Annotated in this window: 48 protein-coding genes, 1 other RNA gene and 2 riboswitches (3 of these 51 running past the window's edge); of the genes, 11 read left to right on the forward strand and 38 right to left on the reverse strand. The window is 72.1% G+C overall.

What is annotated here, in order from left to right; genetic code table 11:
- Positions 1–196 carry the 5' end (the start) of a TetR/AcrR family transcriptional regulator gene (locus BN3794_RS13190; RefSeq protein WP_425476727.1) on the reverse strand. The gene continues 380 nt to the left of window position 1, outside the view, so the window shows 196 of its 576 coding nt (coding positions 1–196); the start codon lies at positions 194–196; its stop codon lies off the left edge, out of view.
- Between the two features lie 66 nt (positions 197–262).
- Positions 263–2980 (reverse strand): phosphoenolpyruvate carboxylase, encoded by a 2718-nt coding sequence (gene ppc, locus BN3794_RS13195; RefSeq protein ID WP_066097937.1) that lies wholly within the window; start codon positions 2978–2980, stop codon positions 263–265.
- Between the two features lie 127 nt (positions 2981–3107).
- A riboswitch (S-adenosyl-L-homocysteine riboswitch) is annotated at positions 3108–3216 on the forward strand.
- A 35-nt stretch (positions 3217–3251) separates the two neighbouring features.
- On the opposite strand from ppc, the gene ahcY reads away from it, so the two are divergent.
- From ahcY to BN3794_RS13210, 3 genes are all read left to right on the forward strand, one after another.
- Positions 3252–4697, forward strand: a complete 1446-nt coding sequence (gene ahcY / locus BN3794_RS13200) for an adenosylhomocysteinase (protein WP_066098892.1) — start codon at positions 3252–3254, stop codon at positions 4695–4697.
- A gap of 550 nt (positions 4698–5247) precedes the next feature.
- Positions 5248–5886, forward strand: a complete 639-nt coding sequence (gene grxB, locus BN3794_RS13205; RefSeq protein ID WP_066097939.1) for a glutaredoxin 2 — start codon at positions 5248–5250, stop codon at positions 5884–5886.
- Between the two features lie 405 nt (positions 5887–6291).
- Positions 6292–7671, forward strand: coding sequence for an MFS transporter (locus tag BN3794_RS13210; protein WP_066097941.1), 1380 nt, complete (start codon positions 6292–6294; stop codon positions 7669–7671).
- A gap of 134 nt (positions 7672–7805) precedes the next feature.
- Here BN3794_RS13210 and BN3794_RS13215 read toward each other — a convergent pair whose 3' ends face one another.
- From BN3794_RS13215 to BN3794_RS13240, 6 genes are read right to left on the reverse strand one after another with little or no spacing between them, the layout of a single operon-like run.
- Complete coding sequence (locus tag BN3794_RS13215) at positions 7806–8363, reverse strand: DUF3228 family protein (protein WP_066097942.1); 558 nt, start codon at positions 8361–8363, stop codon at positions 7806–7808.
- A gap of 30 nt (positions 8364–8393) precedes the next feature.
- A complete protein-coding gene (locus BN3794_RS13220) occupies positions 8394–9149 on the reverse strand; it encodes a metallophosphoesterase family protein (RefSeq protein ID WP_066097944.1) in 756 nt (251 codons plus the stop codon).
- A gap of 58 nt (positions 9150–9207) precedes the next feature.
- Positions 9208–10782, reverse strand: coding sequence for a PepSY-associated TM helix domain-containing protein (locus BN3794_RS13225; RefSeq protein WP_066097946.1), 1575 nt, complete (start codon positions 10780–10782; stop codon positions 9208–9210).
- 4 nt (positions 10783–10786) lie between these two features.
- Positions 10787–11089, reverse strand: a complete 303-nt coding sequence (locus BN3794_RS13230; RefSeq protein WP_066097948.1) for a hypothetical protein — start codon at positions 11087–11089, stop codon at positions 10787–10789.
- Positions 11086–11382 carry a hypothetical protein gene (locus BN3794_RS13235; protein ID WP_147675774.1) on the reverse strand — a complete coding sequence of 99 codons (297 nt, stop codon included), beginning with the start codon at positions 11380–11382 and terminating at the stop codon, positions 11086–11088. The genes BN3794_RS13230 and BN3794_RS13235 overlap by 4 nt, the downstream gene beginning before the upstream one ends.
- A gap of 4 nt (positions 11383–11386) precedes the next feature.
- Positions 11387–13612, reverse strand: a complete 2226-nt coding sequence (locus BN3794_RS13240; RefSeq protein ID WP_078059754.1) for a TonB-dependent siderophore receptor — start codon at positions 13610–13612, stop codon at positions 11387–11389.
- Between the two features lie 174 nt (positions 13613–13786).
- Between BN3794_RS13240 and metF the strand changes: the two genes are divergently transcribed.
- The 3 genes from metF to BN3794_RS13255 all read left to right on the forward strand — a co-directional run bounded on the left by metF (position 13787) and on the right by BN3794_RS13255 (position 18094).
- Entirely contained in the window at positions 13787–14611 is an 825-nt protein-coding gene (metF, locus tag BN3794_RS13245; RefSeq protein ID WP_066097952.1) for a methylenetetrahydrofolate reductase [NAD(P)H], read from the forward strand.
- Positions 14612–14828: 217 nt separating this feature from the next.
- A complete protein-coding gene (locus BN3794_RS13250; RefSeq protein WP_066097954.1) occupies positions 14829–17129 on the forward strand; it encodes a TonB-dependent hemoglobin/transferrin/lactoferrin family receptor in 2301 nt (766 codons plus the stop codon).
- Positions 17130–17533: 404 nt separating this feature from the next.
- Positions 17534–18094 (forward strand): hypothetical protein, encoded by a 561-nt coding sequence (locus tag BN3794_RS13255; protein WP_066097957.1) that lies wholly within the window; start codon positions 17534–17536, stop codon positions 18092–18094.
- Here the strand turns inward: BN3794_RS13255 and BN3794_RS13260 are convergent.
- From BN3794_RS13260 to BN3794_RS13270, 3 genes are all read right to left on the reverse strand, one after another.
- Entirely contained in the window at positions 18081–18992 is a 912-nt protein-coding gene (locus BN3794_RS13260) for a Nudix family hydrolase (RefSeq protein WP_066097958.1), read from the reverse strand. The genes BN3794_RS13255 and BN3794_RS13260 overlap by 14 nt on opposite strands.
- Before the next feature lie 341 nt (positions 18993–19333).
- Positions 19334–22087, reverse strand: a complete 2754-nt coding sequence (secA, locus tag BN3794_RS13265; RefSeq protein ID WP_066097960.1) for a preprotein translocase subunit SecA — start codon at positions 22085–22087, stop codon at positions 19334–19336.
- 161 nt (positions 22088–22248) lie between these two features.
- A complete protein-coding gene (locus BN3794_RS13270) occupies positions 22249–23202 on the reverse strand; it encodes a M23 family metallopeptidase (protein ID WP_066097962.1) in 954 nt (317 codons plus the stop codon).
- Between BN3794_RS13270 and BN3794_RS13275 the strand changes: the two genes are divergently transcribed.
- Positions 23203–23646, forward strand: coding sequence for a DciA family protein (locus BN3794_RS13275; RefSeq protein WP_187128078.1), 444 nt, complete (start codon positions 23203–23205; stop codon positions 23644–23646).
- Positions 23647–23893: 247 nt separating this feature from the next.
- Here the strand turns inward: BN3794_RS13275 and lpxC are convergent, their stop codons facing one another.
- The 14 genes from lpxC to BN3794_RS13345 all read right to left on the reverse strand — a co-directional run bounded on the left by lpxC (position 23894) and on the right by BN3794_RS13345 (position 40367).
- A complete protein-coding gene (gene lpxC, locus BN3794_RS13280; protein WP_066097966.1) occupies positions 23894–24811 on the reverse strand; it encodes a UDP-3-O-acyl-N-acetylglucosamine deacetylase in 918 nt (305 codons plus the stop codon).
- A 335-nt stretch (positions 24812–25146) separates the two neighbouring features.
- The gene (ftsZ, locus tag BN3794_RS13285; RefSeq protein WP_066097969.1) at positions 25147–26367 is read right to left on the reverse strand and encodes a cell division protein FtsZ; all 1221 of its coding nucleotides are present in this window, start codon (positions 26365–26367) and stop codon (positions 25147–25149) included.
- A gap of 144 nt (positions 26368–26511) precedes the next feature.
- The gene (gene ftsA / locus BN3794_RS13290) at positions 26512–27747 is read right to left on the reverse strand and encodes a cell division protein FtsA (RefSeq protein WP_066097971.1); all 1236 of its coding nucleotides are present in this window, start codon (positions 27745–27747) and stop codon (positions 26512–26514) included.
- Positions 27744–28583 (reverse strand): cell division protein FtsQ/DivIB, encoded by an 840-nt coding sequence (locus BN3794_RS13295; protein WP_066097973.1) that lies wholly within the window; start codon positions 28581–28583, stop codon positions 27744–27746. The genes ftsA and BN3794_RS13295 overlap by 4 nt, the downstream gene beginning before the upstream one ends.
- 91 nt (positions 28584–28674) lie before the next feature.
- Positions 28675–30120, reverse strand: a complete 1446-nt coding sequence (gene murC, locus BN3794_RS13300) for a UDP-N-acetylmuramate--L-alanine ligase (protein ID WP_066097975.1) — start codon at positions 30118–30120, stop codon at positions 28675–28677.
- Positions 30117–31352 (reverse strand): undecaprenyldiphospho-muramoylpentapeptide beta-N-acetylglucosaminyltransferase, encoded by a 1236-nt coding sequence (gene murG / locus BN3794_RS13305; protein WP_066097977.1) that lies wholly within the window; start codon positions 31350–31352, stop codon positions 30117–30119. The genes murC and murG overlap by 4 nt, the downstream gene beginning before the upstream one ends.
- Positions 31349–32698 (reverse strand): putative lipid II flippase FtsW, encoded by a 1350-nt coding sequence (gene ftsW, locus BN3794_RS13310; protein ID WP_066097979.1) that lies wholly within the window; start codon positions 32696–32698, stop codon positions 31349–31351. Before ftsW ends, murG begins: the two co-directional genes overlap by 4 nt.
- On the reverse strand, positions 32698–33783 hold the full coding sequence (mraY, locus tag BN3794_RS13315) for a phospho-N-acetylmuramoyl-pentapeptide-transferase (RefSeq protein WP_066098897.1): 1086 nt from the start codon (positions 33781–33783) through the stop codon (positions 32698–32700). The genes ftsW and mraY overlap by 1 nt, the downstream gene beginning before the upstream one ends.
- Entirely contained in the window at positions 33773–35161 is a 1389-nt protein-coding gene (locus BN3794_RS13320) for a UDP-N-acetylmuramoyl-tripeptide--D-alanyl-D-alanine ligase (protein ID WP_066097981.1), read from the reverse strand. Before BN3794_RS13320 ends, mraY begins: the two co-directional genes overlap by 11 nt.
- A complete protein-coding gene (locus BN3794_RS13325; RefSeq protein ID WP_066097983.1) occupies positions 35158–36696 on the reverse strand; it encodes a UDP-N-acetylmuramoyl-L-alanyl-D-glutamate--2,6-diaminopimelate ligase in 1539 nt (512 codons plus the stop codon). Before BN3794_RS13325 ends, BN3794_RS13320 begins: the two co-directional genes overlap by 4 nt.
- Positions 36693–38567, reverse strand: coding sequence for a peptidoglycan D,D-transpeptidase FtsI family protein (locus BN3794_RS13330; RefSeq protein WP_066097985.1), 1875 nt, complete (start codon positions 38565–38567; stop codon positions 36693–36695). The genes BN3794_RS13325 and BN3794_RS13330 overlap by 4 nt, the downstream gene beginning before the upstream one ends.
- Entirely contained in the window at positions 38564–38827 is a 264-nt protein-coding gene (ftsL, locus tag BN3794_RS13335; protein ID WP_066097987.1) for a cell division protein FtsL, read from the reverse strand. The genes BN3794_RS13330 and ftsL overlap by 4 nt, the downstream gene beginning before the upstream one ends.
- Positions 38824–39909 (reverse strand): 16S rRNA (cytosine(1402)-N(4))-methyltransferase RsmH, encoded by a 1086-nt coding sequence (gene rsmH, locus BN3794_RS13340; RefSeq protein WP_078059756.1) that lies wholly within the window; start codon positions 39907–39909, stop codon positions 38824–38826. Before rsmH ends, ftsL begins: the two co-directional genes overlap by 4 nt.
- Before the next feature lie 14 nt (positions 39910–39923).
- Positions 39924–40367: a division/cell wall cluster transcriptional repressor MraZ gene (locus tag BN3794_RS13345; protein WP_066097989.1), complete on the reverse strand. Its 444-nt coding sequence runs from the start codon at positions 40365–40367 to the stop codon at positions 39924–39926.
- Between the two features lie 327 nt (positions 40368–40694).
- Between BN3794_RS13345 and BN3794_RS13350 the strand changes: the two genes are divergently transcribed.
- Complete coding sequence (locus tag BN3794_RS13350; RefSeq protein WP_066097991.1) at positions 40695–41450, forward strand: NRDE family protein; 756 nt, start codon at positions 40695–40697, stop codon at positions 41448–41450.
- A gap of 348 nt (positions 41451–41798) precedes the next feature.
- Here BN3794_RS13350 and rnpB read toward each other — a convergent pair.
- An RNA gene (gene rnpB / locus BN3794_RS13355) (RNase P RNA component class A) lies at positions 41799–42148 on the reverse strand.
- A 109-nt stretch (positions 42149–42257) separates the two neighbouring features.
- Here rnpB and BN3794_RS13360 point away from each other — a divergent pair.
- The gene (locus tag BN3794_RS13360) at positions 42258–43232 is read left to right on the forward strand and encodes a zinc-dependent alcohol dehydrogenase family protein (protein ID WP_160330925.1); all 975 of its coding nucleotides are present in this window, start codon (positions 42258–42260) and stop codon (positions 43230–43232) included.
- A 9-nt stretch (positions 43233–43241) separates the two neighbouring features.
- On the opposite strand, the gene rsmI is transcribed toward BN3794_RS13360, so the two are convergent.
- On the reverse strand, positions 43242–44078 hold the full coding sequence (gene rsmI / locus BN3794_RS13365; protein WP_066097995.1) for a 16S rRNA (cytidine(1402)-2'-O)-methyltransferase: 837 nt from the start codon (positions 44076–44078) through the stop codon (positions 43242–43244).
- A gap of 90 nt (positions 44079–44168) precedes the next feature.
- On the opposite strand from rsmI, the gene BN3794_RS13370 reads away from it, so the two are divergent.
- Positions 44169–45887, forward strand: coding sequence for a penicillin-binding protein activator (locus tag BN3794_RS13370; protein ID WP_066097997.1), 1719 nt, complete (start codon positions 44169–44171; stop codon positions 45885–45887).
- Complete coding sequence (locus BN3794_RS13375) at positions 45877–46251, forward strand: YraN family protein (RefSeq protein WP_066097999.1); 375 nt, start codon at positions 45877–45879, stop codon at positions 46249–46251. The genes BN3794_RS13370 and BN3794_RS13375 overlap by 11 nt, the downstream gene beginning before the upstream one ends.
- Before the next feature lie 464 nt (positions 46252–46715).
- Here BN3794_RS13375 and thiL read toward each other — a convergent pair whose 3' ends face one another.
- Positions 46716–47693 carry a thiamine-phosphate kinase gene (thiL, locus tag BN3794_RS13380; RefSeq protein ID WP_066098001.1) on the reverse strand — a complete coding sequence of 326 codons (978 nt, stop codon included), beginning with the start codon at positions 47691–47693 and terminating at the stop codon, positions 46716–46718.
- Between the two features lie 72 nt (positions 47694–47765).
- Positions 47766–48251, reverse strand: a complete 486-nt coding sequence (gene nusB / locus BN3794_RS13385) for a transcription antitermination factor NusB (RefSeq protein ID WP_066098003.1) — start codon at positions 48249–48251, stop codon at positions 47766–47768.
- The gene (gene ribH / locus BN3794_RS13390) at positions 48248–48715 is read right to left on the reverse strand and encodes a 6,7-dimethyl-8-ribityllumazine synthase (RefSeq protein WP_066098005.1); all 468 of its coding nucleotides are present in this window, start codon (positions 48713–48715) and stop codon (positions 48248–48250) included. The genes nusB and ribH overlap by 4 nt, the downstream gene beginning before the upstream one ends.
- A gap of 118 nt (positions 48716–48833) precedes the next feature.
- Entirely contained in the window at positions 48834–49964 is a 1131-nt protein-coding gene (ribB, locus tag BN3794_RS13395; protein ID WP_066098007.1) for a 3,4-dihydroxy-2-butanone-4-phosphate synthase, read from the reverse strand.
- Positions 49961–50575 (reverse strand): riboflavin synthase, encoded by a 615-nt coding sequence (locus BN3794_RS13400; protein WP_066098010.1) that lies wholly within the window; start codon positions 50573–50575, stop codon positions 49961–49963. Before BN3794_RS13400 ends, ribB begins: the two co-directional genes overlap by 4 nt.
- 165 nt (positions 50576–50740) lie before the next feature.
- Positions 50741–50968, reverse strand: a riboswitch (FMN riboswitch).
- An 86-nt stretch (positions 50969–51054) separates the two neighbouring features.
- On the reverse strand, positions 51055–52146 hold the full coding sequence (ribD, locus tag BN3794_RS13405) for a bifunctional diaminohydroxyphosphoribosylaminopyrimidine deaminase/5-amino-6-(5-phosphoribosylamino)uracil reductase RibD (protein ID WP_066098013.1): 1092 nt from the start codon (positions 52144–52146) through the stop codon (positions 51055–51057).
- A 48-nt stretch (positions 52147–52194) separates the two neighbouring features.
- Entirely contained in the window at positions 52195–52734 is a 540-nt protein-coding gene (gene nrdR, locus BN3794_RS13410) for a transcriptional regulator NrdR (protein ID WP_066098015.1), read from the reverse strand.
- A gap of 113 nt (positions 52735–52847) precedes the next feature.
- The gene (gene glyA / locus BN3794_RS13415; RefSeq protein WP_066098017.1) at positions 52848–54113 is read right to left on the reverse strand and encodes a serine hydroxymethyltransferase; all 1266 of its coding nucleotides are present in this window, start codon (positions 54111–54113) and stop codon (positions 52848–52850) included.
- Between the two features lie 152 nt (positions 54114–54265).
- Positions 54266–55474, reverse strand: coding sequence for a D-alanyl-D-alanine carboxypeptidase family protein (locus BN3794_RS13420; protein ID WP_066098019.1), 1209 nt, complete (start codon positions 55472–55474; stop codon positions 54266–54268).
- Positions 55475–55550: 76 nt separating this feature from the next.
- On the reverse strand, positions 55551–56938 hold the 3' portion of the coding sequence (locus tag BN3794_RS13425; RefSeq protein WP_066098021.1) for a septal ring lytic transglycosylase RlpA family protein. It continues 1 nt past the right edge of the window; the window shows 1388 of its 1389 coding nt (coding positions 2–1389); only part of the start codon is in view: it crosses the right edge, with 2 bases visible at positions 56937–56938; its stop codon occupies positions 55551–55553.
- Positions 56936–56938 carry the end of a lytic murein transglycosylase B gene (gene mltB / locus BN3794_RS13430; RefSeq protein ID WP_066098023.1) on the reverse strand. The gene runs 1125 nt beyond the window's last position, so 3 of the gene's 1128 nt are visible here — the last part of the coding sequence; the start codon falls outside the window, past its right edge; its stop codon occupies positions 56936–56938. Before mltB ends, BN3794_RS13425 begins: the two co-directional genes overlap by 4 nt.

Genomic DNA, 56938 nt, shown 5'->3' on the forward strand with positions numbered 1-56938 from the left:
CCAGGCCGCGTTCGAACAGCGCGGTGACCAGGGCGATGCGGTCGGGGAAGTTGCGGTAGAGGGTGGCCCGGCCGACGCCGGAGCGCTCCACCACCAGCTCCAGCGGCACGTTGACGCCGCATTCGCTGAACACCTCGTCGGCGGCATCGAGGATCTGCCGGCGGCGCTGGGCGGCATCGGTACGCAGGGGGCTCACGTTCATGGGGGCGCATTCTCGGACAGGATTGTCCACTTGCGCCAGCGCCGCGCCATGTGCCTGGGCTCAGCCGGTGTTCTGCAGCCCCTGCGAGACGCCGTTGACGCAGGCCACCAGCGCGCGCAGCAGTGCCTCGTCCTCGCGCCCGGACTGGCGCCAGCGGCGCAGCAGGTCCACCTGCATCACGCTCATCGGGTCGATGTAGGGATTGCGCAGGCGGATCGACTGGCGCAGGCGCGGATCGTGCTGCAGCAGCGACCGGTCGTGGCCGGTGAGCGACTTGATCCAGTGCTTGGTCAGGGCCAGCTCGCGCCGGATCTGCGGGAAGAAGCGCGCATGCAGCGGGCCGGCCAGGCGCGAGAACAGCTCGGCGATGGCCAGGTCGCCCTTGGAGAGCATCATCGCCAGGTCGTCCAGGAAGGTGCGGAAGAACGGCCAGTCCTCGGCCATCTCGCGCAGCGTGGCCTCGTGGCCGGCATCCACCGCCGCCTGCACCCCGCTGCCGAAGCCGTACCAGCCCGGCACCACCGCGCGCGCCTGGCTCCAGGCGAACACCCACGGGATCGCGCGCAGGTTGGACAGCGCAGCATCCTCGCCGAGCCGGCGCGAGGGCCGTGAGCCCAGGGTCATGCGCTCGATCACGTCGATCGGCGTGGCCTGGCGGAAGTAGGCCATGAAGTCCGGCTGGCCGACGAAGGCGCGGTAGGCCTGCGAACTGGCCTGCGCCACCTCCTGCATCGCCGGCCGCCATGCGTCCTCGCGCGGCTCGGCCGGACGCGGGCGGATGCTGGCGTGCATGACCGCGCCCAGGGTCTGCTCCAGCGAGCGCAGCGCCAGCGCGCGGATGCCGTACTTGCGGTGGATCACCTCGCCCTGCTCGGTCGCGCGCAGGCGCCCGTCGATGCTGCCGCGCGGCGCCGCCTCCACCGCGCGCGTGGTCTTGCCGCCGCCGCGCACGATCGAGCCGCCGCGGCCGTGGAAGAAGGTCAGGCGGATGCCGAGTTCCTGCGCCGCCGCCACCAGTTCCACCTGGGCGCGCTGCAGGCCCCAGCGCGAGGCGACGATGCCGCCGTCCTTGCCGCTGTCGGAATAGCCCAGCATCACCATCTGCACGCTGTCGCGCGCGGCCAGGTGGGCGCGGTACACCGGGTCGGCGAGCAGGTCGTGCAGCACCCCGGTGCCGTGGCCCAGGTCCTCGATGGTCTCAAACAGCGGCGCGATGTCCAGCGGCACCGCACCGTGTTCGTCCACCAGCCCGCCGCGGCGGGCCAGCGCCAGCACGGTGAGCACGTCGGCCCGGTCGTGGGCCATGGAGATGATGTAGCTGCCCAGCGCGCCGGCACCGTGGCGGCGGCGCGCGTCGGCCAGCGCGGCGAACACCGCGTCCAGGCGCGCGTTGCCGGCATCGGCCGCGCCCGGCAGCGCGCGCTCGCCGGATGCGTAGGGCTGCAGGCGCGCGGCGCGCGCCGCCGTATCCAGCGCATCCCAGTCCGGCACGCCCAGCGCTTCGGCCACGGCGCGGGCATGCACGCCCGACTCCTGGCGCACGTCCAGCCGCGCCAGGTGGAAGCCGAAGGTGCGCACCCGCCAGTCGAGCCGGCGCACCGCGAACAGGCCGGCGTTGGCGCCGCGGTGCGCAGCCAGGCTGCGCATGACCAGGGCGATGTCGGCCTCGAATTCCTCCGGCCCGGCGTAGGCCCCGGGGGCATCGTCCAGGGTGGCGCGCAGGCGCGCGCGCATCAGGTCGTTGAGCAGGCGGTAGGGCATGTCGGCATGGCGCGGGCGCGAGCGTGCCGCGGCCTCGGGCAGCAGTGCCCGGTAGCGTTCCACCTGCGCCAGCACCTCCGCGCCCACCTCCACCAGCGAGGTGGACTGGCTGAGCAGGCTGGCCAGCTGCCACAGCTCGTCCAGGTACAGGCCGAGGATGGCGGCGCGCTGGGAGTCCAGGGTGGCGGTGATCGTGGCCGCGTCCACGTTGGGATTGCCGTCCATGTCCCCGCCCACCCAGGTACCGAAGCGCAGCAGCCGCGGCAGCACCGGCGCGCGGCCGTAGCTGCGCACGATGGCGTGCTCCAGGCTCTCGTACAGCGCCGGCACGATGCGGTAGAGCACCCGGGTCAGGTAGAACCCCACGTGCTCGCGCTCGTCGGCCACGGTCGGGCGCACCGGCGAGGAATCGGCGGTCTGCCAGGCCGCGGTCATCGCCATGCGGAAGCGCGCGGCGTCCACCTCGCGCTCGTGCGGGGTGCGCTGGCCGTCCAGGTCGTCCACCAGCGCGGCGACCATCAGCTGCTCCTTCTCCAATAGCGCGCGCCGCACCGCCTCGGTCGGGTGAGCGGTGAACACCGGCTCGATGTCGATGCGTCCCAGCCAGTCGGCCAGCTCGGACAGCGCCACGCCTTCCCCGTGCAGGCGCTGCACCACGTCCTCCAGCCCTTCCGGCTGCGGCCGGCCGGTGGCCGCGCGCTGGTAGTCGCGGCGGCGGCGGATGCGGTGCACGCGCTCGGCGATGTTGACCACCTGGAAGTAGGCGCTGAACGCGCGCACCAGCGCCTCGGCATGGCGCGGCTCCAGCCCGTCCAGCAGGCCGGCCAGCGATTCCGGCGGGGCGTCGCTCTCGCGGCGGGCGATGGCGGCGGTGCGGATGCGCTCGACCTCGCCCAGGAATTCCGGCGAGACCTGCTCGGCCAGCATCTCGCCGACCAGCGCGCCGAGGCGGCGCACGTCGTCGCGCAGGGGCAGGTCGGGCGCGGCAAAGACCAGGCTGCTGCGGGCTTGATTCATCGGATCCCCCGGATGGCTGATGGTCCAAGCCTAGCCGAAGGCCGCGCGCCGCGGCCCGGCGCTTGCAGGCGCAACCATCCCGGCCCGGCCCTACGGGCGCCGGCCCCAGCCGATATAATCGCCGGCCTGTGCCGAGGGGCGCTGCGACCGTGGAGGCGGATGCCCGCCGGACCGCCCAGGCGGCCCACCCGGCCAGGCTCGGCACGGGCCTCCACGAACAACGGCGCCCGGCAGATGCGAGCCACGCTCGCCCTTGACCGGAGACATGCGCATGAATGCTGCAACCAAGACCTTTTCCGTCGGCCAGGACTACAAGGTCGCCGACATCACCCTGGCCGACTGGGGTCGCAAGGAGCTGGACATCGCCGAGCACGAGATGCCCGGGCTGATGTCGATCCGCCGCAAGTACGCCGCCGAACTGCCGCTCGCCGGCGTGCGCGTGACCGGCTCGCTGCACATGACCATCCAGACCGCGGTGCTGATCGAGACCCTCAAGGACATCGGCGCCGACGTGCGCTGGGCCTCGTGCAACATCTTCTCCACCCAGGACCAGGCCGCCGCCGCCATCGCCGCCACCGGCACCCCGGTGTTCGCCTGGAAGGGCGAGACGCTGGAGGAATACTGGGACTGCACGCTGGACGCGCTGACCTTCACCGCGGCCGACGGCACCCTGCTCGGCCCGCAGCTGGTGGTCGACGACGGCGGCGACGTCACCTTGCTGATCCACAAGGGCTACGAGCTGGAGCACGGCTCGACCTGGGTGGACGAGCCGGCCGCCTCGCACGAGGAGCAGGTGATCAAGAACCTGCTCAAGCGCGTGGCCGGCGAGCGCCCCGGCTACTGGAGCCGCGTGGTCGCCGACTGGAAGGGGGTGTCCGAGGAGACCACCACCGGCGTGCACCGCCTGTACCAGCTGGCCGAGCAGGGCAAGCTGCTGGTGCCGGCGATCAACGTCAACGACTCGGTCACCAAGAGCAAGTTCGACAATCTCTACGGCTGCCGCGAATCGCTGGCCGACGGCCTCAAGCGGGCGATGGACGTGATGCTGGCCGGCAAGGTCGCCGTGGTCTGCGGCTACGGCGACGTCGGCAAGGGCTGCGCCGCCAGCCTGCGCGCCTACGGCGCCCGCGTGATCGTCACCGAGATCGACCCGATCTGCGCGCTGCAGGCGGCGATGGAGGGCTACGAGGTCGCCACCGTCGAGGACTCGCTGGGCCAGGCCGACATCTACGTCACCACCACCGGCAACCGCGACATCATCCGCATCGAGCACCTGACCGCGATGAAGGACCAGGCCATCGTCTGCAACATCGGCCACTTCGACAACGAGATCCAGGTCGACGCGCTCAATGCCCTGGCCGGCGTGCGCAAGATCAACATCAAGCCGCAGGTGGACAAGTACGTCTTCCCGAACGGCAATGCCCTGTTCCTGCTGGCCGAGGGCCGGCTGGTCAACCTGGGCTGCGCCACCGGCCACCCCAGCTTCGTGATGTCCAACTCGTTCTCCAACCAGACCCTGGCGCAGATCGACCTGTGGGCCAACAAGGACCTGTACGAGCAGAAGGTCTACCGCCTGCCCAAGAAGCTGGACGAGGAAGTGGCGCGCCTGCACCTGGAGAAGATCGGGGTGAAGCTGACCACCCTGACCCAGGCCCAGGCCGACTACATCGGCGTGCCGGTGGACGGCCCGTTCAAGCCGGAGCACTACCGCTACTGAGCCGCGGGAGGACCAACGCGACTCGACGGAACGGGCGCCGCACGGCGCCCGTTCCATTTCCAGCCCCGCATGTTTCCAGGCGCAGCGCTCGCCGGGCATCGACGCCGCCTACTGCGCCACTGCCGCCATTGCCGGCGCAGCGCATCCATGCCGATGGCAGATGCAACCGCGGGCCGCCGGCGCGCAGCCACGCGGGGAAATCCCCGCACGAAGCGGCGAACCCTCGTGCGATGTCCCCGGATAGCCGCGGATCGCTGCTAGGCTCTTGCAGGACGTCGCCCCACGCGTTGTACCTGCGCAATGGAACCGCGCCTCGTCGCTGGCGCCCGGCACGAGCCTGCCCGGCCGGGGTGAACGCCACGCCGGCCTGTCGGCCGCCGCCTTGTTGCGTTCGCACCGCACCTGCCACAGGCAGCCGCGCCGCATCCTGCACCAGCACGGGATGCCCGCGCGCCGGCAGCATGCCCAGGTCCGCGGGCGCGGCCCGGATTCCCGGGCCTTCGGGAATAATGTCCCGTCCCGCGCAAGCGCCCCCGCACGAAGCCTGCCCATGAAGCTCTACGTCTACGAACACTGCCCGTTCTGCTGCCGCACCCTGCTGATCCGCGGCCTGAAGCAACTGGACATCCCGGTCGAGGTGATCATGGAGGGCGATGCCGACACGCCCACGCGGCTGGTCGGCAAGAAGGTGGTGCCGATCCTGCAAAAGGCCGACGGCAGCCACATGGCCGAGAGCATGGACATCGTCCACTACCTGGACGCAGCGTTCCTGCCCAAGGCGATCACCGCCGCCGCGGTGCCGGCGATCGACGACTGGGCCGGGCGCGCGTTCAAGCCGGCCATCACCCTGGCGGTGCCGCGCTTCACCCGCGGCGATTTCGCCGAACTGGCCACGCCGCAGGCACGCGCGGCCTACACCGAGCGCGAGACCCGCGCCTTCGGCGACCTGCAGGCGCTGCTGGACAGCACCGGCGAACAGGTCGCCGCGCTGCAGCCGCTGCTGGACGAACTGGAAGGCATCGTCCCGCCGCCCGGCGACGCGATCGGCGAGAGCGACTTCCGGCTGTTCCCGATCCTGCGCTCGCTGAGCATCGTCAGGGCGGTGCGGCTGGGGCCGAAGGCACAGGCCTGGTACGACGCCCTGCACCGGGCCAGCGGCGTGGCCGACTTCGGCGACCAGGCGCGCTGATCCGGCGCGCCTGCAGGCTCCTCGGCGAGCCGCCTTCGCCGACGTACGCGAGACTCGGGCGAGGCGTCCTGGTTGCCGCCACGCCCCGCTTCTCCCCAGGAAGTCGATCGGCGTGCGCACCTGCACCGGCAGGGCCAAGCCCCTGTCCGGCCTTGGGAGGCGGTCATGCCTCGCGTATTCCGTCTCGGCGTCGCAGCCGGTCGTGGCCGGCCGGTGCCACCCTCGCCCCGCAGGTCATCGGCGTCAGCAATACTTCCCGTCCGCCACCGGCATGGGCAGACCGCCGCGCAGCGCCGCTGCCGAATCTGCTGCAAAGGAAGAATCGGCACCCGCAAGCCCACTGCCACCCATCCCGAACGAAGCCAATAATGCACGGGCACGGCTGTCCGCTTCCGAGGAGATGCAATGACGTCGCCCACACCCATGGGCCTGCAGCCGGGGGCGCGCCTCTGGGCCATGCTCGCCCTGTCCCTGGCGGTGTGCCTGGCGACCCTGGATGCCTCGATCACCAATACCGCGTTGCCGGCGATCGCTCGCGGATTCGGCGCCACGCCGGCCGACGCCATCTGGATCGTCACCGGCTACCAGCTCGCCATGGTCGGCGCGATGCTGCCGCTGGCGTCGCTCGGGGATCGGGTCGGGCAGCGCGCGGTGTTCGTCGGCGGCATCGCCGCCTTCACCGTGGCCTCGCTGGCGTGCGGCACGGCACGCTCGCTGGAGCTGCTCGTCCTCGCGCGGGCGCTGCAGGGCCTGGGCGCGGCGGCGATCATGAGCGCCAACAGCGCGCTGGTCCGGCACATCTACCCGCAGGCGACCCTGGGCCGCGGCCTGGGCATCAACGCGCTGGTGGTCGCCTTCGGGCTGGCGGCCGGGCCGGTGCTGGCCTCGGCGATCCTGGCCGTGGCGACCTGGCACTGGCTGTTCCTGGTCAACATCCCGGTCGGCCTGCTGGCGCTGCCGATGGCCTGGCGGTGGCTGCCGCGTCCGGCCGGGACCGCCGCCCGGTTCGATGGCGTGGCGGCCGTGCTGTGTTTCGCGATGTTCGCCCTGGCCGTGCACGGGCTGGGCGAAATCGGCCATCGCGGCGGCTGGGGCCTGGTGGCCGGGGAATGGACGCTGGCGTTGCTGTGCGGCCACCTGCTGGTGCGGCGGCAGCGCGAAGTGCCGGTGCCGGTCCTGCCCGTGGACCTGCTGCGGATCCCGCGGTTCGGCCTGTCCACGGCGGTGGCGGTATGCGCCTACGCCACGCAGGGGCTGGCACTGGTGGCCCTGCCCTTCCATTTCATGGCCGACCTCGGGCGCAGCCAGGTGCAACTGGGGTGGCTGATCCTGCCCTGGCCGCTGATGGGCGCCACCCTGGCCCCGCTCGCCGGATCGCTCTCCGACCATTGCCCCGCCGGCCTGCTCGGCGGCCTGGGACTGCTGTGCCTGGCCACCGGGATCGCCCTGCTGGCGCTGCTGCCCGCCGCCGCCTCGACCGTGGCCATCGTCGGCTGCATGGCACTGTGCGGCGTCGGCTTCGGCCTGTTCCTGTCGCCGAACCAGCGCGCGATCATGGCCAGCGCACCGGCGCGGCGTTCCGGCGCGGCCAGCGGCATCCTCGGCGCGGCACGGCTGCTGGGACAGGCGCTGGGCGCGGCCATCGTCGCGCTGTTCCTGACGTTGTCCGGAACCGCCGGCGCGCGCGCCGCCCTGTGGGTCGGATGCCTGCTGGCCGGCGCCGGCGCCCTCGCCTCGGTGGCCCGGCTGTTGCCGGCGGGGACGCGGGACGCCGGCGGGGATTGACGGCGATCGCCGCACGAGGACTACGCCGAAGGCGAGCTGCACGGTGGGCGTCCCCCGAGGCGCGCCGGCACGCCACGCGCCTGGCCGGCAACCGTGCTCCGCGCGACCGGGCGGCCCGCAGCGCGTTCCTGCCGTTACGGCCGCCAGTTCGCGTGCGTCTCCCAGAACGCCACGCTGCGCCGGTACGCGTCACGGTCCAGCGGCACGCCCGAGCCGCCCTCTGCCACGCCGAGCGCGTTGCGCATCATCGTGATCGGCGCCATCGGCAGTTCCTCCGGCGTCATCGTGTACAGGCAGCCGACCACGCCCCAGTCGGCGTCGATCGGCGCGCCTTCCTTCGCCAGTTGCTCGCGGCTGTAAAGGATCGGCAGCAGGTAGTTGGCCACGGCCGGCTCGACGCCCTCGAACCAGCGCACCAGCACCGGCAGTTCCTCGCGGCTGCGTGCTTCGTAGGCGCTGCGCAGCAGGTGGCGGTTGTCCTCGTCGATCGCCACCACCGAGCAGCGCGTGGAGGTCCAGTTGCGGTGCACGTGCAGCTTGCAGAACGGCGCATAGCCGTCGAGCACCTGCAGCGGCGCGTGCTCGTTGAGGTGGCGCTCGAACTGCTCGGCGCCGCAGTCCTGGATGGCGGTGCGGCGCCGGTCGCGCGGGAACAGGCGGGTGCGGGCGAAATCGGTAAGGACGATGGACATGGGCAGCAGGGGGCGGAGCACGCTGCAAGCTTAGCCGTTGCCGGTGCGCGGCGGCGCATAGCCGCTGGCCAGCGCGTACGCCCACTGCGGAAAGCCGTTGCGCGCGGCCAGGGTGGCCATCGCGGCATGGTCGTAGGGCACCGCCACCAGCTCCGCACGCCAGCGCCCGTCCTCGCAGGCGAGCACCGCATAGCGCGCGTCCGGCGCACCGGCATCGACCACGTAGGGATCGGGCCGGTCGTCGCGATAGGCGGGCATGCCGACGCTGCCCGGGTTGAGCAGCAGGCGATCGTCCACGCGCACGATCCGCGGCACGTGGCTGTGGCCACAGGCCACCGCGGCCGCGTGCGTGTCCTGCAGGCGGGCGCGCAGCACGTCCGGCCCGGGCAGTTGCAGGCGGCCGTCCTGCACCGTCTCCAGCAGCCAGTGGTGGTCGTTGTCCGGCGTGCCGTGGCACGCCAGCAGTTCGCCGAACCGCAGCGATACCGGCAGGCCGGCGATCCAGGCCCAGCCGGCCTCGTCCAGCCGCGCGGCGGCGAACCGGTCGGCCGGACCGTATGCATGGCCGGCGCGCAGCTCGAGCAGGTGGCGCTCGTGGTTGCCGGCGATGGCCGGCCAGCCGCGTTCCATCAGGAAGCGCGCGGTCTCGCGCGGCAGCAAGGGGCCGGACAGGCTGTCGCCGAGATTGACCACGGTGTCGATGCCGCGGGCGCGGATATCGGCGGCGACCGCTTCCAGCGCGGCCAGGTTGCCATGGATATCGGAAATGACGGCGATGCGCGGCATGGCCCGCTCCGCGGGGACGATGGCGCCATCGTGCCATGGCGGCCGGCGGCGGCCGTGTTCAGGCCGGCTGCGATGTGGCCGACCAGAGGCTGTCGCCGGCGCCGGTGCGCATGCGCCGGCGCGTGCGTCGCGCCAGCACCACGAACAGCGCCGCCGCGGCCAGCGCCACCAGGTCGACCGCACGGCCGCCAGCGTGGTTCCAACTGCCGCCGATGCCCCACGCGCCAACCAGGCTGGACAGCGGCACCAGCAGCGTGGCCATCGCGCACAGCCACAGCAGTTCGTACGCGCCGCGCGCGGCGCCGCGCCACAGCGCCCAGGCCGTGGCGGCCAGGAACACGGCGTAGTAGATGCCCTCGTGCCAGGCACCGAGATCCTGTACCCGCGCCGGCAGCCACTTGGCCGCGGCCACGGTGGCCGAGATGCCGGCCACGCAGCCCAGCGACACGCCCACGGTCAACGCGCCCATGACGCGGGCCGAGCGCTTCTGCGCCACCGGCGTGCCGTGGCGCGCCTTCCTGCGCCGCGATTCGATCCACAGCAGGTTGCCGGTGTAGAACAGCATCGCCCCGGCCAGGCCGAGCGCGAAGTACATCCAGCGCACCGGATTGCCGCCGAAGCTGCCGAAGTGGAGCATGAAGAAGCTGTTGACCGCGGTGTCCCAGCCGCCCATCCGGCCGGGCAGGTCGTGCGGGTCCACCTGCCCGGTGTACGGGTCCAGGTGGGTGCTGGCATAGGTGCGCGCACGCGTGCCGTAGCGGATGTCCAGCCCGGTCACGCGCGCCTCCAGCCGTCCGTGGTCCTCGGCGAAGCCCAGGCTGTAGACCTCGAAGCCCGGCAATTGCCGCTGCACCCGTTGCAGCAGTTCGCCCGGCGCCAGCGGCACCGCGCCCGGCGGTGGTGGCGGCTCCTCGTCGTGGCCCCATTCGATGCGCTGGCCGTAGACCGCCTTCTCCTGCACCTCGTAGAACTGGTCGTGGAAGGCGAACACCACGCAGGTCAGCGCCATGATCAGGTGGAACGGCAGGCTGACCACGCCCAGCGCATTGTGCGCGTCCAGCCACATGCGCTTTAGGTTGGCGCCGATGCGCAGGGCGAAAAAATCCCGGGCCAGCGTCGGCAACAGCACGATCACCCCCGACACCAGTGCCACCGCATAGGCCAGCGACACCGCGCCCATGATCGGCCGCGACACCGCATCGGGGAACGGCAGGCCGACGTACTGGTGCAGGCGGTCCACCAGCTCGGCGGCCTTGGTCTTGCGCAGTTTCTCCACCTTCAGGCTGCCGTCGGGCGCGAAGTTGGCGCCGTACTCGACGAACTGGCGCCGGCCCTGGCCGCGCTCGCGCCAGATCACCCGCGCCGGCTGGTCCGGAGTGATGTCCACCACCACCGAATAGTTGCGCGCCGCCTGCGGGTACGCGGCCAGCACCGCCGCCGCCAGCTCGCCGGCACGCGCCATCGGCACCGGCTCGCCCAGTGCGGAGGGCGGCGTGGCCCAGCGCTCCAGCGGCTTCTCGAACATGGTGATGGCGCCGGCATAGAAGGCGATGAACAGCATCAGCCCGGTGACGATGCCGACCCAGATGTGCACGTCCTTGTAGACCCTGACGATGTCGCTGCGCAGTTTCATGCCCTCATCCCATCGCCGTGCGCACGACCCACAGCAGCGCGAAGGCCAGCCCGTTGGCCGCGCCCAGCCACAGCCAGGCGCGCAGGCTGTCGCGGAACAGGAACACGAAGCTCAGCACGCCGGCCCACACCGGTGCCATCAGCCACATGTTGAACTGCGCCTTGCCGCCGCCGGCACCGATGCCGCCCGGCCCCAGCCAGGCGAACAGGCCGGACAGCGCCACTGCCAGGCCGAAGCCCAGCACCGTGCCGGCGCAGGTCTTGCCCAGCCAGTGGCGGCTGTCCAGCTTCGCCGGCGGGGGCCTCATCGCGCCTCGCGCCGCCGCGCCCGCCACGCGCCGAGGAACGGTGCCGCCGTGCCGACCAGCATCGCCAGCGTGAGCCAGGCGAATACCGCCGCGCCCGAGCCCATGAGCGGCAGCAGCAACGCCAGCGACAACACCAGGCACGTACCGCCGGGCAGCCAGCGCCGGCGCGCCGGCCATGGACCGGCCGCACGCCAGCGCTGCTGCGGGCTGGCCACGTACAGCAGCATCGTCCCCAGCGCACCGAGCAGCGCCGACACCAGCATGGTCGCGCCCTGCACGCCCACGGCGATCACACCGTCACCAGCTGAAGCGCGCGGTGGCGGTCACCGTGCGGCCGCTGCCGTAGAAGCACGAGGACGTGCCGGTACAGGTGGAGACGTAGGTCTTGTCGGCCAGGTTGCTGGCATTGAGCGCCAGCTGGACCGCGGTGGCGCCGAAGCGGCCGGCGTCGTAGCGGATCGCCGCATCGAACAGGGTGTAGGACGGGATGCGGTACAGGTTGGCACTGTCGCCGTAGCTGGTGCCGTTGTAGCGCACGCCGGCGGCCAGGCCCAGGCCGCGCAGCGCACCGGCCTGGAAGGTGTAGTCGGCCCATACCGCGGCGGTCCAGTCCGGCACCATCGCCAGTTGCTTGCCTTGGTAGCCGCTGTTGCTGCGGGTGACCTTCGAGTCCATCCGCGAGGCCGCGCCGATCACGCTGAAGCCGTCGAACGGGGTGATGCGCGCCTCCAGCTCGACGCCGCGCACGCGGCCCTCGCCGTCCTGGACCTGGCACTGGCTGGCGCCGGTGGTGCCGCAGGTGTCGTGGGTGGGATCCGGGTCGTTGGTCAGGATGTTCTGCTGGCGCAGGTCGTAGGCGGCCAGGGTGAACAGGCCGTCGAAGCCCGCCGGCTGGTATTTCACGCCGGCCTCCCACTGCTTGCCGGTAACCGGGTCGAACGGCGTGCGCGCATAGCTCATGTTGGTATCGGTGCCCGCAGGCTGGAACGACTCGGCATAGCTCACGTACGGGGTGAAGCCGCTGTCGAACACGTACAGCACGCCGGCGTTGCCGCTGAAGGCCTCGTTGTCGATCCGGGTCGGCACGCGCGCGCCGGTCACGCCGCTGACCGCGTTGTAGGCCTGGGTGTAGGTGTCGTCCTTGGTCCAGTCGTAGCGGCCGCCCAGGGTCAGGCGCCACTTGTCCAGCGCGATCTGGTCCTGCAGGTAGACGCCGGTCTGGCGGTCGACGCCGCCGGAATAGGCGATGCTGGTGGTGACCGGCACGTAGCCGCCGTAGACCGGATTGAAGATGTCGATGTTGCTCGGGTTGCTCATCGCGCCGCGCGCGGCGTCCCAGTCGGCCTTCTGCCAGTCCACGCCGAACAGCAGGGTGTGCTCGGCGGCGCCGGTGGCGAACTTGCCGGTCAGGCGCGTATCGAGCGTGTCGCCGTCGGAATCGCCGGTGCCCCAGGTGGCACGGCGGGCCTGGGTGCGGCCGTCGGCGTTGAGCGCGCCGTTGGTGACCACGGTGCGGAACAGCGAATCCACGTGCGTGCGGCGCGCACTCTGGCGCAGCGTCCAGTTCTCGTTGAAGCCGTGCTCGAACAGCCAGCCGGCGGTCCAGATGGTGCGGTCGAAGGTGTTCCAGTCCGGCTCGCCGATGAAGGTGGTGTTCTTCATCCGGCCGTAGGGGGTGGACACGAGGGTGCCGGCCATCGGCAGGAACTGGTAGGTCGAGCCGCCGTCGTCCTTCTGGTACAGGCCCAGCAGGGTCAGGCGGGTGCGCTCGGCGACCTGCCAGGTATAGCTGGGCGCCAGGAACCAGTGCTTCTGCTCGGTGTGCTTGATCTGGGTATCGCCGTCGCGGTACAGGCCGACCAGGCGGAACAGGTGGTCGTTGTCGGCGCTGCCGCCGCCGACGTCGAAGGCGGTGCCGTACTGGCCGTATCCGTCCACGTCGAAGCGCAGCTGCTGCACCTGGTCGGGCGTGGGCGTCTTGCTGACCTGGTTGACCATGCCGCCCGGCGCGACCTGGCCGTACATCACCGCCGAGGGCCCCTTGAGCACTTCCACCCGCTCCAGGTTCCAGCTGTCGAACATGGTGCGGTTCCACTGCCCGCCCTGCGGCGCGCGCATGCCGTCCAGGGTGACGTTGTTGGCCCAGCTGCCGGCGTCGAAGCCGCGGATGCGGAAGTCGTCCACGCGGTTGTCGATGCCGGTGCTTTCCAGGCTGACGCCGGCGACGTAGCGCATGGCCTCGTTGAGGCTCCGCACGCCGCGCTGGTCCATTTCGTCGCGGCCGATGACCGAGATCGACTGCGAGGTCTCGGCGACCGGGGTATTGGTCTTGGTCGCGCCGCTGGTGCTGGTGATCGCCCGGTAGGCGTTGATCCGCACGGTGTCCAGCTCGACCGGATCGTCCTTGCCGGCATCGCCGTCCGCGGGGGACCGGGCCAGGCCGGCACCGGACAGCAGCAGGGAGGAAACCAGCAGGGCGAGACAGGCACGACGCGGCAGGCGCACGCAGGGACGACGGGACATCGGAGGAACCTCGCAGACTTCGGGAAGGCGGGGGGCGCACGCAGCGGGGCGCCGCACGGACGTTATTTTCCCGTAAATGAGAATAGATATCAAACACATCGGGACGCGAAGCAACCTATGCCTTCATCGCGATAAAGAGATATTATTGGCGCTCCGCCACGGCCAGCCGCCGCGATGACCCAGATCAGTTTCGAGTTCTACCCGCCCAAGACCGACGAGCAGCGGGCGCAGCTGGACCGCACCGCCACCAAGCTGAAGAAGTTCGCCCCCGAGTACGTCTCGTGCACCTTCGGCGCCGGCGGCTCCACCCTGAGCTACACCTCCGAGACCGTGCGCCACCTCAAGCAGCACCACGGCTTCGAGGCGGCGCCGCACCTGTCGTGCGTGGGCGGCAGCCGCGAGGAGATCCGCGAGCTGCTCAAGCTGTACCGCGCCATCGGCTGCACCCGCATCGTCGCCCTGCGCGGCGACCTGCCCTCGGGCATGGGCCACCCCGGCGACCTGCGCTACGCCGCCGACCTGATCGCCTTCATCCGCGCCGAGCACGGCGATGCCTTCCACATCGAGGTCGGCGCCTACCCGGAGACGCACCCGCAGGCCAGCGATGCGCTGGCCGACCTGCGCCATTTCAAGGCCAAGGTCGAGGCCGGCGCCGACGCCGCCATCACCCAGTACTTCTACAACGCCGACGCCTACTTCCGCTTCGTCGACGATGTGCGCCGGCTGGGCGTGGAGATCCCGGTCATCCCGGGGATCATGCCGATCTCCAATTTCAGCCAGCTGCGCCGCTTCTCCGAGCAGTGCGGCGCCGAGATCCCGCGCTGGATCGGCCAGCGCATGGCCGCCTACGGCGACGATGCCGACTCGGTGAAGGCCTTCGGCGCCGACGTGGTCGCGCAGCTGTGCCGGCGCCTGCTCGACGGCGGCGCGCCGGGATTGCACTTCTACACCCTCAACCTGGCCAGGCCCGCCAGCGCCGTGCTGGCCCGGTTGTCCTGAACGAACGCGAAACGGACCGCGCGCCACGCGGCGTCCTTGTCAGGAATAAAATCCCGTCACGCGCGAATGGCCGTATTCTCGCGCACCCCACTGCGCCGGCCACCGGCGCACGCCATCCCAACCAGGCAGCCAGCCATTCGCCGGCCCACCGCGTCCGGCCCCGCAGCAAGCACGCCTTATCGACTGCCCCGCCAGAACCGGGGTTGATGAGGAGTCCATGCGCAATTTCCCACGCACTTCGCCCCTGGCCGCGCTGATCGGCCTGTCGCTGGCCACGCCGGCGTTCGCCGATGCCCCGGCCATCACCCTGCCGCAGGTGGACGTCACCGCGACCCAGCCGGCGGTCAAGCTCGACACGCCCGGCACCGTGTCGGTGATCACCCGCGAGAAGATCGACCGCTACATGGTGCAGAACATCCGCGACCTGGTGCGCTACGAGCCGGGCGTGTCGGTGGTCGGCACCGCCGGACGCTTCGGCCTGGACAGCTTCAACATCCGCGGCCTGTCCGGCAACCGGACCCGGATCGAGATCGACGGCGTGTCGCTGCCGGCCTCGTTCGGCGCCAGCGTCGCCGGCGGCAGCTTCCGTGCCGGCCGCAACCAGATCGACCTGGACAACATCAAGGACGTGCAGATCATCCGCGGCCCAGTCTCGGCGCTGTATCCCTCCGACGCGATGGGCGGCATGGTCAGCCTGCGGACCAAGGACCCGGTGGACTACCTGCAGCCCGGCCGGGCCTTCGGTGGCCAGGTCAAGGCGTCCTACGACGGCAGCGACAACAGCAAGGGCGCCGTGGCCAGCTTCGCCTTCGGCGATGCCCGCGACAGCGTGCTGCTGCAGGCCAGCTACCGCCGCGGGCGCGAGACCGAGAACAAGGGCGACGTCGGCGGCACCGGCGCCACCGGCCGCACCCAGGCCGATCCGCTGGCCTACAAGCAGACCGGCCTGCTGGCCAAGTACGTGCACGACGCCGACAGCGGCCGCCGCGACTTCCTCGGCGTGGAGACCTCGCGCACCGACAGCCGCTCCGACAACCTGACCAGCGTGACCGGCGCGGCCAGCTACTACCGCTCCCAGGACAGCAACCGGCGCTTCAAGCTCGATTTCGGCCAGTCCTACGGCGAGCTGGGCAGCGTGCTGGCCGACAGCCTGGACTGGACCGCGTACTGGCAGAAGACCTCCAGCCTCACCAACACCCAGACCGACACCGCCACCATCGCCCGCTACTACAGCAGCCTGCCCGACCAGGAAAAGACCTTCGGCGGCAAGCTGGTGGCCAACCGGCACCTTGCCGGCGACGCGGTTGACCAGACCTTCAGCTACGGCCTGGAACTGTCGCGGACCACGCCCAAGGGCTATGTCGGCGGCTACGGGGTCAACAAGACCACCGGCGCCAGCGGCAGCAGCTCCAGCTACCTGCCCGGCACCTACCCGATGCACCTGTTCCCGCGCAGCGACACCGACCGCTACGCCGTGTTCGGCCAGGACCGGATCAGCCTGCTCGACGACCGCCTGACCATCACCCCCGGCGTGCGCGTGGACCGCTACGAATACAAGCCGCGCGAGGACAGCCTGTACTACGCCATGACCGGCGCGCCGCGGCAGGACTACAGCGCCACCGGCGTGTCGCCCAAGCTCGGCCTGCAGTGGAAGTTCAACGACACCCTCAGCGCCTACTTCAACTACACCGAGGGCTTCCGCCCGCCGCTGTACAACGAGATCGACGGCGCCTGGGGCGAGACCGCCAGCTACGGCCCGGTAGTCATCAACATCGGCTACCTGCCCAACCACGACCTGAAGGAAGAGACCAGCCGCGGCGGCGAGATCGGCCTGCGCGGCGCCGGCGACGCGGGCTGGTTCAACCTGAGCGGCTACTACACCTACTACGACGACTTCATCTGGAGCGGCTACCAGCTCGATGCCGCCAGCATCCCCGACTGGTTCTACGCGCTGATGCCGACCGCGACCACGGTGCAGGCGTTCCAGGCGGTGAACGCCAAGCACGCCATCATCAAGGGCGCCGAAGCCAGCGGGCAGCTGCGCCTGGGCTGGTTCTCCGACGCCCTGGCCGGCTGGTCCATCAACGCCAGCGCCTCGATCGCCAAGGGCCTGCTGATCCAGCCGGGCGACAGCGGCTACAGCCCGCTCAACACCGTCGATCCGGCCAAGGCGGTGCTCGGCATCGCCTACGACGCGCAAGACTGGGGCGCCGAGCTGGTCGGCACCGGCGTGCGCCGCCACAGCCAGCTCAGCAAGGCCACCTACTTCCGCCCGCCCGGCTACGGCAAGCTCGACTTCTTCGCCCACTACCGCCCCACCGACAACCTGGAGCTGGACGTCGGCCTGAACAACCTCACCGACCGCAAGTACTGGGACTGGGGCAACCTGCAGGGCGGCAACCTCGGCAACCTGGTCAGCGGCAACGGCGTGAACGACGTCGTCTCCACCGGCGCCACCCTGGACCTGTACACCATGCCCGGGCGCTACATCACCGCTTCGCTGCGCTACACCTTCTGAGGCCGGCGCGCCGGTCCGCGACGGCGGCCGGCGGAGGGGCTGCGGCCGGGTCGACACCCGGCCGCCCGCCGCTTGCAGCCATGCTGCGTGGGCGGGGCCAGCCCAGGCATGCGCCTCGGCAAGCCGTAGCGCGGCAGCGTATTCCGGCCCGCCGGCGATCTCCCGCTCGGCAGGCGGGTCGCCGATGGCAGGGGACGGGCGCCCGATGCCTGCCCCTTGCGCATATGGCGGTGAGCTGCCGCACCCCCGAGGCCGGCGCGCGGGCGTGGATCCACGGGGTCGGGCAACCGCCCGCACCGGCGCCTGCCCGCGATGGCCACGCATCCCCGTCGTTCCTCGTGGCCGCGACGCGCGTTGCCGTCCCGTCGCTGTACGCCTGCCGCCACCGCGGCTAGGCTGCGACGATGCGATCGATCCTGCTTCTGCTGGCACTGGCCATGGCCGGTGCCGCGCACGCCCAGTCCGGCGCGATCCAGCGCTGCACCGGGCCGGACGGGACCTCCGTGTTCACCGACCGCCGCTGCGAGGATGTCGGCGCACGGCCCCATCTGCCGCCACCGGCCACGCCGACCGCCCGGGCTACCGCGGCGGCCACGTTGGCCCGCGCCGGATGCAGCCGCCGCCTGAGCGAGCTGGTCCAGCAGATGCGCAACGCGGTCGCCGCGCAGGACGTCAACGGGCTGTCGGCCGCCTACTGGTGGGCGGGCATCCCCGCCGCGCAGACCAACGGCGTGCTGGAACGGCTGGAGGCCGTCGTCCAACGCCCGCTGGTGGACATCGCGCCGGTCTACGCCGACGGCGGCGGGGACATCGATGCGGCATCCGCGGAAAGCGGCGCCGACGCCGGCGCACGCCATCCGGTGGGGCTGCGCCTGGAACAGACCCTGCGCGGCGGGGCCACGCCCGCGCGCACCGTGTTCGGGTTGCGTCGCCAGTACGGCTGCTTCTGGATCAGCCTGCGCTGAAGCCCGTCGCCACGCCCTGCGCCCCGTGGCGGCGGGCCTCGGCCACGTCCGCGCACCCGGCCACGTACAGCGGCAGCGACACGTCCTCGCGCAGGCGCTCGAACCGCGCCCAGTCCGGCGCCACCGCGCCCGTACCGGGCGTCACCACGGCGAAATCCACGCCCAGGCGCTGGGCCTGCGCCAGCGCGTTGGCACCGTCGCAGCAGGCGGCCACGGCCTGGCCGGACGCCAGGGGCCGCGTCGCCAGGGCGGCCAGGGCATCGCCGCGCAGCTGCACGCCGATGCCCAGTGCCTGCGCCAGGTCGGCATCGTCCTGCAGCAGCCAGCGCACCCGGCGCCGGCCGAAACGTGCCAATGCGCGCCGCACCAGGCCGGCCCACGCCACGCCCCGCTCGGACGAATGCAGCGCCACCAGGCCCGCGCCCTGCGCCAGCGCCGCCTCGATGGTTTCCAGCCAGCCGGCGGCACCGTCGGGCTCGGGCAGGCGCAGGTAGCGCTCGGGCTGGCGCAGCAGCGCCACCACCGGCTTGTCGGCCGGCGGCATCGAATAGCGCTCCAGCCGCTCCGGCGGCACCCACACCAGGGGCTGGCCCTCGCGCCCGCGCGCCTTGCCGGAGAACGCCGCTACCCGGCGCACCTCCAGGCGCAGGCGCTTGTCCGGATAGCGCTGCGGTACCTCGATCAGGCATTGGCCGACCTGCGCGTCGATGCCCAGTTCCTCACGCAGCTCGCGGGCCAGCGCCTGTTCCGGGCTTTCCCCCGCCTCGAGCTTGCCGCCCGGGAATTCCCACAATCCCGGCAGGTCGCTGCGTTCAGTACGCCGGGTGAGCAGGATGCGGCCGCGCGCATCGGCAATGACGCCGGCCACGACATGGATCGATCTCAGGGAATCGGGCATGGCCCGACTTTGCCGTGCCCGGCCGCCGCCGGGCAAGGGCCGGAGGCCACTTTCCGCCTTCCGGTCACGGCAGGTGACGGGCGCAAGCGTCGGCCACGGAAGTTCCCAGGCCCGGAGCGAGAGGGTGCGGCCGCCCGCCTCCCGCAACATGCGCGGACCGGGGCGACAGCGCAGCGAAGGCCGCGAGGCCCCCCAGGAAAAACGCCCCCGCGCCGAAGACGTGGGGGCGTTGGGGGCGTTGGCGCGGAGGGGGTGCGGCCGGAACCGGCAGCTCCGGGACCCGCCACACCGATTGCGGCAATACAGCCCGCAAGGCGGGCCGCACGCCGCTCAACCCGGCCTCAGCTGAGCTGGCCGTGGCAGTGCTTGTACTTCTTGCCGCTGCCGCACGGGCACGGGTCGTTGCGGCCGACCTTGGGCTCCTCGCGCACGACCTGGGTCACCGGCGTCGGCGCGACGGCGGCGCCCTGCTGCCGGCTCGCCGCGACCTGCGCGGCCTCCTCGTCGGCGCTGTAGCTGCCGGTGTCCTCCTTCTGGAACTGCGAGGCCTGCAGCCGCGCCTGCACCTGCTGGCGCTCGGCGGCCTCCATCGCGGCCACCTCCTCCTCGGTGCGGATGCGCACCCGCGCAAGCAGCCCGATCACCTCGCGCTTGACGTTCTCCAGCATCTGCGAGAACAGCTCGAAGGCTTCCTTCTTGTATTCCTGCTTGGGCTGCTTCTGCGCATAGCCGCGCAGGTAGATGCCCTGGCGCAGGTAGTCCATGCGCGCCAGGTGCTCCTTCCACGCCTGGTCGAGCACGGTCAGCATCACGTGCTTCTCCAGCGCGCGCATGGTCTCGGCGCCCAGCGCCTGCTCCTTCTGCTCGAACAGCTCGGCCACGGCCTGCTCGACCTTGGCCACCACGCCCTGGGCGTCCAGTTCCTCCTGCCCGGCGGCCCAGTCCACCAGCGCCAGGTCCAGGCCCAGGTCGCTCTGCAGCGCGGCCTGCAGGCCGGGCAGGTCCCACTGCTCGTCGATCGAGTTCGGCGGCACGAAGCGGGTGACCAGGTCGTAGACCACGTCCTGGCGGATGCCGTCCACGTTCTCCTTGACCGACTCGGCATCGAGCAGCTCGTCGCGCTGGGCGTAGATCACCTTGCGCTGGTCGTTGTTGACGTCGTCGAAATCGAGCAGGTTCTTGCGGATGTCGAAGTTGTGGGCCTCGACCTTGCGCTGCGCCTTCTCGATCTGGCGGCTGACCAGGCGGTCCTCGATGACGTCGTCCTCCTTCATGCCCATCAGCTTCATCGCCTTCTGGACCCAGTCCGAGGCGAAGATGCGCATCAGGTTGTCTTCCAGCGACAGGTAGAAGCGCGAGGAACCCGGGTCGCCCTGGCGGCCGGAACGGCCGCGCAGCTGGTTGTCGATGCGGCGGCTCTCGTGGCGCTCGGTGCCGACGATGTGCAGGCCGCCGGCGGCCTTGACCGCGTCGTGGCGCTGCTGCCAGGCGGCCTTCGCCGCGGCGCGCTGCTCGTCGCCGGCGTCCTCGCCAAGCGCGGCCAGGTCCGCCTCCAGCGAGCCGCCGAGCACGATGTCGGTGCCGCGGCCGGCCATGTTGGTGGCGATGGTCACCGCGCCGGGCTGGCCGGCGTTGGCGACGATGGTCGCCTCGCGCTCGTGCTGCTTGGCGTTGAGCACCTCGTGCCTGACGCCGGCCTTGCGCAGGTGCTCGGAGAGCATCTCCGAGGTCTCGATCGAGGTGGTGCCCACCAGCACCGGCTGGCCGCGCTTGGCGCAGTCCTTGATGTCCTCCAGCACCGCGTTGAACTTGCCCTTGCGGTTGAGGAACACCTGGTCGGGATGGTCCTTGCGCACGGTCGGGCGGTTGGTCGGGATCACCACCACTTCCAGGCCGTAGATGCTCTGGAACTCGTAGGCTTCCGTATCGGCCGTACCGGTCATGCCGGACAGCTTCTTGTACATGCGGAACAGGTTCTGGAAGGTGATGGACGCCAGGGTCTGGTTCTCGCGCTGCACCGGCACGCCTTCCTTGGCCTCCACCGCCTGGTGCAGGCCGTCGGACCAGCGCCGCCCCGGCAGGGTGCGGCCGGTGAACTCGTCCACGATCACCACCTCGCCGTCGCGCACGATGTAGTCCACGTCGCGCTGGTAGATGGCGTGGGCGCGCAGCGCCGCGTTGAGGTGGTGGACCACGCTCAGGTTGCTGCCGGCGTACAGGTTGTCGCCCTCGGCGATGATGCCGGCCTCGTGCAGCAGCCGCTCGGCATGTTCCATGCCGGCCTCGGACAGGTAGACCTGCTTGCCCTTCTCGTCCACCCAGTAGTCGCCCTCGCCTTCCTCGGTCGCCTGGCGGGTCAGGTTGGGCACGATGCGGTTGACGCGGATGTACAGCTCCGGCGACTCGTCGGCCGGGCCGGAGATGATCAGCGGGGTGCGCGCCTCGTCGATCAGGATCGAGTCGACCTCGTCGACGATGGCGTAGTTCAGCCCGCGCTGGTAGCGGTCGGCCTTGCTCAGCGCCATGTTGTCGCGCAGGTAGTCGAAGCCGAACTCGTTGTTGGTGCCGTAGGTGATGTCGGCGGCGTAGGCGGCGTGCTTGTCCGAGTGCGGCATGCCCGGGAACACCACGCCCACCGACAGGCCCAGCCAGTTGTACAGCTTGCCCATCTGGCCGGCGTCGCGGCGCGCCAGGTAGTCGTTGACGGTGACCACGTGCACGCCCTTGCCCTCGAGCGCGTTGAGGTACACCGGCAGGGTGGCCACCAGGGTCTTGCCCTCGCCGGTGCGCATCTCGGCGATCTTGCCCAGGTGCAGCACCATGCCGCCGATCAGCTGCACGTCGTAGTGGCGCATGCCGAGCACGCGCTTGCTGGCCTCGCGGCATACCGCGAAGGCCTCCGGCAGGATCTGGTCCAGGGTCTCGCCCTTCTCCAGGCGCTGCTTGAATTCCGGCGTCTTGGCCTGCAGCTGCACGTCGGAAAGCGTCTGGATGTCCGGCTCCAGCGCGTTGATCTTGGCGACGAGGCGGTTGAGCTGGCGCAGCAGGCGTTCGTTGCGACTACCGAAAACGCGGGTAAGCAGGCTGTTGATCATTGGGGAAACCGGTTTGGAAGGAACGCCGACCGCGGGGCGGGCCGCCGCGGCAGCCGCCACAAACGAAACAGGGCGCAATGCGCCCTGTCGTGGCAACGCCCATTGTAGCTTGGGGCGGGCAGGCGTCGAATCAAGGCGGCGCCGGGGCGCCGCGGGGAGGCTCAGGCACGGCCGCGGCGGGCCACCGGGGTGTTGCCGCCTTCGCCCAGGAACTTGCGCGGATTGACCGCCACGCCGTTCTTCCACACCTCGAAATGGACGTGGGCGCCGGTGGAGCGGCCGCTGGAACCGGCCTTGGCGACCTGCTGGCCGGCGCGCACCAGGTCGCCCACCTTCACCAGCAGGCGCGAATTGTGCGCATAGCGGGTGACGTAGTCGTTGCCGTGGTCCACCTCGACCACGTTGCCGTAGCCGTTGCGCACGCCGGCATAGCTCACCACGCCGTCGGCCACCGACAGCACCGGATCGCCGACGTTGGCATGGAAATCCAGGCCCTTGTGGTCGCCGATGCCGCGCCCGAACGGATCCACGCGGCGGCCGAAGCCGGAGGTGATGTAGCTGTTGCTCACCGGCGCGCGCGAGGGCACCGCGTTCTGCTCCAGCTGGTGGTCGAACAGCAGCGCCGAGAGCACGTCGAGCTGGCGCCCGGAGGCGGACAGCTGCTGGCCGAGCGCGCCCATGTCCTGCTTCAGGTCCTCCACCGGCATGTCGCGGACCGGCTCGTCGCCGCCGCCCACGCCGACCGGCTCGCTGAAGTCGAACTCGCCGTCCTGCAGCTGGCCGGCCTGGGTCAGCCGCTCGCCCAGCGCGTTCAGGCGCGTGGCCTGGGCCTGCAGCTCGCCCAGGCGCGCGGCCAGGGCGTTGACCTGCGCCTGCGAGGCCTGGTGCGATTGCGCCAGCGCCTGTTCCTGGCGGGCCAGCTCGTGGCGCAGGCGGGCGTTGTCGGCCAGGCCGATCCCGCCCATCAGGCCCATGCCCAGCAGCAGGCCGGCGCCGAGGGTGGCTCCCAATACCGCGCGCGGACGCTGGTCGGCCAGCTCCGCCAGGCGCGCGAGCAGGCCGTCCCCCCTTCCGTTCACACGCGACTTGATGACGATCTTCTTGTGGAATGCCATATTCGTTTCATGTCCAAGACCAAGACCAGCGACCGCGCCCCGTCCGTGCCCCGTCAGGCGCTGGAGGCACTGATGGCGGACAAGGCAGGCCATCCGCTGCACCGTGCCTTGCAGCTGCAGGCGCTGGACCGGCAACTGCGGCCCCACCTGCCCCCCGCGCTGGCCCGGCACTGCCGGCTGGCCAACGTCAGGGACGGTCAGCTCGTTTTTCTGGTCGACTCCCCCGTGTGGCATGCCAAGTTGCGGCTTGCCGAAGCGGGCATCCTCGACGCGGCCCGATCCCTCGGGCTGAAAGCTGCACGGGTGACCGCCAGGACAGCCCCGGCCGAGCTGCATTCCCCGATGCAGGCCGGCACGCAAGGCGGGCAACCCGTCTCCGCCGCGACGCTGGAGCATGTCCGGCGGACCTTGGCATCCCTGCAGGACGAAACGTCCGGATCCTGACCCGGCGATGTGGAAGGGCCGCGGGCGGCCGATCGACGGGACCCGGGAATCCTAGCCGGCGTGAAGGCCGCGTTAGTTAGCGAATCGCTAAATTCCCGTTAATCCAGAACGGTGCGATCGTTGCAATTCACACTTTCGTGTCCCGGCCACGCGCGGCAACCGGCGTTCCATACGCAATCCGCGCATGGCGTATCGGGAAGACAGGGAGATACCGGTGCCCGGCGCAACGCCGTCGGCCGCGCGGGCCTCAGGCGTAGGCGTACGACGGGGAGCCGTAGGCGACCGGGGGCGAGGCGCCGTCTGGCTCGAAGCTCACCCATTCCCAGGCATCGGCCTCGGCCAGCAGTGCGCGCACCAGCTTGTTGTTGAGGTCGTGGCCGGACTTGAAGGCGGTATAGGCGCCGAGCACCGGGCCGCCGGCCAGGTACAGGTCGCCGATGGCGTCGAGGATCTTGTGGCGCACGAACTCGTCGGCGAAGCGCAGGCCGTCGTCGTTGAGCACGCGGAACTCGTCGAGCACGATGGCGTTGTCCATCGAACCGCCCAGGCCCAGGTTGCGCTCGCGCATGTACTCCAGGTCGCGCATGAAGCCGAAAGTGCGCGCGCGCGCGATCTCGCGGATGTAGGCGGCGGTGGAGAACTCCAGCTCGGCATGCGACTGCTTGGCCGGGATCATCGGATGGTTGAAGCGGATGGTGAAGTCCAGCCTGAAGCCCTCGTAGGGCTCGAAGCGGGCGACCTTGTCGCCTTCGTGCACCTCGACCGGGCGCAGGATGCGGATGAAGCGCTTGGGCGCGTCCTGCTCGACGATCCCCGCCGACTGCAGCAGGAACACGAACGGGCCGGCCGAGCCGTCCATGATCGGCAGTTCCGCCGCCGACAGCTCGACGATGATGTTGTCGATGCCCAGCCCGGCCAGCGCCGACATCAGGTGCTCGACGGTCTGCACCTTGGCCGGCCCGACGCTCAGGCCGGTGCACAGCGTGGTCTCGGTGACCAGGTTGGCCCGTGCCGGCACCTCCACCACCGGGTCCAGGTCCACGCGGCGGAACACGATGCCGTGGTCCACGGGGGCCGGGCGCAGGGTCATGTAGACCTTGTTGCCGCTGTGCAGGCCCACGCCGGTGGCGCGGATCGTGGTCTTGAGGGTGCGTTGCTGGGTCATCGGGGGAAGTGTCGTCCTGTGCGCGCAGACGGGCGCTGAACAGCACTGCAGTCTATCACCGCGGGTCTGAACCGGCCGTCGCGGCCAGGGGCCCGGCAGTGGCCGGCGCCCGGAAAGACAAAAGCCTGCCGGGCCGCCAGACCCGGCAGGAAAAAGGTATCGCCCCCGGATGCGGACGGACAGGCCGCCCCCGGGGTTGCCACGACACCGCGACCGGACCGGCCACGGCAGGCGTCACGGCGCGACGGACGGATGGCCGGGCAAGCCATCCGCTTCGGGCCGGGCGCCGCGGCGGGCGGCGGCCCGCAGCGCGGGCCGCGCTCGCCGCCGACCGGTCAGTCGGCCTGGCGGCGCAGGAACGCAGGGATGTCCAGGTAGTCGCTGGGCAGCTCCGCCGCACCGGTGCCGGCAGCGCCGGTCGAGGCCGTCGCCGGCTCCGCGGCCGGGCGACGCAGGCCCAGGCCCACCGAACCGGTGGCGCGCGCGATCGCGTCCTCGCCCTCGAAGCCGGGGAACTCGGCCGCGCCGGTGGTGGCGTTGCGCACCAGCTTGATCGGCGCACGCTCGCCGGGACGCTGGCTCTGGCGGCTCACCGCGCGGTTCAGACCGGTGGCGACCACGGTCACCCGCACCTCGTCCTGCATGTCCGGGTCGAGCACGGTGCCGACCACCACGGTCGCGTCCTCGGAGGCGAAGCCGTCGACGGTGCGGCCGATCTCATCGAACTCGGCCATGGTGAAGTCCGGGCCGGCGGTGATGTTGACCAGGATGCCGTTGGCGCCGGCCAGGTTGACGTCGTCCAGCAGCGGGTTCTGGATCGCCGACTCGGCCGCGGCTTGGGCGCGGTCGTCGCCGCGCGCCGAACCGGTGCCCATCATCGCCAGGCCCATCTCGGACATGACGGTGCGCACGTCGGCGAAGTCCACGTTGATCAGGCCCGGGCGCACGATCAGGTCGGCGATGCCCTGCACCGCGCCCTGCAGCACGTCGTTGGCGGCGCGGAACGCCTGGATCATGGTGGCGTTGCGGCCGAGCACCGTGATCAGCTTCTCGTTGGGGATGGTGATCAGCGAGTCGCAGTGCTGGCTCAGCTCCTCGATGCCCTTGAGCGCGACCTGCATGCGCCGGCGGCCCTCGAACGGGAACGGCTTGGTGACCACCGCCACGGTCAGGATGCCCATCTCCTTGGCGATCTGCGCCACCACCGGCGCCGCGCCGGTGCCGGTGCCGCCGCCCATGCCGGCGGTGATGAACACCATGTCCGAGCCCTGCAGCGCATCCATGATGCGCTCGCGGTCCTCCAGCGCGGCCTGGCGGCCCACTTCCGGGTTCGCGCCTGCGCCCAGGCCCTTGGTCACGTTCTGGCCGAGCTGCAGCTGCAGCTTGGCGCCGCAGTTCTTGATCGCCTGCGAGTCGGTGTTGGCGGTGATGAACTCCACGCCGTCCACGTTGCTGGACACCATGTGCGCCACGGCGTTGCCGCCGCCGCCGCCCACGCCTACCACCTTGATCACCGCGTTGGGTGCCATCTTCTCGATCAGTTCGAAATGCGCCATGTCCGTTGTCCTCTTTCGTTGCCCTTCCGGCGGGGTGCCGGTGCCCGGGCGAGTGTTGTGGTGGTGCCGGTCACCCGGCGGTGTTGCGTTGTTGCCGTCGCTGCCTTGCGTGTCTTCTCCCTGCCCTCATCGGCGCGCCTGCCCTCAGAACGCGCCGCGATACCAGTCCCGCAGCCGCCTGAAGAGGCTGCCGGCCCGTCCGGTCGGCAGCGAGGGCCGACGCGGGTTGTCCAGTTGGCTGCCCATCAGCAGCAGGCCCACGCCGGTGGCATGCACCGGGTTGCCCACCACCTCGCCCAGCCCGGTGACGTGCTGCGGGATGCCCATGCGCACCGGCATCTGCAGCATTTCCTCGGCCAGCTCGACCACGCCTTCCATCTTCGAGGCGCCGCCGGTGAGCACCATGCCGGCGCGCACCAGTTCCTCGAAGCCGGAACGGCGCAGCTCGGCCTGCACCATCTCGAAGATCTCCTCGTAGCGGCCCTGCACCGCCTGCGCCAGCGAGGCGCGCGGCATCCGCCGCGGCGGGCGGTCGCCGACCGAGGGCACCTGGATCGATTCCTCGGCGGTGGCCAGCTGCGCCAGCGCGCAGGCGTAGCGCACCTTGATCTGCTCGGCCTCCGGGGTCGGCGTGCGCAGCATGTGGGCGATGTCGCTGGTGACGTGGTCGCCGGCGATCGGCAGCGAGGCGGTGTGGCAGATCGCGCCCTGCACGAACACCGCCAGGTCGGTGGTGCCGGCGCCCATGTCCACCAGCACCACGCCCAGCTCGCGCTCGTCGTCGGTCAGCACCGCCACCGAGGAGGCCAGCGAGGACAGCACCAGGTCGTCCACCTGCAGGCCGCAGCGCTGCACGCACTTGGTGATGTTCTGCGCCGCCGACTGCGCGCAGGTGACCAGGTGCGCGTGCACCTCCAGGCGCACGCCGGTCATGCCGACCGGATTGCGGATGCCTTCCTGCGAATCGTCGAGGACGTACTCGCGCGCGATCGCGTGCAGGATCCGCTGGTCGGCCGGGATCGCCACCGCCTTGGCGGCCTCCAGCACGCGGTCCAGGTCGCCCCAGGTGACCTCGCCCTCGCGGATCGGCTGGATGCCCTGGGAATTCTTGCACTGCACGTGGGCGCCGGAGATCGAGGCGTAGACCGAGCGGATCTCGCAGCCGGCCATCAGCTCGGCCTCCTCGACGGCGCGCTGGATCGACTGCACGGTCGACTCGATGTCCACGACGACGCCGCGCTTGAGCCCGCGCGAGTCGTGGGAGCCGATGCCGATCACCTCGATGGGGCTGCCGGGCGAATACTCGCCGACCAGCGCCACCACCTTGGAGGTGCCGATGTCCAGCCCGACGATCAGCGATTTGTCACCTTTGCGATTCATGTGGAGAAGCCGGGAATGGAAACGGAGGGGAAAAGGGCGCGCCGGGGCATCGCCCGGCGGGGAGCCAGCGCCAGGCGCGCGCCGCCGGCGACCGGGGCCGGCAGCGCCGGGCGCGGCGTCGCCGGCGGCCGGGCCGGTGCCGGGGCATTGCCCCACTGCAGGGTGAAGCCGTTGGTGTAGCGCAGGTCGGCGCGCTCGATCGGCTGCGCGTTGCCGAGCAGTTGCGGCAGCACCCGCGCGAATCGCGCCAGGCGCTCGCGCGCGTCGTCGCGGCCGACCACCACCTGGGTGCCGTTGCCCAGCTGCAGCGCCCAGCTGCCGCGGTCGTCGAGCACCAGCGAGACCACCTTCAGGCCGGTCGGCGCGAACAGCGCGCCGGCCTGGTTGTACAGCTCCACCACTTCGGCGCTGCGCGCGTCGGGCCCGCCCAAGTGCGGCAGGTCCACGTCCTTCAGCCCGGCCGGCACCGGGAACAGCCGGCCCTGTTCGGAAAGCATGCGGTCCGCGCCCCAGAAGGCGAAGGGACGATGCTCGACGACCCGCACCACCAGCATCCCGGGCCACTGCTTGCTGACCTGCGCCGACTCCACCCACGGCAGGCGCCGCACCGCGTCCTGGGCCTGGTCGAGCCGGACCGCGAAGTAGCCCGCGCGCGCGTACGGCATCACCGCCGCGCGGATCTGGTCGGCCTGCACCCGCTGCAGGTCGCCGCTCAGGCGCAACCGCGACAGCGGCCAGCGCTCGGCGCCGACCCAGCCGTTGAGCACGGCCACTACCGGCAGCGCCACCAGCGCCACCGCCAGCACCCAGGCGAGGATGCGCACGACCACGTTCATGCCGCGCCTCCCGCCGCCGCGGACGCGCGCGCGCGCCACCGCGGCCGTCCGGCGGCCGGGGCGTGCAGGCAGGGCGCGGGCATCCGCATCGTCATGCCGGCGTGGCCTCCCCGCGGTCGTGGAAGCCTTCGCTGCCCACCTGCTGGGACACCGCGCCGATGTCGCCGGCTCCCATCATCAGCAGCAGGTCGCCGTCCTTGAGCACGTCCGGCAGCACGTCCAGCAGCTCGCCGGCATGGCCGACCACCACCGGCTCGCTGCGGCCGCGCGCGCGGATCGCCCGCGCCAGCGACTTGGCGTCGGCACCGGGGATCGGCTGCTCGCCGGCCGGATAGACCTCGCTGAGCACCAGCGCGTCCGGCTCGCTGAGCACCGCGGCGAAGTTGTCGAACTGGTCGCGGGTGCGGGTATAGCGATGCGGCTGGAAGGCCAGCACCAGGCGCCGGTCCGGCCAGCCGCCGCGGGCGGCGGCGAACACCGCGGCCAGCTCGCGCGGGTGGTGGCCGTAGTCGTCGATCACGCGCACCGTGCCGCCCTGCGGCAGCGCCACCTCGCCCAGGTCGTTGAAGCGGCGGCCCACGCCGGCGAACCCGGCCAGGGCGCGGGCGATCGCCTCCGGTTCCACCCCCAGCTGCCAGCCCACGCCGGCCGCGGCCAGCGCGTTGAGCACGTTGTGCCGCCCCGGCAGCGCCAGCTCCACCGGCAGGCGCTCGCCACCCGGCAGGCACAGGGTGAAGTGCATGTGCGGGCCGCGCTGGACCACGTCCTCGGCGCGCACGTCGGCATTGCGGTCCAGGCCGTAGGTCATCACGTGGCGCGGCGTGGCGGCGGCCAGCTCGGCCACTTCCGGATCGTCCACGCACAGCACCGCCAGGCCGTAGAACGGCAGGCGCTGCAGGAATTCGGCGAACGCGGCCTTCACCCGGGCGAAGTCGTTGCCGTAGTTCTCCAGGTGGTCGGCGTCGATGTTGGTGACCACCGCCACCAGCGGGTTCAGGCGCAGGAAACTGCCGTCGCTCTCGTCGGCCTCGGCCACCAGCCACTGGCCGGTGCCCAGGCGCGCGTTGGCGCCGGCGGCGAGCAGCTGGCCGCCGATGACGAAGGTCGGGTCCAGCCCGCCCTCGCTGAGCACCGCCGCGGTCAGGCTGGTGGTGGTGGTCTTGCCGTGGGTGCCGGCCACGGCGATGCCGCGGCGGAACCGCATCAGCTCGGCCAGCATCGCCGCGCGCGGCATGATCGGGATGCGCTGGCTGCGCGCCTCCATCAGCTCGGGGTTGTCGGCCTTGATCGCGCTGGAGACGACCACGCAGTCGGTGCCCAGCACGTTGGAGGCGTTGTGCCCGCGCATGATGCGCGCGCCCAGCCGCGCCAGGCGGCGGGTGGCGGCGTTGTCGGCGTTGTCCGAGCCGGACACCTCGTAGCCCAGGGTCAGCATGACCTCGGCGATGCCGCTCATGCCGGTGCCGCCGATGCCGACGAAGTGCACGCGCGGGAACGCCTTGACCGAATCCTCGGTGTCGCGCAGGCGGCGGATCACCGGGCACCTCCCGGGGTAGCGGCGAGCGGGGAAGCCACGGCGCCGGACGCGTCGCGCGCCTGGCCGTTGCCCTTGTCTGCGTGCATCGGTTGCGATTCCTGCTGTGGGTCCTGGGGATGTCCGTCGCCGATCCCGGAACCGCCACCGGCGGCCTCGGCGAGCACGATGTCGGCGATGCGCTCGGCCGCGTCGGTACGCGCCAGCGCGCGCGCCGCGTCGGCCATGGCCAGGCGTCGCGCCGGATCGGCGGCCAGCGCGCGCAGCAGCGGCTGCAGGTGCGCGGCGAGCGTGGCGTCCTGGCGCAGCAGCACGGCCGCGCCATGCTCGACCAGGTACTCGGCGTTGCGGGTCTGGTGATCGTCCACCGCCGCGGCGAAGGGCACCAGCACGCTGCCGATGCCGGCCGCGCACAGCTCGGCCAGGGTCGATGCGCCGGCGCGGCACACCACCAGGTCGGCCCAGGCGTAGGCGGCGGCCATGTCGGCGATGAACGGTTCGACCTGCACGTCCAGGCCGGCCGCGGCGTAGGCGGCGCGCGCCTCGCCGGCCAGCGCCTGGCCGCACTGGTGGCGCACCTGCAGCGGCACCTCGCGCAGGCCGGCCAGCGCAGTGGGCAGTGCGTCGTTGAGCACGCGCGCGCCCTGGCTGCCGCCGAGCACCAGCAGGCGCATGGGGCCCTGGCGCCCGGCCAGGCGCGTGGCCGGCGGCGCCAGCGCGGCGATTTCCGCGCGGACCGGGTTGCCCACCGCCTCCTCGCGGCCGGGGAAGCTGCCCGGGAAGCCGGTCAGCACGCGCCGCGCGAAGCGCGACAGCACCTTGTTGGTCATGCCCGGGGCGCGATTCTGCTCGTGCACCACCAGCGGCAGGCCGCACAGGCGCGCGGCCAGGCCGCCGGGACCGGCGGCGAAGCCGCCGAAGCTGACCACCGCGCGCGGCCGGCGGCGGCGGATCACCGCCATCGCCGCACGCACCGCGCGCGCCACGCGCAACGGCGCGCCCAGCAGCGCCAGCGCGCCCTTGCCACGCAGGCCGGCGATGTCCAGCGTATCGATCTCGATGCCGTGCTCGGGCACCAGGCGGGTCTCCATCTTGCCGGTCGCGCCCAGCCACACCACCGGCACGCCGCGCGCGCGCAGCACCGCGGCCACGGCCAGGCCGGGGAAGATGTGCCCGCCGGTGCCGCCGGCGAGGATCATCACCGGGCGGGTGTCGCGGGATGCCGGGCCGTTCATGCCAGCCTCCCCAGGGTCGGCTCGACCCGTTCGCGGCCGCCGCGCACACCGCGCAGCGCCGCCGAGACCGGATTGGCGGCCACCGCCGGGCGCGCCGCGACCTCGGGCCGCACCGGCACGGGCGCGGGCGCCGCCGGGGCGGCCGGCGCATGCGGCGGCTCGGTCGCCGGGGCCGGACCGGGCACCATGCCGTCGTTGCGCAGGCGCGCGATCTGGGTGGCGCGGTCGAGTTCGTAGGACACGCGCAGCAGCAGGCCGACGGCCGCGCAGGTCATCATCACCGAGGAGCCGCCCGAGGAGATCAGCGGCAGGGTCAGTCCCTTGGTCGGCAGGATGCCCAGGTTCACGCCCACCGAGACGAAGGCCTGCATGGCGATCCACAGGCCGATGCCGAAGGCGATGTAGCCGGAGAAGTGGCGGCGCATCTCCACGCACTTCATGCCCAGCCAGAACGCCCGGCCCACCAGCAGCGCGTACAGGCCGACCACCGCGCATACGCCGACGAAGCCCATTTCCTCGGCGATCACCGAGAAGATGAAGTCGGTGTGCGATTCGGGCAGGTAGTTGAGCTTCTGCACCGAGGCGCCCAGGCCGACCCCGCTCCAGCCGCCGCGGCCGATCGCCATCAGCGCGTTGGACAGCTGGTAGCCCGAGCCGAGCTGGTCGGCCCACGGGTCCAGGAACGAGGTGACGCGGCGCATGCGGTAGGGCTCGAACACCACCAGCGCCACCAGCGCCGGCAACAGCGCCAGCACCGGCATGGACATGCGCGGCAGGTTGGCCCCGCCCAGAACCAGCATGCCGGCGGTGATGCCCAGCAGCAGCGTGGAGGAGCCGAAGTCCGGCTGCATCAGCAGCAGCGCGATCAGCGCCAGGGCCACGCCGATCGCCTTGACCAGCGCCCCCCAGGTGGCGTTGACGTCGTCGCGGAAGCGCACCAGGTAGCTGGCCAGCCAGACGATGTACAGCACCTTCACCGCCTCCACCGTCTGGAACCGGGTCAGGCCCAGGTTGATCCAGCGGCGGGCGCCGTTGACGCTGCTGCCCAGGCCCGGGATGAACACCACCAGCAGCAGCAGGAAGCAGGCCAGCAGCAGCACCTGGTTGTACTTCTCGATGCTGCGCAGGTCGGTGCGCGCCGCCCACCAGGCCAGGCCCACGCCGATGCCCAGCGAGACCAGGTGGCGGGTCAGGTAGTAGAACGGGCTGGCGGTCAGCTCGATCGAGGCCGAGGCCACCATCACCACGCCCAGCGAGGCCAGCGCCACGGCGGCGCCCAGTACCCACAGGTCGTAGCGGCCGCGGATCGCGTCGATGGGGGTGGCCTGGCGCGGCATGTCGTTCATCAGCGCACCTTCAACGTCGCCAGGCCGACGAGCACGAGCACCACCGAGATGATCCAGAAGCGCACGATCACGCGCGGCTCGGGCCAGCCCTTGAGCTCGAAGTGGTGGTGGATCGGCGCCATGCGGAACACGCGCTTGCCGGTCAGCTTGAAGCTGGCCACCTGGATCATCACCGACAGCGTCTCGATCACGAACAGCCCGCCCATGATCACCAGCACCAGCTCCTGGCGCACGATCACGGCCATGGTGCCGAGCACCGCGCCCAGCGCCAGCGCGCCGATGTCGCCCATGAACACCATCGCCGGGTAGGTGTTGAACCACAGGAAGCCCAGGCCCGCCCCGGCGATGGCCGAGCACACGATCACCAGTTCGCCCGCGCCGGGGATGAAGGGGATCTTCAGGTAGCTGGAGAACAGGATGTTGCCCGAGGCATAGGCGAACACGCCCAGCGCGCAGGCCACCAGCACGGTGGGCATGATCGCCAGCCCGTCCAGGCCGTCGGTGAGGTTGACCGCGTTGGAGAAGCCGACGATCCAGAAATAGGCGATCACCACGAAGCTCACCCCGGCCAGCGGCAGCGCCACCGACTTGAACAGCGGGATGTAGAAGGTGTGCGCGGCCTGCACGTCGGCGGTGTGGTACAGGAACAGCGCCGCGGCCACGCCGAAGATCGACTGCAGCAGGTACTTCCAGCGCGACTTCAGGCCGTTGGGATCGCGGCGCACGATCTTGATCCAGTCGTCGTACCAGCCGATCGCGCCGTAGCACAGCATCACCCCGAGCAGCAGCCACACGTAGCGGTTGCGCAGGTCGGCCCACAGCAGCACCGAGACGGTGACCGTGGACAGGATCAGGCCGCCGCCCATGGTCGGGGTGCCGGCCTTGGAGAAGTGGGTCTTGGGCCCGTCCTGGCGGATCGGCTGGCCGCCCTTGAGCTGGGCCAGGCGGCGGATCGCGTACGGCCCCCACCACAGCGACAGGAACAGGGCGGTCAGCGCGGCGAGGATGCCGCGGAACGTCAGATAGTTGAACAGCCCGAACAGGCTCTCCAGTTGTTGCAGCCAGCGGGCCAGCTCAAGCAGCATCGGCGGGGTCCCCATCGCGCGCCAGCAGCGCGCTCACGATCTTGTCCATGGCACTGCCGCGCGAGCCCTTGACCAGGCAGCGCACGCCAGCGTGAAGTTCGTCGCCCAGCGCGCGCGCCAGCGCGTCGTGCGACTCGAAAGCGCGGCCGCCCTCGCCGAACGCGGCGGCTGCCGCCGCGGCCAGCGGCCCCAACGCGTACAGGCGGGCGATGCCGGCGCGGCGCGCGTGGCGGCCGGCCTCGGCATGCAGCGCCGGCGCGTCCGGGCCCAGCTCGCGCATGTCGCCCAGCACCAGCCAGGCCTGCCCGCCGGCGGCGGCCAGCGTGTCGATGGCGGCGGCCAGCGAACCGGGGTTGGCGTTGTAGCTGTCGTCCACCAGCACCGCGCCCGAGCGCAGCACGTGCGCGGCCTGGCGCCCGGCCACCGGGCGCGCGTCGCCGAGTCCGGCGGCCACGTCGGCCAGCGGGATGCCCGCGGCCAGCGCCAGCGAGGCCGCGGCCAGGGCATTGCCCACGTTGTGGCGCCCGGGCAGGTGCAGCGCGACCTCGGCCTCGCCTTCCGGCGCCACCAGCACGAAGCGCGAGCCATCGCCGTCGGCCGCGATCGCGCGTGCGCCGGTCTCGGCGCTGGCGTCCAGGGCGAAACGGCGCAGGCCGCGGCCGGCGGCGACGGTCTGCTCGAACCACAGGCCGAAGGCATCGTCGGCGTTGATCACCGCGGTGCCGTCCAGCGGCAGCGCCTGGTAGATCGCGCCCTTGGTCCGGGCCACGCCGAGCAGGCTGCCCATGCGCTCCAGGTGCGCCGGGGCGACGTTGTTGACCAGCGCGTAGTGCGGTACCGCGATGGCGGTGAGGTAGGCGATGTCGCCGGGCTTGCCCGCGCCCATCTCGTAGACGGCGAAATCGGCGTCCTCGGGCGCGTCGATCACCGCCAGCGGCAGGCCGATCTCGTTGTTGCGGTTGCCGGGCGTGGCGTAGACCACCGCGCCGCTGCGCGCGGCGGCATAGCGCAGGATCGCCAGCAGCAGGGTCTTGACGCTGGTCTTGCCGTTGGAGCCGGTGATGGCGAACACCCGGGTGGCGCGGTCGCGCTGCATCGCCGCGGCGATGCGCGCCAGCGCCTGCTGGGTGTCGGCCACCACCACCTGCGGCAGTTCCACGGTGGCCAGCAGGTGATCGACCAGCAGCGCGCTGGCGCCGCGCGCGGCCGCCCCGGCGGCGAAGGCATGGCCGTCCAGGTGCTCGCCGCGCAGGGCCACGTACAGGCTGCCCGGGGCCAGCGTCCGGGTATCGTTGGACACCGCGTCGATCACGGTGTCATCGCCGTGCAGGGTGCCGTCGGCCCAGTGCGCGATCAGCGACAGCGGCGTGCTCCTCATCGCGCCACCTCCGCACCGGCGCCGGCGCGCGCCTGCAGCGCCGCGGTGGCCACCGCGGTGTCGTCGAAGGGATGCCTGGTGCCGGCCACGTCCTGGTAGGGCTCGTGGCCCTTGCCGGCGATCAGCACGATGTCCTCGGCCCCGGCCTGGCCGATGGCCTGGGCGATGGCCGCGGCGCGGTCGCGCTGCACGGCAACTGCAGCGTGGCGCGGCGCTCCTTCGCGTCCTGCGACCGCACCGCTTGCGCATCCATGCGCGGCGAAACCGGCGACGATGTCGGCGACGATGGCATCGCCGTCCTCGTGGCGCGGGTTGTCGTCGGTGACGATCACGCAGTCGGCCAGGCGCTCGGCGATGGCCGCCATCTGCGGGCGCTTGCCGGCGTCGCGCTCGCCGCCGCAGCCGAACACGCACAGCAGGCGGCCGGCGGCGTGGGCACGCAGGCCCTGCAGGGCCTGCGCCAGCGCGTCGGGGGTATGGGCATAGTCCACCACCACCAGCGGCAGGCCGTCCTCGCCGCCGAGGCGGTTCATGCGCCCGCGGATCGGCTGCAGCTGCGGCAGCAGCGCGGCGATTTGCGCGGCCGGTACCGCCAGCGCATGCAGCACCCCGGCCACCGCCAGCAGGTTGTCGACGTTGAAATGGCCCAGCAGCGGCGAGCGCACCCGCTGGCGCTGCCCGGCGATGGACAGCTCGAAGGCGATGCCGCGGTTGTCCAGCGCCAGGGCGGAGGCAGCGACATCCGCGCCGGCGGCGCCGGCGGCGCTGACGCCGACCACCGGCAGGCGCTCGCGCAGGCCCGCGGCCAGCTCGCGGCCGAAGGCGTCGTCGAGGTTGACCACCGCGGCCTTCAGGCCCGGCATGGCGAACAGGCGGGCCTTGGCCGCGCCGTAGGCCTGCATGGTGTGGTGGTAGTCCAGGTGGTCGCGGGTGAGGTTGGTGAACACCGCCACGTCGAAGTGCACCCCGTCCACCCGGCCCTGGTCGAGCGCGTGCGAACTGACCTCCATGGCCACCGCCTGCGCGCCGCGCGCGCGCAGGCCGGCGAGCATGGCGTGCACCTGCGACACCTGCGGGGTGGTGAACCCGGTGGGCTCGAGCTGGCCGTACAGGCCCACGCCGAGCGTGCCCAGGGTGGCGCTGCGCAGCCCCAACCGGTGCCAGGCCTGGGCCAGCAGCTGCACGGTGGAGGTCTTGCCGTTGGTGCCGGTCACCCCGACCACGGTCATCGCCTGCGAGGGCTGGCCATGGAAGGCGTCGGCCAGCGCGCCCAGGCGGGCGCGCAGCCCGGGCACGGCGATGGCATCGGCCGGCACCGCCAGGCCCGCCGGTGCCGGCGGCTCGAACAGGATCGCGGCCGCGCCGCGCTCGCGCGCCTGCGCGGCGAAGGCCAGGCCGTGGTGGCCGAAGCCCGCCAGCGCGACGAAGGCATCGCCCGGGTGCAGCATGCGGCTGTCCTGGGACAGGCCGGACACCGCCACGCCGTGCGCGGCGGCGACGTCGGGCAGCAGGCGGCCGAGGTCGACGGCGCTCATTGGCGCACCTCCGCCGGGGCGTCCAACGGCGGCGGCGGCGGCTCGGCGGCGGCGTGGACCGGCGCCGGCAGCGCCGCCTCGATCTCGGTGGCCGCATCGACGGTGTCCACCGCCGCGGCCTCGTCGGCGGCGGTCGGCTTGGGCACGGCCTGGCCGGTCTTGCCGGCGGCCTGCGCCGCCAGCCAGGACTGGATGTCGTCCGGCGGCACGTCCATCAGCCGCAGCGCGCCGTCCATCACGCTGTGGTACACGGGCGCGGACACCAGGCCGCCGTAGTACTTGCCGGCCTGCGGATCGTTGATGACGATCACCGTGGCGAAGCGCGGGCGGCTGGCCGGCACCAGGCCGGCGAACAGCGCGTTGTAGTGGCCGCGCTCGTAGCCGCCGGGCCCGGCCTTGCGCGCGGTGCCGGTCTTGCCGGCGACGTGGTAGCCGAGGATCGCCGCGCCCTTGGCGCCGCCCTGGGTGACCACGGTCTCCATCATCCGCACCACTTCGGTGGCGATCTTCGGGTCCAGCACCTGCGGGGCCGGCTCGTGCTGGCCCTTGACGAAGGTCGGCGTGACCAGCTTGCCGCCGTTGCCGAGCATCGAGTAGGCGCGCGCGATCTGCAGCGGCGTCACCGACAGGCCGTAGCCGTAGGCCATGGTGGTCTTGGAAGTGCCGCTCCAGCGCGCCGGCGAGGCCAATACGCCGGCCGACTCGCCGGGGAAGCCGCTGTGCGGCGAGGCGCCGTAGCCGAAGCTGCGCACCGTGTTGTAGAACGTCGCGTCGGGCACCTTGGCCACGATCTTGGCGGCGCCGACGTTGGAACTGCGGGTGATCACCCCGGTGACGTTGAGCACGCCGTTGTTGCGCGGCACGTCGCGGATGGTGAAGCGCCCCAGGGTCAGGAAGCCGGGGTTGGTATCGATGATGGTGTCCGGGGTGACCACCCCGGCCTGCAGCGCGGTGGCCACGGTCAGCGGCTTCATCGTCGAGCCCGGCTCGACCAGGTCGGTCACCGCGCGGTTGCGGCGCGTGTCCGGCGCCGCGCCGACCACCGCGTTCGGGTTGTAGGTCGGCAGGTTGACCATGGCCAGGACCTCGCCGGTGGCCACGTCCATGACCACGATCGAACCGCCGGCGGCCTTGTTCTCCACCAGCGCGTTGCGCAGCTCCTTGTAGGCCAGGAACTGGATGCGCCGGTCGATGCTCAGGGTCAGGTCCTTGCCCGGCTGCGACGGTCGCACCAGGTCCACGCTCTCCACGATCGCCCCGCGCGCGTCGCGCACCACCTTCTTGCTGCCGGCCTTGCCGCGCAGCCAGCTGTCGAAGGCCAGTTCCAGGCCTTCCTGGCCGCGGTCGTCGATGTTGGTGAAGCCCAGCACGTGGGCCATCGCCTCGCCCTGGGGATAGAAGCGGCGGAACTCGCGCTGCGAGAACACCCCGGGGATGCCCAGCGCCAGGACCTTGTGCGCGGTATCCGGGTTCATGCGCCGCTTGAGGTAGACGAACTCCTTGTCCGACTTCTGCGACAGGCGCGCGGTCAGCGTATCGGCGGGCAGGTCCAGCGCGGCAGCCAGCTGCGGAATCCGGTCCGGCGCCTTGAGCAGTTCCTGCGGATTGGCCCAGATCGATTCCACCGGCGTGGACACCGCCAGCGGCTCGCCGTTGCGGTCGGTGATCATGCCGCGCGAGGTCGGAATCGGCAGCTCGCGCAGGTAGCGCGCCTCGCCCTGGCGCAGGTAGAAGTCGCTGTTGACCAGCTGCACGTAGGCGGCGCGGCCGATCAGGGTGACCGAGCACAGGCCGAGCGCGGCGCCGACCAGCATGACCCGGCCCTGGAGGTTGAAGCTGCTGCGGGCGCGGTTGCGTGCGGCCTTCTTCATGGGCGCACCACCACGATGTCGGCCGCCTCGGGGAACTTCATCCCCAGGCGCTCGCGCGCGACCTGGTCGACGCGGTTGGCCTCGGCCCAGGTCGCCTGCTCCAGCTGCAACCGGCCGAACTCGATGTTCAGCTCGTCGCGCTCGCGCTCGAGCTTGGACAGCTGCACGAACAACTCGCGGTGGCGATGGCGCATGTAGACCACGCCGATGGCGGAAGCCACGGTGCAGGCAAGCAGGACGACGAGCAGCAGGCGGCTCATCGGGCACCCCCGCGTGCCGGCGCCGGCGCCCGGGCACCGCCCGGGGCCGGCCGGCCGACGCCCGTCCGCGCGGCGCCGGCATCGCCTTCGTACCCGCCGCTGCCCGGCCGGCCGTCGGCATCGAGCTTCACTGCCACGCGCAGCACCGCGCTGCGCGCACGCGGGTTGGCGGCCAGCTCGGCCTCGTCGGCCTTGATCGCCCCGCCGACGGCACCCAGCGTCGGCACGAAGGCCTGGGTTTCCGGCAGCCGGCGATTGGCCGGCGGCGCCTTGGCGTGGCGGGCGATGAACTGCTTGACGATGCGGTCTTCCAGCGAGTGGAAGCTGATCACCGCCAGCCGTCCGCCCGGTTTCAGCGCGGCCAGGGCGGCGTCGAGCCCGGCTTCCAGGTCGGCCAGCTCGCGGTTGATGTGGATGCGGATGGCCTGGAAGCTGCGCGTGGCCGGATGGATCTTGTCCTTGCCGCGCGGCATCACCGAGGCGATCAGCTCGGCCAGCTGCGCGGTGCGCGCGAGCGGCTGCTCGGCGCGACGGGCGACGATGGCGCGGGCGATGCGGCGGCTGAGCTTCTCCTCGCCGTAGGTCCACAGCACGTCGGCGATCTCGCGCTCGGAGGCCTGCGCCAGCCACTGCGCCGCGCTCTGCCCGGACTCGGGGTCCATGCGCATGTCCAGCGGGCCGTCCTTGCCGAAGGAGAAGCCTCGCTCGGCCACGTCCAGCTGCGGCGAGGACACGCCCAGGTCGAACAGGATGCCGTCCAGCGCGCGGGCCTGGTCCCAGTCGCCGAGCGCGGCGAAGCTGCCGCGCCGGATCGACACGCGAGGGTCGGCAGCAAACGCCTGTTCGGCCACCGCGATCGCTTCGGGATCCTTGTCCATCAGCAGCAACCGGCCTCCCGTGCCGAGTCGTTCCAGCACCCCGCGCGCGTGTCCGCCACGCCCGAAGGTGCCGTCCAGGTAACGTCCGTTTTCGATCACCTTCAGTTCGTCCATGACCTGCGCGTACAGCACCGGCAGATGGGCCATCGACGCGACCGGCAGCTGGGGCGCCGCGAGGTGACCGGCCTGCGCCTTGCCGCGCATCCGGGCACCCCGGCTCACAACCTCAGGTCGAGCAGGTCCCCGCCCAGATCCGCATCGGACAAGGTCCGCTGGATCAGTTCGCGGTGAGCCTGCTCGCTCCAGAGTTCGAATTTCTCTCCCATGCCCAGCAGCACGGCCTTCTTCTCCAGGCCCACCGCGGCGCGGTGGCTGGGGGGGAGGGTGATGCGGCAGTTGCCGTCCAGTTCCAGCACCGAGGAGGAACCGACCAGCTTCTGCTGCAGGATCCGCACGGTTCCGTTCAGGTTGGGGCGGGCCATGACATCGTCACGCACCCGCTCCCACTCCTGCAGGGCGTACAGCCACAGGCAGCCCCGCTCGAACGGGTTGTAGGTCAGCACCAGGCGGTTGCCCGCACGCGCGACGAGGTCGCGATACGCGGTCGGCACCGCCATTCGCCCCTTGTCGTCGATCGTGATGGCGGTCTCGCCCTGGAACACGGCGCCTGCTTCTCCCGAAATTCACCGGAGTCAACATTGAACCACGAAAAACCACAAAAAACCCGGTTTTCCCTCGGATGCCCACCTTAGCAGCGGACCTGAGGTTGTCAACAACCGCGCGGAACAGAAATCGGCAAGCACATCAATGGTTTGCACCAAGGTTCAGAGACTTGTTCAAGGCTTATCCACAAGTTGCTGTTTCGTCTCAGGATTTGAGATTGAAGTGGGATTCATGCGGATGAAGACGGCCGTCACGCGTGATCGCCGTCGCAGAAGATGAATGCGCCAGCTGCGCACATCGCCACCGCGTCCCGGCACAATCGCCCCATGTGCCTGATCGCCCTGGCCTGGAACCTGCACCCGCGCTGGCGCCTGCTGATGGCCGGCAACCGCGACGAATTCCACGCCCGTCCCAGCGCGGCCCTGCAGCGCCGCGGGACGCCCGCCCGGCCGGTGCTGGCCGGGCGCGACCTGCGCTCGGGCGGGACCTGGATGGGCCTGGCCGCCAATGGCCGCGCTGCGGTGGTGACCAACGTGCGCGACCCGGGTGCCGCGCGCGAAGGGTGCTCGCGCGGCCATCTGGTCGAGGACTACCTCGCCGGGCAGGACGGCGCGGCGGCCTGGGCAGCGAGGGTGGCGCCGCAGGCCGACCGCTACCCGCCATTCAACCTGGTGCTGGCCGACCAGGGCGAAGCTCGCTTCGTCGGCAACCATCCATTCGCGGCCGGGCCGCTCGGCGACGGCATCCATGCCCTGTCCAACGGCGCGCCGGACGCGCCCTGGCCCAAGAGCCTGCACCTGGCCGCGGCGCTGCGGCGCTGGATCGACAACGGCTGCGACGATCCGGCGCCGCTGTGGGCCGCCCTGGCCGACCGGACCGTGGCACCCGATGCCGACCTGCCCGACACCGGCATCGGCCTGGACCTGGAACGGCAACTGTCGCCGGCCTTCATCTGCGGCCCCGCCTACGGCACCCGCGCCAGCACCCTGCTGGCGATCGACCACGCCGGCCACGGCTGGATCCACGAACGCCGCTTCGGCGCGGACGGGATCTTCCTCGGCCAGACGCGGCTGGCACTCTGACACCCCACCCGACTGGCTCGAGCGACCGACGGCCGGGACGGGTGTCGAGGCGGCCACGTCGGCAGCGGCCAGGGCCGGCAAACGGATCCCGCGCACGCATGCCGGCCGCCCGGCATCGCCGGACGCGTGCAGCGGCCTCGGCATCGAATCCGTTCCAGCGGGCTACCGGTGCGTGCTATCGAGGAAGATCAAGACACCGATCATTGCCGGATATCCGGCCGCGGCGGGGCCCATCCGCCGCGCCCGCCGCGGACCTGCGCGGTACGGCACCGGCGGGGCCGGGCACGCGACCCCGCACGCATCCACCCGCCTGAGCAAACAGGCGGGCAACGAACCACTTCGAAGAGGCGGCGGAGCCGGCCGATAAGCCGGGTTCTGTCGTGGACAGCCATTCCTCTAGGCGCATCGTCACCGATACGCTCGAGCAACCTACCCGGACCCGACGCGGGCCACGTCATGAGGTCCCTATTTGGTCTTGCTCCAGGTGGGGTTTGCCGTGCCGGCCTGTTACCAGGCTCGCGGTGCGCTCTTACCGCACCATTTCACCCTTGCCGTCCTGCTTGCGCAGTCTTGGGCGGTATCTTTCTGTTGCACTTTCCGTCGGCTCGCGCCGCCCAGGCGTTACCTGGCACCTTGCCCTGTGGAGCCCGGACTTTCCTCGGCACCCTTGCGGGTGACGCGACTGTCTGGCCGACTCCGCCGCGGCCATTGTCCCACACCCGGGCGCTGCCGCCGCACCCGCGCCGCGTAGACGCCGCCGTCACTCCGCCTCCGGTTCAGGGGACTATATTCCGGCCCATGAAAGCGATGCTGCTACGCCGACAGGGCACGCCGCTCGAGCCGGCCGAACTTCCCGATCCGGTGCCCGGCCCGGGCGAGGTGCTCATCCAGGTGGGCGCCTGCGGGGTGTGCCGCACCGACCTGCACGTGGTCGATGGCGACCTGCACCATCCCAACCTGCCGCTGGTACCCGGCCACGAGATCGTCGGCCGGATCAAGGCGCTCGGCGCCGGCGTGGACACGCTGCGGATCGGCCAGCGCGTCGGCGTGGGCTGGCTCGGCCATACCTGCGGCCACTGCCAGTACTGCCTGGAAGGGCGCGAGAACCTGTGCGATGCCCCCGGCTTCACCGGCTATACCCGCAACGGCGGCTTCGCCCAGCTGACGGTGGCCGAGGCGCGCTACACCTACCCGATGCCCGAGGACGGCGACGATGCGGAAATGGCGCCGCTGCTGTGCGCCGGGCTGATCGGCTGGCGCTCGCTGGTGATCGCCGGCGAGGGCAAGCGCGTCGGCCTGTACGGCTTCGGCGCCGCCGCCCACCTGATCGCCCAGGTGCTGCACTGGCAGGGCCGCGAGTTCTATGCCTTCGTGCGCCCCGGCGCCGAGGCGTCGGCGGCCTTCGCCCGCTCGCTGGGCGCGGCCGACGTGGAGCCGTCCGACCGTCCCTCGAAGCACGCGCTGGACGCGGCGATCATCTATGCGCCGGTCGGCCCGCTGGTGCCGGTGGCGCTGCGCTCGGTGCGCAAGGGCGCGCGCGTGGTCTGCGCCGGCATCTACATGAGCGACATCCCCTCCTTCCCGTACAGCATCCTGTGGGAGGAACGGCAGCTGGTGTCGGTGGCCAACCTGACCCGCAAGGATGCGCTGGACTTCCTGGCGATCGTGCCCAAGGCCGGCCTGCGCGCCAAGGTCACCCGCTACCCGCTGGAGCAGGCCAACCAGGCGCTGGACGACCTGCGCTCGGGCCGGCTGACCGGCGCGGCGGTGCTGATCCCCTGAGCGCGCCGCTCAGCCCGGCTCCGACCCGTACAGCGCCTTGCGCGGCGCGCCGGTGATTTCCGCGGCCAGGCGCGCGGCGGCCGACGGCGGCAGGTGCGCGCCGAGCAGCGCGTAGACGCGGCGGCCCTCGGCGATCTTCGCGGTCTCGTCCTCGCCCGCGCCCTGCACCACCACGACGAACTCGCCCTTGCGCTGGTCCGCATCGGCCCGCACCGTGGCCAGCAGCGAATCCAGGGTGCCGTCGAGCACGGTCTCGAACAGCTTGGTCAGTTCCCGCGCCAGCACCGCCGGGCGCTCGCCGCCGAAAGCGCCGCCCAGGTCCTGCAGCGATTCGGCGATGCGGTGCGAGGCCTCGTAGAACACCAGCGTGCGCGTCTCCCCGGCCAGCCGCGCCAGGCGCTCGCGCCGCGCCGCAGGCTTGGCCGGCAGGAAGCCCTCGAAGGCGAACCGGTCGCTGGGCAACCCGGCCACGCTGAGCGCGGCGACGATCGCGCTCGGGCCCGGCACCGGGCTGACCCGGATCCCGGCCGCGCGCGCGGCACGCACCACCCGGAAGCCCGGGTCGGACACCAGCGGCGTGCCGGCGTCGGACACCAGCGCCAGAGACTGCCCGGCCAGCAGACGCTCGACCACGCGCTGCGCCATCGCCTCCTCGTTGTGCTCGTGCAAGGCCAGCAGCGGCCGCTCGATGCCGAAATGGGCCAGCAGCTGGCGGGTATGGCGGGTGTCCTCGGCGCACACCGCGTCGGCGCTGCGCAGCACCTCCTGCGCGCGCGGGGAGAGGTCGCCGAGGTTGCCGATCGGGGTGGCGACGACGTGGAGGATGCCGGGAGCGGAAGCGGTCAAGACGGGGAGCCTTCATGGCGGTTTCATGGGCGAGGGGAGAATCCTAGCCCCTGCACCGGCGCGTCCGCGCCCCCTTGCGATGGAAGACCGATGAACAACCCGGCCCGGAACCGCCTTGCGGGACTGCTGTTGACCACCGTGCTGTTGGCCGGCTGCGCCACCGCCCCGCTCGCGCCCGCTCCCGCCTCGCCCGAACACGATGCCGCCCTCGCCCTGCTCGAGGCCGGGCAACCGCGCCAGGCCGCGCAGCAGCTGGAGAGCCAGGCCGCCGCCGCCCACGGCGCCGCGCGCAACCCATTGCTGGCCGATGCCGCCTTCGCCTGGCACGAAGCCGGCGACGACGACCGCGCCCGCACCCTGCTGGCGCAGGTGCAGGCGCGCCAGCTCGGCGGCGCCACCGCCGCGCGCCACGGCCTGCTGGTCGGCGAACTGGCCCTGGGCGCGCAGCAGCCGCAACAGGCGTTGCAGGCGCTGGGCTCCTCGCCGCAGGCCCTGCCGGCGGCGCTGCAGACGCGCTGGTACCTGGCCCGCGGGCGCGCCCTGGAGGCCGGCGGCGATGCCCTCGGCGCGGCCGAGGCCCGTGCCCATGCCGATGCCGGCCTGAAGGACGCCGCGCGCCGCGACAACCAGCGCGAGATCACCCGCCTGCTGGCCTCGCTGGACGGTGCCCGCCTGGCGGCCGCCGCCGCCGCGCTGCCCGCCGGCGACCCGCTGTACAACTTCGCCGGCCGCGCCCTGCTCGCCCGTGGCCTGCCGCTGCCGCGCCCGTTCGAGCGCGGCGAGGGCCTGGTGGACACCGCCAAGCGCCCGCCGGCCGATCCGGACGGCTACCGCCCGCCGCTGAAGATGGGCGTGCTGCTGCCGCTGACCGGGCCGCTGGCCACCGCCGCCGCCCCGGTGCGCGACGGCCTGCTCGCCGGCTACTACGGCCAGTCCCGGCGCCGGCCCGACATCGAGTTCTACGACACCGCCGGCACCGCGGCCGGCGCGGTGGCCGCCTATGGCCGCGCCGTGGCGGCCGGTGCCGACTTCGTCGTCGGCCCGCTGGGCCGCGACGAGGTCGGTGCGCTGTTCGCCAGCGGCAACCTGAGCGTGCCGGTCCTGGCCCTGAACCGTCCCGCCGACGGCAGCGCGCCGCCGCCGGGCAACGCCGGCTTCTCGCTGGCCCCCGAGGACGACGGTGTGATGGCTGCCGAGTACCTGCTCGGCCTGGAAAAGCGCAATGCGGTGATCATCGCCAGCAACGACGACAACGGCCGCCGCGCCGCCGCCGCGTTCCGCGAGCGGTTCACCGCCCGCGGCGGCCAGGTGGCCGGCACGGTCGGCATCGGCAACGAGGTGCCGGTGGACCTGGCCACCCAGCTGGCGCCCTGGGCCGCGGCCGACGCGGTGTTCCTGGCCGTGCGCGGCCCGCAGGCGCGGGCACTGATGCCGCAGCTGGCGCTGGCCGGGCTGGCCGGCCGCACCCGCGTGGGCACCTCGCAGCTGGTGCTCGGCACCGGCAAGCCCGAGGAAGACGTGGTGCTGGACGGGGTGGTCTATCCCGGCGACATCGGCGGCGGCGCGGCGCTGGCCGGCATGCCCGCGCTGGGCACCCTGCCCACCGCCCGCGGCGGCGGCGCGCGCCTGTTCGCCTTCGGCCGCGATGCCTGGGTGATCAGCGCCTACCTGGACAAGCTGGCCGCCGGCCAGGGCCTGCCCGGCGCCACCGGCACGCTGCACCTGGACGGCTTCGGCAACGTGCTGCGTACCCCGGCCTGGTCCAGCTTCAGCGGCGGGCGCCCGGTCCCCGTGGCCGGTGGCCACTGACCGGCAACGCCGCGGCAACGATGTGGAAGCTGCCGCGCGGCGGCGGCTGGAACAGGCCGGCCTGCGGCTGGTGCAGGCCAATGCGCGCGTGCGCGGCGGCGAACTCGACCTGGTGATGCGCGATCCGGCCGACGCCGACACGGTGGTGTTCGTGGAGGTGCGCTACCGCCAGGGCAACGGCTTCGGCGGCGGCGCCGCCTCGGTGGACGTCGGCAAGCGCCGCCGCCTGGTCCGCGCCGCGGCCCTGTGGCTGGCCGCGCATCCGCAGCTGGCCGCCTGCCCGTGCCGCTTCGACGTGGTCGAGGCCGAAGGCGAACCGCCGCGGCTGCGCTGGATCCGCGACGCGTTCCGCGCCGACGACTGAGCGGCTCCAACGCCCCTGCCCCGGCCCGGCCGCGACGGCGCCGCGCCGGTGACGACAACGACAGCCATAGCGACAGCGACGAACGCTGCCGGCCCTGCGGGCTTCCCAGCCAGGCGCCGCTCGACGTGATCGCCGCCGCCGCCCACGCCCGCGGCGATGCCACGTTCATGCCCGCGGCCGGCGATACTGCAGTCGCCGTGGCCCAAGCCATCGCTGCTGGAGATCACGCCCCGTTCGCCGCGGCAGGCAGGGCCGCGGCGAACGGGCCTGTCGCCAGCGAACCATCCTGCGCTGCCCATGGCCGCGGGATCCGCCCCGCCCTGATTCGAGCCTTGCTGCAGGACGGCGCTCGGACCGGGATCTCGCGAGGACACGCCGGATCCGGCCCCGTGGAGGGTCGGTGGAGAACCGGCGCGACGGAGTTCGAAAGGCCGGGCCGGGCCGGATCGGCCAGGCCACCGGCCTCAGGCGAAATGCTCGAAGCCGCGCCCGGGCACCGGCCAGGGCCGGCCCTGGGCATCGACCACCTCCACGCCCTCGCCTTCGACGACGCGGCCGATGCGACTGGCCTGCACGCCGGCGGCGCGCGCGGCCGCCGCCACCGCATCGCGGCACCCGGCCGCGGCGGTGAAGCACAGCTCGTAGTCGTCGCCGCCGAGCAATTGCCAGCGCGCCCGCGCGGCCGCCTCCGGATACAGCCGCGCCAAGGCCGGCGAAGCCGGCAGGTCGTCCAGGTGCAGGCACGCGCCGGTACCGCTGCGCGCGCAGACATGGCCCAGGTCGGGCAGCAAACCGTCGGACAGGTCCACGCAGGCATGGGCCACGCCGCGCAGGGCCAGGCCCATGGCCACGCGCGGCTCGGGGCGGGCCATGCGCCGGCGCAGGAACCCTTCGTCGCCGCGGTCGTCCTCGCGGGTGACGTCCAGGCGGCCGTCGCGCCACAGCCCCAGCGCGCCGCCGGCATCGCCGGGCGTGCCGGTGACCCAGATGTCATCGCCGGCCACCGCGGCGTCGCGGCGCAGCGCCTGGCCGGCCGGCACGCTGCCGATGGCGGTGACGGCGATGGACAACGGCCCGCGGGTGATGTCGCCGCCGACCAGCGCCACCTGGTGCTGCGCCGCCAGGGCCAGGAACCCGTCCAGGAAAGCGTCGACGAAATCCTCGTCCGCCGCCGGCAGCGACAACGACAGCGTGCACCACAACGGTCGCGCGCCCATCGCCGCCAGGTCGGACAGGTTCACCGCCAGCGACTTCCAGCCGATCCCGGCCGGCACCGCCTCATGCGGGAAGTGCACGCCGTCGTTGAGGGTGTCGGCGGTGACCGCCAGCTGCTCGCCGGGCGGCGGCTGCAGCAGGGCGGCATCGTCGCCGATGCCCAGCGCCACGTCCGCGCGCGTGGTGGCACGGGCGCGGATGCGGGCGATCAGGTCGAACTCTGCCATGGCCGGCGCACGCGTGGGCCAGGAGCGGCGACGCGGCGGCACACGCCGCCCGGTACGCGCCGTCCCGCGTTCCTACTTGCCATGCTCCGTCCCCGGCCTGGCCGACTCGACCTTGCGCCATTCCAGCGCGGCCCGGTCGAGCACGCCGTTGACGTAGGTGTGGCCGTGCTCGGAGCCGAAGCGCTTGGCGGTCTCGATGGCCTCGTTGATCACCACGCGGTACGGCACGTCGATGCGGTACAGCAGCTCGTAGGCAGCCACGCGCAGCACCGCGCGCTCGATCGCATCGACCTCCTCGACCGGACGATCGACATAGCCGACCAGGGCCTGGTCGATGTCGCCGCGATGGGACAGCACGCCGTTGACCAGGTCCTCGAAGTAGGCCAGGTCGGCGATCTCGTGGGCCTGCTCGTGGGCGAACTGGGCGACGACCTGCTGGGCGCTGCCGCCGGCGATCTGCCAGGCATAGATGGCCTGCAGCGCGCGCCGGCGCGCGCGCGAACGCAGCACCGGGTCGACGCCGTCGCGGCGCGGCTTGTGCGGACCGGTCTTGTTCACGGCAGTTGCTCCATCAGGTTGACCATCTCCAGCGCGGCCAGCGCGCATTCCTCGCCCTTGTTGCCGTGGCTGCCACCGGCGCGGTTCTCCGCGTCCTCGATGCGCTCCACCGCCAGCACGCCGTTGAGCACCGGCACGCCGGTGTCCAGCGCCACCCGCGCCAGCCCTTCCGAGCAGCGGTCGGCGACGTGCTCGTAGTGGCGGGTATCGCCACGGATCACGCAGCCCAGGGCGATGATCGCGGCATGGCGGCCGGCCCGGGCCAGGCGCGCGGCGACCACCGGGATCTCCCACGCGCCGGGCAGGCGCACCACGTCGATGGCGTCCTCGCCGATGCCGTTGCCGGCCAGGCTCTGGCGGGCACCGGCGACCAGCGCATCGACGATGCGGGCGTTCCAGCGGCTGGCGACGATGACGAAGCGCGCCCCGTCGGGGGCGGCCAGGTCGCCTTCGTAATGGCTCATGCGGCGGATGACTCGATAAGGTTTCGGCGTGCATTGTAACCGCGCCGGTTCAGGCCGATCCGGCCCGACGGGCGCGGCCAGGCCCGCACCGGCGCGGGCGCGATCCGGACGGGCCGGGTCATGCGCCGGGGCCGGGTGCGGCCAGCGCCGCCGGCTCGACGGTCTCCACCACCTCCAGGCCGTAACCGGCCAGGCCGACCTGGCGGCGCGGGGTGCCGAGCACACGCAGCTTGCCCAGGCCGAGGTCGGCCAGGATCTGCGCGCCGGCGCCGTTGCGGCGCCACTGGCCCACGTCCTTGTCCTTGCCGGCCGGGCGCACTTCCGCGCGCGACTGCAGCCGCGCCAGCAGGGCCTCGGTGTCGCGCGGCGCGGACAGCACCACCAGCACGCCCTCACCGGCCTGCGCAATCGCGCGCAGCGCATCGCCGGTGGCCACGCCGAAATCCTCGCGCCGCCAGTGCAGCAGGTCGGCCAGCGGGTTCTCCACGTGCACCCGCACCAGCGCCGGGCGCGCGGCCGCCGGCGTGCCGCGTACCAGCGCGAAATGCAGGTCGTGGGCGATGCGGTCACGGTAGGTCACCAATTTGAACGGACCGAAGTCGGTCTCGATCTCGCGCTCGTCCACGCGCTCGACGGTGTGCTCGGTGGCCAGGCGGTAGGCGATCAGGTCGGCGATCGAGCCGATCTTCAGCCCGTGCTCGCGCGCGAACGCCTCCAGCTGCGGGCGCCGCGCCATGGTGCCGTCCTCGTTGAGGATCTCCACCAGCACGCCGGCCGGTTCCAGCCCGGCCAGTTCGGCCAGGTCGGTGGCGGCCTCGGTGTGGCCGGCGCGGGTCAGCACGCCGCCGGGCTGGGCGATCAGCGGGAAGATGTGGCCGGGCCGGCTCAGGTCCGCGGGCTTGGCGTCCGGGCGCACCGCGGTGCGGATGGTGTGGGCGCGGTCGGCGGCGGAGATGCCGGTGGTCACGCCCTCGGCCGCCTCGATGCTGACGGTGAAGTTGGTATGGAACTGGGCGGTGTTGGCCTGCACCATCGGCGCCAGGCCGAGCTGGGCGCAGCGCGCGGCCGACATCGGCAGGCACACCAGGCCGCGGCCATGGGTGACCATGAAGTTGATGTCGCCGGCCTTGACCAGCTCGGCGGCCATGATCAGGTCCCCCTCGTTCTCGCGGTCCTCGTCGTCGACGACCACGACCATGCGGCCGTTGCGGATTTCCTCGAGCAGTTCGGGGATGGTGGCGAAGCTCATGACAGTTCTCCCGGCGCGGCGGCGCCTTGCAGCAGGCGCTCGACGTAGCGGGCGACCAGATCGATTTCCAGGTTCACCGCCTCGCCGACGCGGGTCTCGGCGAAGCGGGTATGGGCGACGGTGTGCGGGATCAGCGCGACCTCGAAGCCTTCGTCGTCGACCTCGTTGACGGTCAGGCTGACCCCGTCCACGCAGATCGAGCCCTTCCTGGCGACGTACTTCAGCAGCGCGGCCGGCGCGGCGAAGCGCCAGCGCTGCGCGCGCGCGTCCTCGTGCACCGACAGCACGTGGCCGACGCCATCGACGTGGCCGCTGACGATATGGCCGCCGAAGCGGTCGCCCGGGCGCATGGCCCGTTCCAGGTTGAGCGCCGCGCCCGGCGGCAGCCGGCCGAGCGTGGTCAGCGCCAGGGTCTCGGTGGAGGCGTCGGCCTGGAAGGAACCGGCGTCGTGGGCGACCACGGTCAGGCAGGTACCGTTGACCGCGATGCTCTCGCCCAGCCGCACGTCCTCGAACGGCAGGCTGCCGACGGCGAAGGTGAAGCGGACGTCGCCGCCGATGGATTCGCGTGCGGCCAGGCGGCCGACGCCCTCGATGATCCCGGTGAACATCAGCGCCCGCCCTTCCGGACGGCCGGGACACAGGCGGATAGGGGAGGCAGATACGCACGGGCGTGCGCGACGGTTTGCAGAATCAGGTACATGGCTACGTTTCCCGCATTGGACCAAGCGAAAAACGCCACAAGGCAAGGCGCGCACGGCCCGGGGGCCGCGCGATGCCGTCTTCTTTCATCCGGACTGTAACCGTCGGCTCCGGCATCGGACCGGATCTGCTGACCTTGCGCATCGCAGGGCCGCGGCTGCGGCCCTTGCCGGACCCGCCTCGCGGACCGCGCATGCAGGCGCGGCACCCGGCGGGAGACTTGCGACACGGAAGCGCTCGCGGGCTCGTGCGTTGCCGCACCTACCGCCGGTGGGGATTTCCACCCCGCCCTGAAGACGTTCGTGAGTGCCGGCCTGGGCCGGCGCCACGCATGATACCAGCGCGGCCCGGAGCCGGCGTTGCAGCAGGTGAACGGCGTGTCGCCCGCTCAGCGCAGGTGCGGGCGCAGCTGCCAGCGCAGGTCGTCCCCGACCCGGCGCACGTCCACGGTTTCCAGCTGCAGGCGCGCGGCCATCGTGTCGATGCCGAGGCCGGCCAGCAGCGGGCGCGCGTGTTCGCCCATCAGCAGCGGCGCGGTGTAGAGCAGCAGCTCGTCGGCCAGGCCGGCCCGCAGCAACGCGCCGGAGAGCACCGCGCCGGCCTCGACCTGAACTTCGTTGATGCCGCGCGCGGCCAGCAGCTGCAGCGCCACGTGCAGGTCCAGGCGGCCGTCGCGCAACGGCACCGCGGCGAACTCGGCCGGCGCCAGCGCCGGGGCGGCCACGTCGGGCCCGTGCAGGTAGAGCGTCGGTGCGGCGCCGTCGCGGATGTGGGTGCGCGCCAGCGAACGCAGGCCGCGGTCGAGCACCACGCGCAGCGGGGGCACCACGTCCGCATCGGGCAGGCGCACGGTCAGCGCCGGGTCGTCGGCCAGCACGGTACCGGCGCCGGTCAGGATCGCCCCGGCCCGCGCGCGCCAGCGCTGCACGTCGGCACGCGCGGGCGCCGCGGTGATCCACTTGGAATCCCCGTCGGCCATCGCCGTGCGCCCGTCCAGGCTGGCCGCCAGCTTGATCCGCAGCCACGGCCGGCCGCGCTCCACGCGCGCCAGGAAGCCACGGTTCACCTCGCGCGCCTGGGCCTGCATCAGGCCGGACTCGGCGACGATGCCGGTCGCGCGCAGGCGTGCGAACCCGGCGCCGTCCACCTGCGGGAACGGGTCGCGCATGGCCGCCACCACGCGCGCGACCCCGGCGGCGATCAGGGCATCGGCGCACGGCGGGGTGCGGCCCTGGTGCGCGCACGGCTCCAGGGTGACGTAGGCGGTGGCGCCGCGCGCGCGTTCCCCGGCCGCGCGCAGGGCGAAGACCTCGGCGTGCGGGCCGCCGGCGCGCTGGTGCCAGCCCTCGCCCACCACCTCGCCGTCGCGCACGATCACGCAACCGACCATCGGGTTGGGGCGGGTGGTCCAGCGCCCGCGCTCGGCCAGGCGCAGCGCGCGCGCCATGAAGGCGTGGTCGGCGGCGCTGAAGTCAGCCATGCCGGAGCGCCGCGGCGCCGGTGCCGTCGTGCAGGCGCGCGCGCACGGTCAGCGCTTGCCGTTCTTGCCCGAGGACTTCTTGTCGATCGGGATGACCTCGGCCTGCAGCAGCGGCAGCTGCTCGCTGCCCACCGGCAGGTCGCGCTCGAGCATCTCGATCTCCTCGCGGAAGTCGGCCACGTCCTCGAAGCGGCGGTACACCGAGGCGAAGCGCACGTAGCCGACGTGGTCGAGCTTGCGCATCTCGGCCATGACGAAGTCGCCGAGCTTGCGCGAGGCCAGTTCGCGCTCGCCGGTCATGCGCGCCTGGTGCACGACTGCGCGCACCGAGGCCTCCAGCTGTTCCTCCGACACCGGCCGCTTGTGCAGCGCGCGCTCCATGCTCAGGCGCAGCTTGCGCCCGTCGAAGGCCTCGCGGCGGCCATCGCCCTTGACGATGCTGGGCAGCTTGAGCTCGATGCTCTCCAGGGTGGAGAAGCGCTCGCCGCAGGCCTCGCACTCGCGCCGGCGGCGGATGGTGGCGCCGTCCTCGGACACGCGCGAGTCGATCACCCGGGTATCGCTGTGCTGGCAGAAGGGGCAATGCATTCAGGACACCGTGCGGCGGGACGGCCGGCCCGCGGCTGGCGGGACGCGCGCCGCGACCGGGAGCGGGCACGCCGTCGCCGGCAGCTTAGCGCTTCTGGCCATGCCCGCCGTCCTCAGCCGTAGACCGGGAACTTGCGGCACTGCGCGGTCACCGCCTCGCGCACGCGGGCGATGACGGCGGCATCGGCCGGGGCATCGAGCACGTCGGCGATCCAGCCGGCCAGGGCGACGGTGTCGGCCTCCTGGTAGCCGCGCGTGGTGATCGCCGGCGTGCCCAGGCGCAGGCCCGAGGTCACGAACGGCGAGCGCGGGTCGCCCGGCACGGCGTTCTTGTTGACGGTGATGTGGGCCTTGCCCAGCGCCGCCTCCGCGTCCTTGCCCGACAGCTCGCGGCCGATCAGGTCCACCAGCATCAGGTGGTTGTCGGTGCCGCCGGAGACGATGCGGTAGCCGCGCTCGACCAGCGTGCGCGCCATCGCCTGGGCGTTCTTCACCACCTGCCGCTGGTAGTCCTTGAACGCCGGCTCCAGCGCCTCCTTGAAGGCCACCGCCTTGCCGGCGATGACGTGCATCAGCGGGCCGCCCTGGATGCCCGGGAACACGATCGACTGCAGCTTCTTGGCGATCTCCTCCAGCTGCGCGCCGGCGCCCTCGCCGGCCAGCAGCAGGCCGCCGCGCGGGCCGCGCAGGGTCTTGTGGGTGGTGGAGGTGACCACGTGCGCGTGCGGCAGCGGGCTGGGGTACACGCCGGCGGCGACCAGCCCGGCCACGTGCGCCATGTCCACGAACAGGTAGGCGCCGACCTGGTCGGCGATGGCGCGGAAGCGCGCCCAGTCCATCACCCGCGAGTAGGCCGAGAAGCCGGCCACGATCATCTTCGGCTTGTGCTCCAGCGCCAGGCGCTCGATCTCGTCGTAGTCCAGCAGGCCCTCGTCGTTGACGCCGTACTGCACCGCGTTGAACAGCTTGCCGGAGGCGTTGACCTTGGCGCCGTGGGTCAGGTGGCCGCCGTGGGCCAGCGACATGCCCAGGATGGTGTCGCCCGGCTGCAGCAGCGCGAAGTACACCGCCTGGTTGGCCTGCGAGCCGCTGTGCGGCTGCACGTTGGCGTAGCCGGCGCCGAACAGCTGCTTGAGCCGGTCGATGGCCAGCTGCTCGACGATGTCCACGTATTCGCAGCCGCCGTAGTAGCGCTTGCCCGGATAGCCTTCGGCGTACTTGTTGGTCAGCACGCTGCCCTGGGCTTCCATCACCCGCGGGCTGGCGTAGTTCTCGCTGGCGATCAGCTCGACGTGGTCTTCCTGGCGGGCCGCCTCGGCGGCGATGGCCTGGGCCAGTTCGGGATCGTAGCCTTCGATACGAGCGTCGCGCGGGAACATCGGAACTCCAGGGAACGGTTCGGCGGGAACGCGATTGTAGCCCGCGGCCACCGGGCTGGCCGCCCCGCCGCAGCGAAACGGGCCGGAAAGTCGCCCTTCCGGCCCGCCTGGCGCGGCCCGGCCGAGGCCGGGCAATGGACCGCCGGATGCGCCTACTTGGACTGCCACCACATCCAGAAGGCGTCCCACAGGCGCTTGAAGAAGCCGGCCTCGTCCACGGCCTGGACCGCCACCAGCGGCGCCTGGGCGACCACCTGGCCGTCCAGGGTCACCTTGACCGTGCCGATCTGCTGGCCGGCCTTGACCGGGGCGACCAGCTGGCGCGGCACGTCGATGCTCGGCTTGAGCGCCTCGTAGCGCCCGCGCGGCACGCTCACCAGCAGCGGCTGGGCCACGCCCAGCTGCACCTGGTCGACCTTGCCCTTCCAGATCTTCTGGGTGGCCACGGCCTTGCCCGGCTCGTAGAGGCGGTGGGTCTCGTAGAAGCGGAAGCCCCAGTTCAGCAGCGCCAGCGAGTCGGCGGCGCGCTGCTTCTCGGACGTGTCGCCCATGATCACCGTGATCAGACGCTGGTCGCCGCGCAGGGCCGAGTTGATGATGCAGTAGCCGGCCTCGGAGGTGTGGCCGGTCTTGATGCCGTCCACGCTCGGGTCGCGCCACAGCAGCAGGTTGCGGTTGGGCTGGGTGATCCCGCCGACCGTCAGCTCCTTGATCTTGTTGTAGGCGTAGGTGTCGGGGAAGTCGCGGATCAGGGCCTGGCCCAGCAGCGCCATGTCGTAGGCGCTGGAGTAGTGGCCCTCGGCGCTCAGCCCGGTGGCATCGGCGTAATGGGTGTCCTTCATGCCCAGGCGCTGGGCGTAGCTATTCATCAGCGAGACGAAGGCCTCCTCGCTGCCGGCCACGTGCTCGGCCAGGGCGATGGCCGCGTCGTTGCCCGACTGCACCACCATGCCCTTCTCCATGTCCTCCAGGCGCGCGCTCTGGTTGACCGGGAAGCCGCTGTAGCTGCCGTCGGTGCCGGCACCGCCCTTGCGCCAGGCGTTCTCGCTCATCATCACCTGGTCGTCGCGGTGGACCTTGCCGGCGGCCAGCTCGGCGGCGATGACGTAGGAGGTCATCACCTTGGTCATGCTCGCCGGGGCGAGGTGCTCGTGGATGTTCTCCCCGGCCAGCACCTGGCCGGAGGCGTAGTCCATCACGATCCAGGCCTTGGACTGCGCCGGGGCCGGCGCCGGCGGGATCTGCACCTGCGGCGGCGGCTGGGTGGCGGCCGGGCTCGGCGGCAGGTCTGGCGTCTGGGCCAGCGCCAGACCGACGACGGAAGTGGCCAGGAACGCCACGGCGGCAAGAACGGGTTTCATCGACTACGACTCCAGGGGCCGGCAAGGGACCAAAACGACATTGTAGGACTGCGCCTGCGGCGCGACGGCGGGGCGATCACTCGTTGACGATCTGCGGGCGCCCCAGCCCCAGACTGGCGATGCGGCCGGAGAGTTCCGTGGCCGCGTCGTGGTCGGTCACCGCCACCCGCAGCCGCCACAGAGTGCGGCCGCCGCTGGCGATGTCGCTGAGGCTGGCCCCGGCGATGCCGGCCGAGGCGAGCTGCGCCAGCGCCTTGTTGGCGTTCTCGCGGCTGGCGAAGCTGGCCACCTGCAGCAGGATGCGGCCCAGCGCGTTCTGTGCCGGGGTCGGTTGCGGCGCGGCCGCCATCGCCACCGGTGCGGCGGGAACGGGGGCCGGCGTAGGTGCGGGGACGGCCGCGGCCGCCTTGGCACGGGACGGGGCGCGTGCCGCCGGCGGCGGTTCGGCGGCGGCCAGGCGCGTGGACTTGCCGGTCGCCACGCGCACCCCGTTGGCCTTCATCCAGGCGTCGAAGTTGTCGGCATTGCCCGGGTGCGCCTGGTCGGACACGCGATAGCGCCAGCGCTCGCCGGCGCTGTCGGCCGGTGCGGCGGTGCTCACCACCCGCACCGGCGCGGCCGGGGCCGCGGCTGGCGCGGAGGCCGGCGCGGGCGTCGCCGTCGCCGGACGCGAGGCGCCGGCCGGCAGCTGGCCGACCAGGCTGTCCATGCGGCTGGGGCGGGCCGGTGCGGCGGCGGCCAGCGCGGTGCCCGATGCCAGCGCGGCGCGGCGCGCGGCCAGGATGCCGGTGTTGTCCTCCGGGGTCAGCGCGCGTACCTGGACGCGGCCGGTGCCCTTGCCGGTGATCCCGAGCTTGACCGCGGCGGCGTAGCTCAGGTCGATCAGGCGGTCGTCGTGGAACGGGCCGCGGTCGTTGACCCGCACCACCACCGACTGGCCGTTGTCGATGTTGGTGACCAGGGCGAAGCTGGGCAGCGGCAGGGTCTTGTGCGCGGCGGTGAAGGCATTGACGTCGTAGACCTCGCGGTTGGAGGTCAGCCGGCCGTGGAACTTGGCGCCGTAGTAGGAGGCGGTGCCGGTCTCGACGTAGCCGTGCACGTCGTCCAGGACCTTGTAGGTCTTGCCCAGCACCGCGTACGGGGACTGGTTGCCGATCGCCGAGCGCGGCTCGTCGACCACCGCCGGCTCCGGGATGCAATCGACGTTGGGCACGTGGTCGGGCGTGGTGTCCTTCACCCCGGGCGCATACAGGCCGCCGCGGGTGTAGTTGCCGCGGGTGGAGGGATCCTCCTGCGCCGGCGCGTAGGGCGAGCAGCCGGTGGCCACGCGCGCCGGCGGCGCCTCGGCGGCGGTACCGTGCCCCTGCACGCGCGTACCGCCGGCGACGGCGGGCTTCTTCGGGGCGCTGGAGCAGGCGGCGAGCGCCAGCACCACCAGCGCGGGAATGATCGGTTTCGCGTTCA

The sequence above is a fragment of the Xanthomonas massiliensis genome, assembly GCF_900018785.1.
Classification (GTDB): Bacteria; Pseudomonadota; Gammaproteobacteria; order Xanthomonadales; family Xanthomonadaceae; genus Xanthomonas_B; species Xanthomonas_B massiliensis.

Excerpts from the sequence above, each read along its gene's own strand:
- ppc (WP_066097937.1), bottom strand. The coding sequence starts at position 2,980 with ATGAATCAAGCCCGCAGCAGCCTGGTCTTTGCCGCGCCCGACCTGCCC.
- ahcY (WP_066098892.1), top strand. The coding sequence starts at position 3,252 with ATGAATGCTGCAACCAAGACCTTTTCCGTCGGCCAGGACTACAAGGTC.
- grxB (WP_066097939.1), top strand. The coding sequence starts at position 5,248 with ATGAAGCTCTACGTCTACGAACACTGCCCGTTCTGCTGCCGCACCCTG.
- BN3794_RS13210 (WP_066097941.1), top strand. The coding sequence starts at position 6,292 with ATGACGTCGCCCACACCCATGGGCCTGCAGCCGGGGGCGCGCCTCTGG.
- BN3794_RS13215 (WP_066097942.1), bottom strand. The coding sequence starts at position 8,363 with ATGTCCATCGTCCTTACCGATTTCGCCCGCACCCGCCTGTTCCCGCGC.
- BN3794_RS13220 (WP_066097944.1), bottom strand. The coding sequence starts at position 9,149 with ATGCCGCGCATCGCCGTCATTTCCGATATCCATGGCAACCTGGCCGCG.
- BN3794_RS13225 (WP_066097946.1), bottom strand. The coding sequence starts at position 10,782 with ATGAAACTGCGCAGCGACATCGTCAGGGTCTACAAGGACGTGCACATC.
- BN3794_RS13230 (WP_066097948.1), bottom strand. The coding sequence starts at position 11,089 with ATGAGGCCCCCGCCGGCGAAGCTGGACAGCCGCCACTGGCTGGGCAAG.
- BN3794_RS13240 (WP_078059754.1), bottom strand. The coding sequence starts at position 13,612 with ATGTCCCGTCGTCCCTGCGTGCGCCTGCCGCGTCGTGCCTGTCTCGCC.
- metF (WP_066097952.1), top strand. The coding sequence starts at position 13,787 with ATGACCCAGATCAGTTTCGAGTTCTACCCGCCCAAGACCGACGAGCAG.
- BN3794_RS13250 (WP_066097954.1), top strand. The coding sequence starts at position 14,829 with ATGCGCAATTTCCCACGCACTTCGCCCCTGGCCGCGCTGATCGGCCTG.
- BN3794_RS13255 (WP_066097957.1), top strand. The coding sequence starts at position 17,534 with ATGCGATCGATCCTGCTTCTGCTGGCACTGGCCATGGCCGGTGCCGCG.
- BN3794_RS13260 (WP_066097958.1), bottom strand. The coding sequence starts at position 18,992 with ATGCCCGATTCCCTGAGATCGATCCATGTCGTGGCCGGCGTCATTGCC.
- secA (WP_066097960.1), bottom strand. The coding sequence starts at position 22,087 with ATGATCAACAGCCTGCTTACCCGCGTTTTCGGTAGTCGCAACGAACGC.
- BN3794_RS13270 (WP_066097962.1), bottom strand. The coding sequence starts at position 23,202 with ATGGCATTCCACAAGAAGATCGTCATCAAGTCGCGTGTGAACGGAAGG.
- lpxC (WP_066097966.1), bottom strand. The coding sequence starts at position 24,811 with ATGACCCAGCAACGCACCCTCAAGACCACGATCCGCGCCACCGGCGTG.
- ftsZ (WP_066097969.1), bottom strand. The coding sequence starts at position 26,367 with ATGGCGCATTTCGAACTGATCGAGAAGATGGCACCCAACGCGGTGATC.
- ftsA (WP_066097971.1), bottom strand. The coding sequence starts at position 27,747 with ATGAATCGCAAAGGTGACAAATCGCTGATCGTCGGGCTGGACATCGGC.
- BN3794_RS13295 (WP_066097973.1), bottom strand. The coding sequence starts at position 28,583 with ATGAACGTGGTCGTGCGCATCCTCGCCTGGGTGCTGGCGGTGGCGCTG.
- murG (WP_066097977.1), bottom strand. The coding sequence starts at position 31,352 with ATGAACGGCCCGGCATCCCGCGACACCCGCCCGGTGATGATCCTCGCC.
- ftsW (WP_066097979.1), bottom strand. The coding sequence starts at position 32,698 with ATGAACGACATGCCGCGCCAGGCCACCCCCATCGACGCGATCCGCGGC.
- mraY (WP_066098897.1), bottom strand. The coding sequence starts at position 33,783 with ATGCTGCTTGAGCTGGCCCGCTGGCTGCAACAACTGGAGAGCCTGTTC.
- BN3794_RS13320 (WP_066097981.1), bottom strand. The coding sequence starts at position 35,161 with ATGAGGAGCACGCCGCTGTCGCTGATCGCGCACTGGGCCGACGGCACC.
- BN3794_RS13325 (WP_066097983.1), bottom strand. The coding sequence starts at position 36,696 with ATGAGCGCCGTCGACCTCGGCCGCCTGCTGCCCGACGTCGCCGCCGCG.
- BN3794_RS13330 (WP_066097985.1), bottom strand. The coding sequence starts at position 38,567 with ATGAAGAAGGCCGCACGCAACCGCGCCCGCAGCAGCTTCAACCTCCAG.
- ftsL (WP_066097987.1), bottom strand. The coding sequence starts at position 38,827 with ATGAGCCGCCTGCTGCTCGTCGTCCTGCTTGCCTGCACCGTGGCTTCC.
- rsmH (WP_078059756.1), bottom strand. The coding sequence starts at position 39,909 with ATGCGCGGCAAGGCGCAGGCCGGTCACCTCGCGGCGCCCCAGCTGCCG.
- BN3794_RS13350 (WP_066097991.1), top strand. The coding sequence starts at position 40,695 with ATGTGCCTGATCGCCCTGGCCTGGAACCTGCACCCGCGCTGGCGCCTG.
- BN3794_RS13360 (WP_160330925.1), top strand. The coding sequence starts at position 42,258 with ATGCTGCTACGCCGACAGGGCACGCCGCTCGAGCCGGCCGAACTTCCC.
- BN3794_RS13370 (WP_066097997.1), top strand. The coding sequence starts at position 44,169 with ATGAACAACCCGGCCCGGAACCGCCTTGCGGGACTGCTGTTGACCACC.
- thiL (WP_066098001.1), bottom strand. The coding sequence starts at position 47,693 with ATGGCAGAGTTCGACCTGATCGCCCGCATCCGCGCCCGTGCCACCACG.
- ribH (WP_066098005.1), bottom strand. The coding sequence starts at position 48,715 with ATGAGCCATTACGAAGGCGACCTGGCCGCCCCCGACGGGGCGCGCTTC.
- ribB (WP_066098007.1), bottom strand. The coding sequence starts at position 49,964 with ATGAGCTTCGCCACCATCCCCGAACTGCTCGAGGAAATCCGCAACGGC.
- BN3794_RS13400 (WP_066098010.1), bottom strand. The coding sequence starts at position 50,575 with ATGTTCACCGGGATCATCGAGGGCGTCGGCCGCCTGGCCGCACGCGAA.
- ribD (WP_066098013.1), bottom strand. The coding sequence starts at position 52,146 with ATGGCTGACTTCAGCGCCGCCGACCACGCCTTCATGGCGCGCGCGCTG.
- nrdR (WP_066098015.1), bottom strand. The coding sequence starts at position 52,734 with ATGCATTGCCCCTTCTGCCAGCACAGCGATACCCGGGTGATCGACTCG.
- glyA (WP_066098017.1), bottom strand. The coding sequence starts at position 54,113 with ATGTTCCCGCGCGACGCTCGTATCGAAGGCTACGATCCCGAACTGGCC.
- BN3794_RS13420 (WP_066098019.1), bottom strand. The coding sequence starts at position 55,474 with ATGAAACCCGTTCTTGCCGCCGTGGCGTTCCTGGCCACTTCCGTCGTC.